54 protein-coding genes and 3 pseudogenes (1 of these 57 running past the window's edge) are annotated in these 56,228 nt (G+C 70.2%); 22 read left to right on the forward strand and 35 right to left on the reverse strand.

Translation table 11 applies throughout. The features are described 5' to 3' along the window. The coding region (locus ABZ818_RS19860) for a transposase (protein WP_361416027.1) at positions 1-282 on the forward strand (282 nt) is incomplete at its 5' end. 9 nt (positions 283-291) lie between these two features. Here the strand turns inward: ABZ818_RS19860 and ABZ818_RS19865 are convergent. Next, a complete protein-coding gene (locus ABZ818_RS19865; protein ID WP_361416029.1) occupies positions 292-1,410 on the reverse strand; it encodes an acyl-CoA desaturase in 1,119 nt (372 codons plus the stop codon). Positions 1,411-1,417: 7 nt separating this feature from the next. Next, positions 1,418-2,473 (reverse strand): ferredoxin reductase, encoded by a 1,056-nt coding sequence (locus ABZ818_RS19870; RefSeq protein WP_361416031.1) that lies wholly within the window; start codon positions 2,471-2,473, stop codon positions 1,418-1,420. Positions 2,474-2,559: 86 nt separating this feature from the next. On the opposite strand from ABZ818_RS19870, the gene ABZ818_RS19875 reads away from it, so the two are divergent. Further along, positions 2,560-3,699, forward strand: coding sequence for a helix-turn-helix domain-containing protein (locus ABZ818_RS19875; protein ID WP_361416033.1), 1,140 nt, complete (start codon positions 2,560-2,562; stop codon positions 3,697-3,699). After that, positions 3,696-3,824: a hypothetical protein gene (locus ABZ818_RS19880; RefSeq protein WP_267911787.1), complete on the forward strand. Its 129-nt coding sequence runs from the start codon at positions 3,696-3,698 to the stop codon at positions 3,822-3,824. The genes ABZ818_RS19875 and ABZ818_RS19880 overlap by 4 nt, the downstream gene beginning before the upstream one ends. A 370-nt stretch (positions 3,825-4,194) precedes the next feature. Here ABZ818_RS19880 and ABZ818_RS19885 read toward each other — a convergent pair whose 3' ends face one another. Then, entirely contained in the window at positions 4,195-5,283 is a 1,089-nt protein-coding gene (locus tag ABZ818_RS19885) for a hypothetical protein (protein WP_361416035.1), read from the reverse strand. Positions 5,284-6,078: 795 nt separating this feature from the next. Here ABZ818_RS19885 and ABZ818_RS19890 point away from each other — a divergent pair. Further along, on the forward strand, positions 6,079-7,674 hold the full coding sequence (locus ABZ818_RS19890; protein WP_361416227.1) for a transposase: 1,596 nt from the start codon (positions 6,079-6,081) through the stop codon (positions 7,672-7,674). Positions 7,675-8,057: 383 nt separating this feature from the next. On the opposite strand, the gene ABZ818_RS19895 is transcribed toward ABZ818_RS19890, so the two are convergent. The 10 genes and pseudogenes from ABZ818_RS19895 to ABZ818_RS19940 form a co-directional block, all read right to left on the reverse strand. Next, positions 8,058-8,753 carry an HAD family hydrolase gene (locus tag ABZ818_RS19895; RefSeq protein ID WP_361416037.1) on the reverse strand — a complete coding sequence of 232 codons (696 nt, stop codon included), beginning with the start codon at positions 8,751-8,753 and terminating at the stop codon, positions 8,058-8,060. A 246-nt stretch (positions 8,754-8,999) separates the two neighbouring features. Continuing rightward, positions 9,000-9,443, reverse strand: coding sequence for a DUF6082 family protein (locus ABZ818_RS19900; protein ID WP_361416039.1), 444 nt, complete (start codon positions 9,441-9,443; stop codon positions 9,000-9,002). Between the two features lie 184 nt (positions 9,444-9,627). Further along, entirely contained in the window at positions 9,628-10,854 is a 1,227-nt protein-coding gene (locus ABZ818_RS19905; RefSeq protein WP_361416041.1) for a cytochrome P450, read from the reverse strand. 13 nt (positions 10,855-10,867) lie between these two features. After that, positions 10,868-12,076: a cytochrome P450 gene (locus ABZ818_RS19910; RefSeq protein WP_361416043.1), complete on the reverse strand. Its 1,209-nt coding sequence runs from the start codon at positions 12,074-12,076 to the stop codon at positions 10,868-10,870. Continuing rightward, positions 12,073-12,696, reverse strand: coding sequence for an ATP/GTP-binding protein (locus tag ABZ818_RS19915; RefSeq protein WP_361416229.1), 624 nt, complete (start codon positions 12,694-12,696; stop codon positions 12,073-12,075). Before ABZ818_RS19915 ends, ABZ818_RS19910 begins: the two co-directional genes overlap by 4 nt. Next, complete coding sequence (locus tag ABZ818_RS19920; RefSeq protein WP_361416231.1) at positions 12,674-12,775, reverse strand: hypothetical protein; 102 nt, start codon at positions 12,773-12,775, stop codon at positions 12,674-12,676. The genes ABZ818_RS19915 and ABZ818_RS19920 overlap by 23 nt, the downstream gene beginning before the upstream one ends. Before the next feature lie 77 nt (positions 12,776-12,852). After that, a pseudogene (locus ABZ818_RS19925) lies at positions 12,853-13,026 on the reverse strand (DUF742 domain-containing protein); the annotation flags it as partial. Then, positions 13,023-13,451, reverse strand: coding sequence for a roadblock/LC7 domain-containing protein (locus ABZ818_RS19930; protein WP_361416045.1), 429 nt, complete (start codon positions 13,449-13,451; stop codon positions 13,023-13,025). The pseudogene ABZ818_RS19925 and the gene ABZ818_RS19930, both read right to left, overlap by 4 nt. Before the next feature lie 2 nt (positions 13,452-13,453). Beyond that, complete coding sequence (locus ABZ818_RS19935) at positions 13,454-14,803, reverse strand: hypothetical protein (RefSeq protein ID WP_361416047.1); 1,350 nt, start codon at positions 14,801-14,803, stop codon at positions 13,454-13,456. Positions 14,804-14,977: 174 nt separating this feature from the next. Then, positions 14,978-15,412, reverse strand: a complete 435-nt coding sequence (locus tag ABZ818_RS19940; protein WP_361416049.1) for an ATP-binding protein — start codon at positions 15,410-15,412, stop codon at positions 14,978-14,980. A 344-nt stretch (positions 15,413-15,756) separates the two neighbouring features. Here ABZ818_RS19940 and ABZ818_RS19945 point away from each other — a divergent pair, with 344 nt between their 5' ends. From ABZ818_RS19945 to whiA, 9 genes and pseudogenes are all read left to right on the forward strand, one after another. After that, a complete protein-coding gene (locus ABZ818_RS19945; protein ID WP_361416051.1) occupies positions 15,757-17,253 on the forward strand; it encodes a helix-turn-helix transcriptional regulator in 1,497 nt (498 codons plus the stop codon). After that, positions 17,250-18,014 carry a haloacid dehalogenase-like hydrolase gene (locus ABZ818_RS19950; RefSeq protein ID WP_361416053.1) on the forward strand — a complete coding sequence of 255 codons (765 nt, stop codon included), beginning with the start codon at positions 17,250-17,252 and terminating at the stop codon, positions 18,012-18,014. Before ABZ818_RS19945 ends, ABZ818_RS19950 begins: the two co-directional genes overlap by 4 nt. A gap of 64 nt (positions 18,015-18,078) precedes the next feature. Beyond that, positions 18,079-18,654, forward strand: coding sequence for an NUDIX domain-containing protein (locus ABZ818_RS19955; RefSeq protein ID WP_361416055.1), 576 nt, complete (start codon positions 18,079-18,081; stop codon positions 18,652-18,654). Between the two features lie 661 nt (positions 18,655-19,315). Then, positions 19,316-19,507, forward strand: a complete 192-nt coding sequence (locus ABZ818_RS19960; RefSeq protein WP_361416057.1) for a helix-turn-helix domain-containing protein — start codon at positions 19,316-19,318, stop codon at positions 19,505-19,507. A 271-nt stretch (positions 19,508-19,778) separates the two neighbouring features. Further along, positions 19,779-20,981: a tyrosine-type recombinase/integrase gene (locus ABZ818_RS19965; RefSeq protein ID WP_361416059.1), complete on the forward strand. Its 1,203-nt coding sequence runs from the start codon at positions 19,779-19,781 to the stop codon at positions 20,979-20,981. Positions 20,982-21,050: 69 nt separating this feature from the next. Continuing rightward, positions 21,051-21,857, forward strand: a pseudogene (locus ABZ818_RS19970) (IS630 family transposase); the annotation flags it as partial. Beyond that, entirely contained in the window at positions 21,843-22,058 is a 216-nt protein-coding gene (locus tag ABZ818_RS19975) for an aldehyde dehydrogenase family protein (RefSeq protein ID WP_361416233.1), read from the forward strand. The pseudogene ABZ818_RS19970 and the gene ABZ818_RS19975, both read left to right, overlap by 15 nt. Positions 22,059-22,113: 55 nt before the next feature. Further along, positions 22,114-22,371 (forward strand): annotated as a pseudogene (locus ABZ818_RS19980) (hypothetical protein); the annotation flags it as partial. Continuing rightward, entirely contained in the window at positions 22,362-23,351 is a 990-nt protein-coding gene (gene whiA, locus ABZ818_RS19985; RefSeq protein ID WP_361416061.1) for a DNA-binding protein WhiA, read from the forward strand. The pseudogene ABZ818_RS19980 and the gene whiA, both read left to right, overlap by 10 nt. An 825-nt stretch (positions 23,352-24,176) precedes the next feature. Here whiA and ABZ818_RS19990 read toward each other — a convergent pair. The 3 genes from ABZ818_RS19990 to ABZ818_RS20000 are packed head-to-tail and all read right to left on the reverse strand — an operon-like array spanning position 24,177 to position 26,610. Further along, on the reverse strand, positions 24,177-24,365 hold the full coding sequence (locus ABZ818_RS19990; protein ID WP_361416063.1) for a hypothetical protein: 189 nt from the start codon (positions 24,363-24,365) through the stop codon (positions 24,177-24,179). Continuing rightward, positions 24,362-25,402 carry a phosphotransferase family protein gene (locus ABZ818_RS19995; RefSeq protein WP_361416065.1) on the reverse strand — a complete coding sequence of 347 codons (1,041 nt, stop codon included), beginning with the start codon at positions 25,400-25,402 and terminating at the stop codon, positions 24,362-24,364. Before ABZ818_RS19995 ends, ABZ818_RS19990 begins: the two co-directional genes overlap by 4 nt. Then, entirely contained in the window at positions 25,399-26,610 is a 1,212-nt protein-coding gene (locus ABZ818_RS20000; RefSeq protein WP_361416067.1) for an acyl-CoA dehydrogenase family protein, read from the reverse strand. The genes ABZ818_RS19995 and ABZ818_RS20000 overlap by 4 nt, the downstream gene beginning before the upstream one ends. 219 nt (positions 26,611-26,829) lie before the next feature. Between ABZ818_RS20000 and ABZ818_RS20005 the strand changes: the two genes are divergently transcribed. Continuing rightward, the gene (locus ABZ818_RS20005; protein WP_361416069.1) at positions 26,830-27,414 is read left to right on the forward strand and encodes a TetR/AcrR family transcriptional regulator; all 585 of its coding nucleotides are present in this window, start codon (positions 26,830-26,832) and stop codon (positions 27,412-27,414) included. A gap of 233 nt (positions 27,415-27,647) precedes the next feature. Further along, positions 27,648-28,169: an aldehyde dehydrogenase family protein gene (locus tag ABZ818_RS20010; RefSeq protein ID WP_361416235.1), complete on the forward strand. Its 522-nt coding sequence runs from the start codon at positions 27,648-27,650 to the stop codon at positions 28,167-28,169. A gap of 291 nt (positions 28,170-28,460) precedes the next feature. On the opposite strand, the gene ABZ818_RS20015 is transcribed toward ABZ818_RS20010, so the two are convergent. From ABZ818_RS20015 to ABZ818_RS20035, 5 genes are read right to left on the reverse strand one after another with little or no spacing between them, the layout of a single operon-like run. Beyond that, on the reverse strand, positions 28,461-29,237 hold the full coding sequence (locus ABZ818_RS20015) for an ABC transporter ATP-binding protein (RefSeq protein WP_361416071.1): 777 nt from the start codon (positions 29,235-29,237) through the stop codon (positions 28,461-28,463). Between the two features lie 2 nt (positions 29,238-29,239). After that, positions 29,240-30,496, reverse strand: coding sequence for an ABC transporter substrate-binding protein (locus ABZ818_RS20020; RefSeq protein ID WP_361416073.1), 1,257 nt, complete (start codon positions 30,494-30,496; stop codon positions 29,240-29,242). Further along, a complete protein-coding gene (locus tag ABZ818_RS20025; RefSeq protein WP_361416075.1) occupies positions 30,496-31,620 on the reverse strand; it encodes a branched-chain amino acid ABC transporter permease in 1,125 nt (374 codons plus the stop codon). The genes ABZ818_RS20020 and ABZ818_RS20025 overlap by 1 nt, the downstream gene beginning before the upstream one ends. Before the next feature lie 13 nt (positions 31,621-31,633). After that, the gene (locus tag ABZ818_RS20030; protein WP_361416077.1) at positions 31,634-32,536 is read right to left on the reverse strand and encodes a branched-chain amino acid ABC transporter permease; all 903 of its coding nucleotides are present in this window, start codon (positions 32,534-32,536) and stop codon (positions 31,634-31,636) included. Then, positions 32,533-33,369 (reverse strand): ABC transporter ATP-binding protein, encoded by an 837-nt coding sequence (locus ABZ818_RS20035; RefSeq protein WP_361416079.1) that lies wholly within the window; start codon positions 33,367-33,369, stop codon positions 32,533-32,535. The genes ABZ818_RS20030 and ABZ818_RS20035 overlap by 4 nt, the downstream gene beginning before the upstream one ends. 379 nt (positions 33,370-33,748) lie before the next feature. On the opposite strand from ABZ818_RS20035, the gene ABZ818_RS20040 reads away from it, so the two are divergent. Next, the gene (locus tag ABZ818_RS20040) at positions 33,749-35,104 is read left to right on the forward strand and encodes an MFS transporter (RefSeq protein ID WP_361416081.1); all 1,356 of its coding nucleotides are present in this window, start codon (positions 33,749-33,751) and stop codon (positions 35,102-35,104) included. Positions 35,105-35,291: 187 nt separating this feature from the next. On the opposite strand, the gene ABZ818_RS20045 is transcribed toward ABZ818_RS20040, so the two are convergent. The 13 genes from ABZ818_RS20045 to ABZ818_RS20105 form a co-directional block, all read right to left on the reverse strand. Further along, positions 35,292-35,798 carry a nuclear transport factor 2 family protein gene (locus ABZ818_RS20045; protein WP_361416083.1) on the reverse strand — a complete coding sequence of 169 codons (507 nt, stop codon included), beginning with the start codon at positions 35,796-35,798 and terminating at the stop codon, positions 35,292-35,294. Positions 35,799-36,161: 363 nt separating this feature from the next. Continuing rightward, a complete protein-coding gene (locus tag ABZ818_RS20050) occupies positions 36,162-38,030 on the reverse strand; it encodes an AMP-binding protein (protein ID WP_361416085.1) in 1,869 nt (622 codons plus the stop codon). Positions 38,031-38,345: 315 nt separating this feature from the next. Continuing rightward, positions 38,346-39,590, reverse strand: coding sequence for an FAD/NAD(P)-binding oxidoreductase (locus ABZ818_RS20055; protein ID WP_361416087.1), 1,245 nt, complete (start codon positions 39,588-39,590; stop codon positions 38,346-38,348). Positions 39,591-39,598: 8 nt separating this feature from the next. After that, positions 39,599-39,796, reverse strand: coding sequence for a ferredoxin (locus tag ABZ818_RS20060; protein ID WP_361416089.1), 198 nt, complete (start codon positions 39,794-39,796; stop codon positions 39,599-39,601). 5 nt (positions 39,797-39,801) lie between these two features. Continuing rightward, positions 39,802-41,022 (reverse strand): cytochrome P450, encoded by a 1,221-nt coding sequence (locus ABZ818_RS20065; RefSeq protein ID WP_361416091.1) that lies wholly within the window; start codon positions 41,020-41,022, stop codon positions 39,802-39,804. A gap of 48 nt (positions 41,023-41,070) precedes the next feature. Then, complete coding sequence (locus tag ABZ818_RS20070) at positions 41,071-41,871, reverse strand: glucose 1-dehydrogenase (RefSeq protein WP_355896433.1); 801 nt, start codon at positions 41,869-41,871, stop codon at positions 41,071-41,073. Positions 41,872-41,995: 124 nt separating this feature from the next. After that, positions 41,996-42,373, reverse strand: a complete 378-nt coding sequence (locus tag ABZ818_RS20075) for an EthD domain-containing protein (RefSeq protein ID WP_361416094.1) — start codon at positions 42,371-42,373, stop codon at positions 41,996-41,998. A 141-nt stretch (positions 42,374-42,514) separates the two neighbouring features. Further along, positions 42,515-43,297, reverse strand: coding sequence for an SDR family oxidoreductase (locus ABZ818_RS20080; RefSeq protein WP_361416096.1), 783 nt, complete (start codon positions 43,295-43,297; stop codon positions 42,515-42,517). Positions 43,298-43,364: 67 nt separating this feature from the next. Beyond that, a complete protein-coding gene (locus tag ABZ818_RS20085) occupies positions 43,365-43,799 on the reverse strand; it encodes a nuclear transport factor 2 family protein (RefSeq protein ID WP_355896441.1) in 435 nt (144 codons plus the stop codon). 300 nt (positions 43,800-44,099) lie between these two features. After that, positions 44,100-45,509: an MFS transporter gene (locus ABZ818_RS20090; protein WP_361416099.1), complete on the reverse strand. Its 1,410-nt coding sequence runs from the start codon at positions 45,507-45,509 to the stop codon at positions 44,100-44,102. A 59-nt stretch (positions 45,510-45,568) separates the two neighbouring features. Continuing rightward, positions 45,569-46,336 carry a crotonase/enoyl-CoA hydratase family protein gene (locus tag ABZ818_RS20095; RefSeq protein ID WP_361416101.1) on the reverse strand — a complete coding sequence of 256 codons (768 nt, stop codon included), beginning with the start codon at positions 46,334-46,336 and terminating at the stop codon, positions 45,569-45,571. Then, entirely contained in the window at positions 46,333-47,100 is a 768-nt protein-coding gene (locus tag ABZ818_RS20100) for an SDR family NAD(P)-dependent oxidoreductase (RefSeq protein WP_361416103.1), read from the reverse strand. Before ABZ818_RS20100 ends, ABZ818_RS20095 begins: the two co-directional genes overlap by 4 nt. Before the next feature lie 49 nt (positions 47,101-47,149). Continuing rightward, the gene (locus tag ABZ818_RS20105; protein WP_361416105.1) at positions 47,150-48,343 is read right to left on the reverse strand and encodes a thiolase family protein; all 1,194 of its coding nucleotides are present in this window, start codon (positions 48,341-48,343) and stop codon (positions 47,150-47,152) included. A 489-nt stretch (positions 48,344-48,832) separates the two neighbouring features. Here ABZ818_RS20105 and ABZ818_RS20110 point away from each other — a divergent pair, with 489 nt between their 5' ends. The 4 genes from ABZ818_RS20110 (at position 48,833) to ABZ818_RS20125 (ending at position 51,793) form a co-directional block, all read left to right on the forward strand. After that, positions 48,833-49,330, forward strand: coding sequence for a PaaI family thioesterase (locus ABZ818_RS20110; protein WP_361416107.1), 498 nt, complete (start codon positions 48,833-48,835; stop codon positions 49,328-49,330). Positions 49,331-49,862: 532 nt separating this feature from the next. Beyond that, positions 49,863-50,357, forward strand: a complete 495-nt coding sequence (locus tag ABZ818_RS20115; protein ID WP_361416109.1) for a DUF3237 domain-containing protein — start codon at positions 49,863-49,865, stop codon at positions 50,355-50,357. 271 nt (positions 50,358-50,628) lie between these two features. Next, complete coding sequence (locus ABZ818_RS20120) at positions 50,629-51,384, forward strand: enoyl-CoA hydratase (RefSeq protein ID WP_361416111.1); 756 nt, start codon at positions 50,629-50,631, stop codon at positions 51,382-51,384. Between the two features lie 193 nt (positions 51,385-51,577). Further along, positions 51,578-51,793: a ferredoxin gene (locus ABZ818_RS20125; RefSeq protein ID WP_361416113.1), complete on the forward strand. Its 216-nt coding sequence runs from the start codon at positions 51,578-51,580 to the stop codon at positions 51,791-51,793. Positions 51,794-52,280: 487 nt separating this feature from the next. Here ABZ818_RS20125 and ABZ818_RS20130 read toward each other — a convergent pair whose 3' ends face one another. Beyond that, entirely contained in the window at positions 52,281-54,248 is a 1,968-nt protein-coding gene (locus tag ABZ818_RS20130; protein WP_361416115.1) for an NAD(P)/FAD-dependent oxidoreductase, read from the reverse strand. Positions 54,249-54,378: 130 nt separating this feature from the next. On the opposite strand from ABZ818_RS20130, the gene ABZ818_RS20135 reads away from it, so the two are divergent. Then, positions 54,379-55,179 (forward strand): enoyl-CoA hydratase-related protein, encoded by an 801-nt coding sequence (locus tag ABZ818_RS20135; RefSeq protein ID WP_361416117.1) that lies wholly within the window; start codon positions 54,379-54,381, stop codon positions 55,177-55,179. A 67-nt stretch (positions 55,180-55,246) separates the two neighbouring features. Next, positions 55,247-56,228: the 5' portion of a nitronate monooxygenase gene (locus ABZ818_RS20140; RefSeq protein ID WP_361416119.1), read on the forward strand. 23 nt of this gene lie beyond the right edge of the window; only the first 982 of its 1,005 coding nucleotides appear in the window; the start codon lies at positions 55,247-55,249; its stop codon lies beyond the right edge, outside the window.

Consider the following 56,228-nt stretch of genomic DNA (forward strand, 5'->3'; position numbering starts at 1 on the left):
GGCGTCGCACCAGCCCCCCGCGACTCCGGCAAGGTCAGCGGCAACCTCCACCGGCCGATCACCTACCACCGAAGGCTCCAGCGTGTCTTCTACACTTCCGCGCTGGTCAGCGTCCGATGCGACCCGAACTCGCGGAAGTTCTACGACCGCAAACGCGCCGAGGGGAAGAAACACGTCCAGGCCGTGCTCGCCCTGGCCCGCCGACGTGTCAACGTCTTGTGGGCACTCATCCGTGACCGACGGTGCTACCAAGTCGCACCTCCAGTGACCGAAGCTGCTTGACAAACAGCATTAGGAAGCGACGAGCTCCTGCTCACAGTCCGGCGTCTTGACCTCGGGCTTCTTGTTCGGCAGCGAGAGCCGGAAGACCTTGCGCCACGCGGAGAACACCTGTTTGGGCAGCGGTCCGGTGACGTACTCCAACTCGTATTTCTCGAACAGCGCGCGCACCTTCACCGCGACCTCGGCGTACCGGTTGCTGGGCAGGTCCGGGAACAGGTGGTGCTCGATCTGGTGCGACAGGTTGCCGGTCATGAAGTGCATGGCCCTGCTGCCGCTGATGTTCGCCGAGCCCATCATCTGGCGCAGGTACCACTGGCCGCGCGTCTCGTCCTCGATCGACCGGCGCTCGAAGACCTGTACGCCCTCGGGGAAGTGTCCGCACATGATCACCGAGTGGGACCAGATGTTGCGGACCAGGTTCGCGGTGAACGTGGCGGCGAGCGTGGTGAGGAACGACGGGCCCGACAGCAGCGGGTGGATCACGTAGTCCTTCAGCACCTGCTTGCGGATCTTGCGGCCCACGGCCTTGGCCCGCGCGCGGAACTCCGGGTTCTTGCGGCGGCGCTTGTGCAGGTTCTTGCCGAGCTCCAGGTCGTACGCTGCGATGCCGTACTCGAAGAAGCAGGCGTTGATGAAGTTCCACAGCGGCTGGCCGAGGTGGAACGGGTGCCACTTCTGGTCCTCGTCGACGCGCATGATGCCGTAGCCGAGGTCGTTGTCCTTGCCGATCACGTTGGTGTACGTGTGGTGCAGCTCGTTGTGCGAGTGCTTCCACTGGTCGGACGGCGAGACGTGATCCCACTCCCAGGTGGTGGAGTGGATCTTCGGGTCCCGCATCCAGTCCCACTGGCCGTGCAGGATGTTGTGGCCGATCTCCATGTTGTCCATGATCTTCGCCACGGACAGACCGGCGGTGCCGAGCAGCCACGCGGGCGGGAAGACCGAGAACAGCAGCACGCCCCTGCTGACCAGTTCGAGCTTGCGCTGCGCCGAGATGACCCTACGGATGTAGGCGGCGTCCTTCTCGCCGCGGCTGGCGATCACCTCGTCGCGGATCGCGTCCAGCTCGCGGCCAAGCTCCTCGATCTGCTCCGCGGTCAGGTGGGCGGTGGGGTCGATGGCGGTCAAGGTGCTCCTACCGGTCGATGTCGCAGGGGCCCGCCGCGGCGGACACGCAGGTCTGGATGAGGACGCCCGGCTCGGCCTCGGTGATCTCGCCGGTGCGCAGGTCGCGGACGGCGCCCGCCTTGAGCGGCGTGACGCAGCCGAAGCAGATGCCCATGCGGCACCCGGAGGGCATGAGCACGCCGGCCTCCTCGCCGATGTCCAGCAACGGCGTGGCGCCGTCCGCGTCGACGGTCTTGCCGGTGGCGCTGAACGTGACCTCGCCGCCGTCGCCGGCGACGACGATGCCGGGGCGGAAGCGTTCCGTGTGCAGGCGCTCTTGTACGCCGTGCCCGCTCCAGTGCTCTTCGGCGGCGTCGAGCAGGCCCGCCGGCCCGCAAGCCCAGGTCTCGCGCTCGGCCCAGTCGGGTACGACTTCGTCGAGACGGGCGATGTCGAGCATGCCGTCTGTGTCGGTGTGCACCTCGGTGAGCCGCAGCTTCCTGCCCGCGACCAGGTCGTGCAGTTCGCTGCGGAAGATCACGTCTTGCGGCTGTGGCGCGCAGTGGACCATGACGACGTCGTCGAACTCGATGTCGCGCAGCATGCCCATCACGGGCGTGATGCCGCTGCCGGCCGTCAGATAGAGCACCTTGGCGGGCTTGGCCTGCGGCAGCACGAAGTCACCGGTCGCCTGGTCGAGCTGGATCAGCGTGCCCGGTTTCGCCCTGCGGACCAGGTGGTTGCTGACCTTGCCGTCCGGGATCGCCTTCACAGTGATCGTGACGCGGCCGTCCTGACGGTTTGTCGGCGAGGTGATGGAGTAGGCACGCCACAGGCGCACGCCGTCGACGTCGACCCCGATCCGCACGTACTGACCGGCTGTGTGGCCGCGCCAGCCCCGTCCCGGCCTGATCACGATAGTCGCGGCGTCACCCGTCTCAGGGTGCACGGCCTCGATGCGCCCACGCAAGTCAGCGCCCGCACGCAGCGGGCTGACCAGGTCGAGGTAGTCCGACGGCAGCAGCGGCGTCGTGACCATCTCCAGCAGTTTCCACGCCCTGCTGCGGAGGGCTGCACTCGTCATGACTCCAGCTTGCTGCGCCTCAAGGCGTAAAGTCCTGACCGCAGGATGTGAATCTCGTCGGCTGAATTGTTCGTAGGGAACAAAACGTGAGCCATGCAATCCAGAGGGCCAGCGAACTGGCCCTGGACGAGACGACGGTCACCGCACTTCGGGCCGCGCTGAAGACCACCGCCGACGAGGTCGTCCAGGCGATCATCGACGAGGTCCCTCCCTACGCCAACGCCCTTTCGGGCCACATGGGCGCCACCATCCGCCGAGCCGTCCGCACTGCCCTCGGGCACTACCTGGACCTCGCGAGCGGGAACGATACAGGCGGCGACGCCGGTGACGCAGCCTACGAGTTGGGCCGCGGCGAGGTCCGCGACGGCCGTTCGATGGACGCCCTGCTCAGCGCCTACCGCGTCGGCGCCCGCGTGGCCTGGCGTTGCCTGGCAGCGGGTGCCGTACACGCAGGTCTGCCCGCCGCCGAGGTCGCCAAGTTCGCCGAACTGACCTTCGCCTACATCGACGAGCTCTCCGCCGCGAGCGCCGCGGGCCACGCCGACGAACTGGCCGCCCGGGGCCGGGCCCACGAGCGCCACCTGGAACACCTGGCCCGCGACCTCCTCGCCGGCGCGAGCCCGGACGTGCTGCTGGCCTCTGCTCAACGGGCCGGGTGGCAGCCTCCCGTTTCGCTGACCGCGGTCCTGCTGCCCGCCGCCCAGGCCCGGCCTGCCTACCGCACGCTCGACCCGAGCACCCTCGTCCTCGACGATCTGCCGGACGCCACCGGTGTGCTGCTCGTCCCCGATGCCGACCGAGCACATCTCTTGCGGCAGCTGACCGACCGCACCGCCGTAGTCGGCCCGGCCCGGCCATGGACTCGTGCGTCCGCCTCGTACGCACGAGCCGTACGCGCGCGCTCCCTCTCCTCCGATATCCGCGACACCGAGGACCACCTGCCCGAGCTGGTGCTGAGCGCCGACGTGGACGCGTTCGCAGACCTGCGTGCCCGAGCCCTCGCACCGTTGCGGGCCCTGCCTGTGGCGACCGCCCGGCGGCTGGAGGAGACGTTGCGGGCGTGGCTGCTGCACCAGGGCAGGCGGGATGAGGTGGCGGCGGCGTTGTTCGTCCATCCCCAGACCGTCCGGTACCGGATGACGCAGCTGCGGGAGCTGTTTCCGGATCTCGCATCGCCACACCGGGTACTGGAACTGACGCTGGCGGTCGGTCTTCAGGCCAGTTGACGCGTACTTCGACCGTCCACGAACTCCCGGCGGATCCCGGCATCGTGCTCGGTGTCTACCTGGACGTCCTTGCAGCCGGGACGGTTCGGGTGAGCGACGCGATCAAGGTGCAGCAGGTCGGCTGACAGGGAGCGTTCCACCACGAGTCGCCCACCTGTCGACCCGTCAGGTCAGCGTCTTGCCCGACCAGCCACACCCGGTCGCGACTGAGCGGGAGTTGGCCGAGGAGGACGCCGGTCGCGTCGAGCAGGGTGTTGGCGAAGGCTGGAGCGACCGGGTTGAAAGGGCGGACTGTCGGCCGTGACGCCCGTTTGACTCCCTGGGCACCCACATGCATGGCGATCGGCCAGGAAATGGGATCTGACCTCGGGTTTTCCGAAGCTCGCTCAGGTCGACATCTTTCCGATGCCCCACCAGGTCGGTGTGCCGCGATTGAACCGGTCGCGAAGAGCTCCTGAACTGCGGTTGTGGGCGCACAATGTGCGGTGCGGGCGTTCAGTAAGGGGGACCGTAAGGGCTCCAGTGCCCGAGGAAGGGTCTCAGGTCGTCGGCTTGCGGCTTGGGAATGTCGGGCAGCCGGGGCGGTGTGTTCAATGGGTCGAGGCGCTCAACGGTGGCCGCTGCCCAGCTGATCCATTCCTCGGCGTCGGTTCTGGCCTGCCCCGGAGGCATGGCCTCGACTCGCGTGCGTACGGCGCTCACGTATTGGGTCAGTCGGGTGGCGCGGCGCCATGCCGCTTCCTGAGCTTCTAGGTGCCTGACGCGGTACGCCTCCGCGTACCGGATGCGGGCCTGTTCCATGGCGCCTTCCCAGCGCATGCGCTTCTGGCGTGCCGCTTCGGCCTCGTCCTGGCGACTGCGTTCGCCGGCTTGGCCGCGAAGCGTGACCTCCTGTGCGATCTCGGCGAGCCGCTCTTCGAGGGCGCGGCCGGGAGCGTCGGCCCATTCGCTCGCCCGGTGTGGCTGGCCGCCGCTGATGATGAAGCGGAGGCGTTCGGACGGGGTGTAGTCGAAGCGGGGGATCCTGACCCAGGAGTGCTTCTTGGCCTCGGCGAGTTCCTTCTCGGTGGCGACGTGCTCGGCCCGGTCCTGTTCCTGGAGTACGAGAAACCCCACGGGCTCGCCCTGTGCGGTGATGGTGAAGTGAGGATATGCCCTGCGGCGGCGATGAGACGGGGGTGCGAAGCCGGTCTGCCCCGCCGAGCAGGTGTGTCCTTCGGCCGCGGCGGCGGTGATCAGTGCCCGGATGAGTCGGAGAGCGCGTCCTTGGACGGGCTTGGTCAGGCCGAGCGGCTGGCGTTCGTTCTGCATGGCCCGGATAACGGCGCGCGGCCGAGTGAGCCGCGAGGGCACGGGGACGGGGGCGAGGACGGCAAGGCGCCAGGCGGGGATGTCGACGAGCTTGATCTCGTACCCGTCACGGCACCAGCTTCCGTACAGCTCCATCGTCTCCGGAATCCTTCCGGATCTGCGTGCGACGGCGACGCGGGACGGCCACTTCTCCAAGTCGGGACCGCTGCAGTTCTTGACGATCCTGCCGCCGGCCTCCGCGAGTCCCTGTAGTAGCTGCTCCGTGAGCGTCACACGAGGATGTGAGGGAGGGCTTGGCTTCCGCAGGGCGGCCTGAGTTGCCTGCGCTCCGGGGGGCCGGGGGCGTGGAGTGGCGGCCTGGGTCTCCCGCGGGCGTGATCCGCGGGGAGGGTACGTGCCGCGTGCCAGGTAGTGCTGGCCGGCGCTCGTCAGGGCGACGCTCCACTGCCCGCTTTTCCGGGAGACCGTGACCAGGCCCCGGTTGTGCAGTGCCTGACAGGTGGTCTTGTAGGAGGTGGTGTCCCATACGTCGGCAGGGCACCCGGCTTCCACCCACTGCAACACCGAGAGCTGCCGCTCATTGACCCGCCGTTCCAATGGTCCGCCTTCGACTCGCAGTGACGTACGAAGGCGGCATGTTGCCATTTCCGTTGGCAGGCGACCGGCGGTTTGACTCGATTCGTCTGAACGAGCGAGCTGACGTGGCTGCAAGCCGGATAGAGGCAGAACGGTAGGTGGGTACCGTCCTGCGGCGGGGTCTGACTCCTGAGATCTCTGACCGAGGTGTCCTGATCACACTGTGTCGAACCGCCGATCGGGGACGGTGCGTTGCTGGTCTCGGGCTGACCGGGCGTGTCTCGATAGGGGCTTGCCGGAACAGGCGTCATCACGATTCTGACCGTCCGCACGGCCCGGTGCCGGCAACGCGATAATCCGTCGGTCTGAAAGGTAACGAGCGTGATCGGCACGTCTTCTGCTTCGCGTCCTCGTCGGCGCCGACCGGCGGGGGAGGTGGTCCTGGGCGTGGACACTCACCGGGATGTCCATGTGGCCGCTGTGCTCTCCTTGATGGGGGAAGTGATCGGCACTGAGGAGTTCCCGGCCACCGCGGTTGGATACCGCAACCTGCTGAGGTGGGCCAGGGCGTCGGGTACGGTGCGGCAGGCCGGAGTGGAAGGTACGGGTTCCTTCGGAGCTGCCCTGTCCCGCTACCTGCTGGCCCAGGACGTGGCCGTCTTCGATGTGAACCGGTTCGACCGGGCCGACCGCCGCCGGCGCGGCAAGTCGGACCCGCTCGATGCCGAGAACGCCGCCCGGGCAGTGCTGGTGGCGGCCACGGCATTCTCCGGGAGCTCGGGTAGGCGCGTCGTCATCGACAGCGACTGGCGTGTCCTGCAGCGTGGCGAGGGCTGTGGCGACCTCGTGTGCACTGCTGCACCGCTGCGCGAGGCCGTGGCTGGCGAGGTCGAGCGTGCGCTCGCCCGGCGAACCGACTTCGAGGACCGGCACGCCCAGCAGCGCCGCTTCGATGCCGCACGTCGAATAGGCGCTCACCACCGCATCGGCGCCGGCCAGGCAGCCGCGTGCACCGACCCGCGGATCGGCCACCACCACGGGGAGAATCCCCGCGCGATGAAGAAGGGGAGCGAAGACGCCGTTGCTCTGCGCGGGATGTGGAGCGATGACCAGCCCCCAGTTGCCGCCGGCCATGCGCAGACCGTCAAGGAGGAGGTCGGCCTGCTCGTTGAGCCGATCGGGCCGGAACGGCTGGCACGCCCAGACGGCGATGCGCGCGGGACTGTGCCGCGTGCCACGAGCCAGCAGCTTCTCCAAATACCGCCGCTGGACCTCATGGCCGAGGCCGGCCAGGGCATCGAAGCGGGGCTGGCCCAGGACGTGGACCTCGGTCTTCGGGTGACGCGCCCAGGCTCGTGCGAGCGAGACGTCACGTTCGCCCATGACGACGATGTCGCGGCTGTGGAGGGCGGGCCACGAGGCCGACTCCTTGGTCCACGCTCCGTGCTGGACGTGCACCGTGTTCGTGCCGTGTCGCTCCGCCGCGTGAACGGCCAGTGCTCCGAGAGGACTTGTGTCGTTGCTGACCAGAACGGTGTGCGGCCGGACTGCAGCAAGGACCCCGTCGAGCCACGTCTCGGCCCGGACCACGGAGCGCCAGGACGGCTGGGTACACCCGGCGCTCGTCTCCAGCAACACGGACAACAGCCGGACAAGACGAGCCAGCCGAACGGTGTGCTCCCCGATCGCGACGACGTGCCCGTCATCCGGCAACTGCAGCTCGCCCACCGTGCCCGAGAGGTGGAGAAGCCCAGTCGGGGCCGGGCACAGGCGTATGCGCTCGTTCCTTCCGGGCAGGCACCGCTGCTCCGCATCGGTCGCGAAGTCGACGAGCACGCTGGTGTGCCCCTTGCGCGCCAGCTCCGTGAGAACCGGCAGCAGGGTCGCGGCGTGGCGGGAGGACCACGACAGCGCCACGACGCCGCTCCGCTGCAGCCCCGGGGGGAGCAGGCTCGGCTCCGTGGTCGCCACGTCGGCCGGCAGCAGGGTGCGCAACTGGGCTGTGTGCGACGGGTTGTGCGACGCGGCGGCTCCGAGCAGGTAGGCGATACCCGACCAGGTGACTGTGTAGGCCCGGTACTCCCGTGAACTGCTCGAACGTATCCCCACGAGCCCTTCGTACGGCGCCACGCCGACGGGGCCGGGTGCCGCCGCGAACGGCTCCCATGCGCTCAGGACCGACAGCTTGCGCAGGACCTGCGAAACAAAGCGGCGGGCAGGCACGTGCTGCACATGGAGCCAGTCGGCGCCTCCGGGCGTGCGCGGGCGAGCGCTGTACTTCTTCAGCGCGGACATGACGTCTCCGATGGGAGTGACGAGTTCCTGATCGTCGACCGACAGGGCCTCCAGCTCTACCGTTCTGATCCGCGTGGTCTGCATGCGATCGAAGCGACTGGAGCCTACGAGCGCCCACATCGGCTGGCCCCCGTCGTCGACGCGAGCCAGGCTCAGGTCGTCGCTTGGGGAGGTGTTCATACCAAGCTCCCCTGGACGTAGGGCTCGGACGAGCGCGCGTGGTGAAGAAGCTGGAGCAGGGCCTGCGGTGACTCGGCGACCTTTGGAGCGGGTGCGGTGGGCTGCCCGTACCCCCAGCAGGCGTGCACGTACGAGACACCAGCACGTGCTGCCGCTTCCTGGTCGACCGCCATGTCACCGACATACACGGCTGCTGCTGGATCGACCCCGAGGTCGACCAGCGCCAGGAGTATCGGGTCCGGTGCCGGCTTCGCCCGGCCCACTCCGGCCGGGGTACGGATGGTGGCGAAGGGGCATCCGAGCCGTGCGAGGAGCGGAGCGGCGCGGTCGAGGTGCTTGGACGTCACGACCCCCAGCAGCCAGTCGGCAGCCACGAAAGCGTGGAGCACTTCCACGACGCCAGAAAACTCGTGTGCCAGGTGCGCTGCGGCCATGGACGCGGTCTCATACGTCTGACGGGCTGCGTCGATGTCGATGACCCCGAGCCGTTGCATGATGTCGCTGAACTCACGTCCCAACTGGCGTTCGTACGCGGCGAACGGGATATCGAGACCGTGAGCCTTCTGGACCTCTTTCCACGCCTCCTTCATGACGGGACGGGTGTCGAGCATCACACCGTCGAGGTCGAGAAGCAGAGCGCGTGGGGTCGCGCGGGGCTGGGGCGAGACAGGTCGGATTGTGTCTGGTGACACGGCGGAATCTCCTGCGAGTGGTCATTTTCTGGGGTCTGCGAGGCAGCGGACGGCCTACATCACGGGCGACCTTCGTCCGTGGACACAGATGTGGTGGGGGAGGGCGAACAGTTGAATGGGCCGCCCGCAACTCCGGCATGGAGCGCGGCTGGAGTGCGCACAATGCCGTCTCCTCCGGGCTGGGGCTCGGGCCTTCCCGTGCACGGGCACGGAGGTCCTCACGGCCGGAAGCAGGAGGCTCCAGTCCTAGGAGGCGATGGGCTCCGCGTCATCGGTAGCAGCGGTGTACTCGTCGTCGAGCACCGCGTTGAACGACCGGTCAACGCGGTCCGCCGCCTCCTCCTCGCGGAAGGCGCCGAAGCGGGCCCAGTACGCCCGGCACCCGGGGCGCTGCATCACCGCGCGGGCCTGCACGCGCAGGGCGACCTTGTCGAGCAGCCCCACGCGGTACTTCGCCGACAGGAAGCTGATCACGCGGTTGGAGTGGACCAGCCGCGCGTACTCTTCGGCGGACATGCCGCCGGGCGCCCAGAGAGCCTGCTGCTCCGGGTGCGTCGCGATGTCGGAGAGCAAGCGCTGATGGATCTCCGCCGCGTGCATCGTGAGCCGCTGTCGGTGCCGGCGTTCGGCGAACCAGATCCCTGCGGCCCCCACTGCGGAGGCGACGAGGATGGCATGGGAGGTCTTCATCAGTTTCCTTTCGTTCCAGGTGCTGCCGTGGCCGACGCGGGACGCGCGCCCGTCCCTCGCCGGTTCGTCCGTCAGCACGGAGCAGCCTCTGGACGAGGTGTCAGGACCCAGACCGCGGGCCGGTTCCGGTAGAGCGGTGTGGTCGGGATGGTGGTCACGACGGTCTTCCAGGCCGAAGTGGTGATCAGCGGGCGTCCGGCCGCAGGTGGACGGGCAGGGTCAGGTGTCCGTTGCTGATCAGGGTGGGGAGCGGTCGCAGTGCGCCGGCGGGGACGGCGAGGCGGATGTCGGGGAAGCGTTGGAAGAGCATGCGCAGGGCGGTGGCGACTTCGAGGCGGGCGAGTGGGGCGCCGAGGCAGAAGTGCACGCCGTGGCCGAACGCCAGGTGGTCCTTCGTGGGCCGGGTGAGGTGGTCGGCGGACGCGCCGTGCCAGTCGGGGTGGCGGTTGGCGGCGGCGTAGGAGGCGAGGATCGCCTCGCCCGCGGTGATGGTCTGCCCGTCGGGCAGGGGGATGTCGGTGAGGGCGTAGCGCAGGGGCAGGTGCTTGACGGCGGGTTCGTGCCGCAGGGTCTCCTCGACGACGTCGCCCCAGTCGGCCCGGCCGGCGCGGAGGTGGCCGAGCTGCTCGGGGTCGGTCAGCAGGGCGGTGATCGCCTGGTCGATGACGTTGACGGTGGTCTCGTACCCGGCGCTGATCATCAGCAGGAGCGTGTCGCGCAGCTCTTCGTCCGTGAAGCCGCCGCCGTCGCCCTCGTCGTCGCGGGCCGCGATGAGCAGGGAGGTCAGGTCGTCGCCGGGGGTGCGGCGCTTGGTCTCGATGAGTTGGTCCAGCTGCTCGTACAGGGTGGCGGTGTTGGCCTCGGCTTCGGCGGGGGTGAGGGTCGTGTCGAAGACGCCGTCGACGACCTGACGGAAGGCGTCGCGCTGGCTCTCGGGTACGCCCATCAGGTGGCCGATCACCGCGATGGGCAGCGGGTAGGCCAGGTGCTCGCGTAAGTCCACTGGTTTGTGCGGGGGTAGCGTGGCCAGGCGGTCGATGAGGGTGGTCGCCATGCGGTCGATGGCGTCCTTCATGGTGGCGATTCGCCGGGCGCTGAAGGCTGGGGCGATCATGGGGCGCAACCGACGGTGGTCGGGGCCGTAGGCGGTGAACATGTTCTCCACCGCGATCCACAGGGCGAGGGGCCAGGTGGGGACGGTGTCGGCGAAGGCGGGCCAGTGGGCGCGGCCGTCTTTGGAGACCTGCGGGCTGGTCAGGAGCTGCTTGAGAAGGGCCGGATCGGTGACGGCCCATGCCTGGACGCCGAGGATGTCGACCCGTGCCGCCGAGCCTTGGGCGCGCAGGGCCCGGTGCTCGCCGTGGCGGTCGGATCCGGTGGAGTCGAGGATGAGTATCGGCTGCTCGGACATGAGTGTGAGCTCCTCAGTGTGCGGCGGGGAAGAGAACCGGAAGGGCTTCCAAGGCACGGTGGAAGGGGCCGGGCCGCCAACGCAGGTCAGCGGCGGGGACAGCAAGGTCTATCTCCGGGAAGGCGTCGAGGAGGTAGCTGATCGCGGTTTCGGCGATGAGGTAGGCGTGAGAGCGCGCAGGGCAGGTGTGGGGGCCGATGCTCCAGGCCAGGTGAGCGCGGTTACCGGCGACATCGGTCGAGCCGCGGGTAAGTTCCGGATCGTTGTTGCAGGCCGCCATGCTGATGACGACCGGCTGGTGGGCCGGGAGCAGGAAGCCGTCGATGTCCGTGGGATAAGGCGGATAGGTGATGCAGTAGTTCGCCAATGGGGGGTCGGTGTACAGGACGGTGTCGAGCGCGTCTCGCACCGCGGACCAACCTGCGTGCAGGCCGGCGGAAAAGTCCTCGTCGGTGAGGATCTTCAGACAGGTGTTGCTGATGAGGTTGGTCAGGGGTTCAATGCCGGCGCCATAGAAGGTAACGAGCTGGTGGGCTATCTCCTCGTCGCTCAGATGCGCGGGGTGGGCGAGGAGCCGTGAGGTGATGTCGTCGGCTGGACGGCCTTGGCGTAGGGCGACGAGTTCGGCGACGGCCTGGCCGAGGATCTGGTTGCCGCGAACGGCGTCGGTGACGTCAAAGACCTTCGCCATTCCGTCGGCGATGCGCGCTCCGATCTCGTCGGGACAGCCCAGCAGCGCGCTCAGCACCCGGAATGCGATGGGCCAGGCGTACTGGGTGAGCAGGTCTGCCCGGCCGACGGTGCGGAACTCCGCGGCAGCCCCAGCGGTGATCTTCTCCACGAGGGCACGCAGCTCGTGTTGGTCGAAGGCATCGATGCTGGCGGTGTTGGCAGCCCGGTAGCGGGCGTGCTCGGCTCCACTGCTGCGCAGGGCGTTGGGTCGCCACTCCATCATCGGCCGGACCGGGCAGGAGGCCGGCACCTGCTGTTGCCAGATGCGTGGGTCGGCGGGAAAGCGCATCGGGTCATTGAGAATGCGACGGGCCTGGAGGTAGCCGATCACCAGCGTGGCCGGAATGCCAGGGGAGAGTTCAACGGGTACCAGGGCGCCGTGCATCTTCCGCATCCGCTCATAAGCGGCGTGCGGGTCGGCGGCGAAGCCTGGTTCATACAGGGCGATCCGGCCCGGCGGGGCCGGAGGCACGGGGCTGTTGGGGATCATTGCGTGGGCTCCAGAGGGATGGCTGCGCGGTGGGCCGTGAGGTATTCCGTGAGCGTGATCAGGGCGTACAGCGAGGAGGTACGGTCTCGTGCGTCGCACGTGGTCAGCGGCGTGAGCGGGTCCAGTGCGAGGGCTTGGCGAAGTTCTGCGGCCTCGTAGGCGGGAGCGTTAGGAAAAGCGTTGACCGCGACCGCGTATGGGATGCCTTGGGCTTCCAGCAGGCTCAGTGCGCCGTGGCTGGCGTCGAGGTTGCGGGTGTCGGCCAGGACGAGGCAGCCGAGCGCGCCTTCGGCGAGGTCCTCCCACATGGGCTGGAAGCGGATCTGGCCGGGAAGGCCGAACAAGTAGAGGGCAAGGGCGCCGCCGGCCATGTGGATGCGGCCGAAGTCCATGCCCACGGTCGTCGTGGTCTTCTCCGGTGTGCCGCGCAGGTCATCGACTCCGACGCTGTCTTCAGTGATGGGTTCTTCCATCCGCAGCGGCTGGACCTCCGACACGCTGCCGATGAAGGTCGTCTTTCCGACCCCGAAGCCGCCCGCAACCACGATCTTGGCCGACTGCGTGACCGAGACCGGCACATAAGTGACGGCGGGCGGGTCAGACCAGTTCTCGCAGTCCATCAAGCACCTTCTGCAGGAGGTCGGTTTTGGGCTGGTCGGAATAGATGGCGGCTGGGCTGGCCAGGTGGCCGCTGTCCATGAGGGAGGAGACGAGGTCCGGACGGTGGAGGGCGGCAGTTGGAGAGCGGCGGCAATGTCTGCAACGGCCAACCCGCCGCGGCCGGGGGAGAACAGGCTCATCACTCGCCGGGTGTCAGGACCCAGATCGGTGGTGGGGCCGGTCGCGGCGATGGCCACACTCTCCAAGTGCACAGCCCTGCCCGGGCGGATTTGCCCGCCCGTGCGGACGTAGGGCCTGACCATGTCCGGGTCATGCCGCGGTCCGGTCATGCCGCGGTGCCTCCGTCCGGCTGCGGTGCGGGCTTGCGGTCCTCGGTGCCGAGCTGCTTGCCAAGGCGCACCACGAGCTGCGCCATGTGGTGGCTGATCAGGCCGACGTCGACGTGGGGTCCCGTCGTGACGACCGACAGCATCGTGTTCCGTCCGGCCGCGGTCGTCAGGCCGATGTTCGTGACACTTTCGATCAGATGCTGACGCACGCCCTGACCGCCGGTGAAATCGTCCCAAGCCCGCCCCGATGCCCGCAATGAGGCGGTCAGGGCGGCCAGCTTCTCACCATCGTCCTGGCTAATGGTCTTCGTGCGGGCCTTGAGCAGGCCGTCGCCGCTCATCAGCACGGCGTACCTGACGCCCTCCACGGAACCGAGCTGCTCGTCCAGCAGCCAGCCCAAGGCGTTCGAGCGCGTGTCCGACATGATTAACGTCCTTCGTCAGTGCTGGGAGTGTTGTGGTTGTCCCGGGCGCGGCGGGCGCCGTCCATCCAGGCGGCGGCAACCCCGGGGCTGCCCGGTCCCACCTCGAGGCCGGGATGCGCGGGGGAGGCGGTGACGGGGCGCGGAGTGCGCTGGCGGACGGTGAGCCCACTCGCCGTCGTGGAAGGTGCCGGCACCAGCGGCACGGCTTCCGGGGCAGGCGCCAGGCGTGCTGACGGCGTCGTCTGCGCGGGGGCCGGCTGAGGCGGCTTGGGCGTCGTCAACAGGGCCTGCGGCAGCACGATGACCGCACGGGTCCCGCCATACAGATTGGGTGCTGCCAATTCGATGCGGAAGCCGTACTGGTTGGCGAGGACGGACGCCACGCGCAGCCCCGTTTGGGGGTAAGCGCCCAGTTGGGTGATGTCGTCGCGCTGCTTGCCCGACATCACCTCGCGCGCCCAGGTCAGACGCTCGTCCTCCATCCGCAGCCCGGCGTCGTCCACGACCAGGAACGCCGCGTTCGCACCGTGCTCAAGGGAAACGTGCACCCGAGCGTTCGGCGGTGAGTACCGCAGCGCGTTGTCCAGCAACACCGCCAGGCTGTGGACAACCGCTTCCACGGCCCGACTTTCCACCGCGAGGAACTCCATGCCGGTGTGCTGGACGCGCTGATAGCCCTCGACCCGGCCCATGGCCGTACGCACGATGTCGGTCAGCGTGGTCACCGGCCAGCGACGGGAAAGCCTGTCGCCGCCCAGGACGGCGTACCCGGAGGCGGCGAGCAGCATCTGCTGGGCCAGGTGATCGATCTCGACCAGCGTCGCGTACGCCTCGTCCGACACATGGCGGCGCACGCCGGCACTGATCGTGCTGCTCAGCTTCGAGGCCCGCTGCACCGTGCTGGAAGCGAATCCCCGCACAGCTGCTCGGGCGACATCCACCGCCTCCTGCCGTACATGGGCAATCTGACGCTCGGCTTCCAGCCGGACCTGCGTGACCTGCTGCATGCTGACGGCTTGGGCCTCCTGCCCCACCTGAACGATGACGGACTGGAGGTGATCAGCCATGGTGCCGAGTGCGCCTGCGAGCGGGGTGCCCACGAGCTGAGGTGGGAGGACGAAGTCGACACGGTGCTCCTGCCCGCTGTGCGCCGCAGTCGCGGCGGCTGGCAACACCGTGCTCGTCACGTATCCGACGCACTGCTCGGCCGCCCGCAGCTCCTGCGAGAGCCGTTCGGCACGCTCATGAAGACCGTCCGCACGACGCTGCTCGCGGCGGGCTTTGCGTCCGAAGTGCACCGCCGCAGCGAGGCCGGCGATCAAAGCAATAAGGATCAGTATCAGTTTGGTCATCAGGCCCTCGCGAGGATTGAGGAGACGGTTCCACCCACGACAGCGCTGATCCCGGCGGAGCCGATCGAGAAGCGCGAGCCCGCAGTGGCGGCAGGGGTCGGGAGTGGCGACGCACCCAGCCGGTGAGCAGCAGGGCGCTCTCATCAACCCCATAGGAGAAGGAGGCGGTGGCCATCAGCTCACCTCCAGGGCCAGGTTGCACCAGGTGGTCGCTCCCTTGTCGCTGATCCCCCAGGAGCCGTGCCACTGGCTGGCGATGGACTCGACGAGCCACAGCCCGCGGCCGTTCTCCGCGTGAGCGTCCGGCTTGGAAGCGATGGGTAGGCGGCTGGGCCCCCCGTCGTGCACGCGAATGTCCAGGTGGCCATCCCGGAGGGCGAGAGTCAGAGTGATCTTGCGACCGTGGCTGTGCTGGACCGCATTGGTGACCAACTCAGAGACGACAAGCGCGGCGTCGTCCGCCAAGCGGGACAGGCCGCTTTGGTGCAGGCGAGTCTGAGTCAGGCTTCGCATCGTGCGGACCTGCAACGTGTCAACCTGTGCGAGGGGTTGACCTGGCCTGCGCTCAGTGATCTGAAAGGTACGACTCAATAGGGCAACGTCGGTCATGGGAGAACGAAGAGGTCGTTCGGCAGTCGTTGTCATCACGTCCTCTTGGGGGCACGGAGGACCGATCGGGCGACGGATGTCGCCCTACGAAGGGTGGTCCGCTCGCTGCCGTGGCGAAGACGGGACGGGCATGGGCCAAACCGCGTCGTCGTGGTGTCGCGCACGTCCTTCCCCTCTCCGCAGCGACAACGTGATCACCGCATCCGACCGAGTGGTCGGCGCAGTGGGCATGAGTGTGGGACCAGGACGCACCCGTACTGATCCCTGCGGCGATATCTCTGTAGAGATACGGGATCCCGCATATCGTGTGGATCGTCGGGAAGTTCGACCCAGGGGGCCGCGCCATGAGACCGCCGAGCCGCGTATGCGAGAGATGTGCAACCGAGCTGAGTCAGTACAACCCCGACACCCTGTGCGCCCTGTGCGCAAAGGCAGGAACGGCGCCGGGAGTGCCCGATCGCGCCTGGCGCGACGAAGCCGTTTACCGGGCCCTGGCCGCTTGGGATTTCGGCGAGCTGCTGCGCCTGGTACGCAAGCGATCCGGCTTATCTCAGATGGCCGTGCGCGAACTGACGGCGCTACCTCAGTCGTTCATTTCCGGCCTCGAACGCGGTCAGAAGCAGATCGGCAGCCCCGCCACCCTTCTCGACCTTCTCAACGGCCTCGGCCTGCCTTCCGACCTGCAGCCTTTGCTGCTGACCCCTCTACGCGGCGATGCGCCGAAACCTGGTCATAACCTCTCCGCAGAGGCCGTACTGCCTTGGACGGCGGATCGTATGGTGACGTCACTTGAAGTGGCCATCGGAGGTACCACCATGAAGCGCCGCCGCGTGCTGACCGCCCTGAGCGGAGCCGCACTCACCCAGTACGTCTTGCAGTCCGCCATCGCTCCCGCAGAGGCCGTGGCCGCTTCTTCCGGTACCACGACTGTCACCGACGCCCTGATCGATTCGCTTCAAAGCACCACCGACGCACTCCGCCAGATGGACGCCACCAGCGGTAGCGGAAATCTCGCCCACACGGCGAAGACTCACCTGCGGATGCTCCTGCACCTGCTCAAGCAGGGCTCCTACAACGAGAGTTACGGACGTCGCTTGGCTGCCGTCACCGCCGACACGGCAGCCCAGACCGGTTGGTACACCTTCGACAGCGGTGACCACGACACCGCCCAGCACCTCTTCCTTGGCGCTCTGCGGGCAGCCCACGCTTCGGGCGACTCCCGCCTGCGCGCCGGCGCTCTCGGTTTCCTCGCCATCCACGGTTACTCCGCCGGCGACCCGCGCGACGCCATCACCGCCGCCCGTACAGCGCGCCAGGCAATCACCGATCACGACGCCCCCGCCCTGAACGCCATGCTCCTCACCCGCCAGGCTCGCGGCCACGCCCGACTCCGTGAAGAGCGCCACGCCTTGGCCGCGCTTGCCGAAGCCGAAGAACTCTGTGCCCGCGGGCGGGGCGAGGACGATCCTCACTGGCTGTACTGGATCAGCCCGGGGGAGATCCTCGGACAGACCGGAAGCTGCTACCTCGACCTGGGACAGCCGGCTCGGGCAGCCCAATCCTTCGCCGCGGCCCGCGACGTGCTCAGCCGGGACGAGACCCGAACCACCGCTCAGTTCCTCTCCCGAGCCGCGACCGCGCAGATGCGCGCCGGCGACGCCGACGCCGGCTGCGCCACCGCCCATGACGTCCTGACCCTCGCCGAAGGCATTCAATCCGCCCGCCTCGACGACCACCTGCGCACCATGCTCCATGAGGCGCGTTCCTACGGTGCCTCCTCAGCCGCCCGGGATCTGCTGGATCGTGGGGAAGGCGTTATGCGTCAGCGAGCCGCCGCATGATTCTGGTTCTCTGGGACATCGACCGGACTCTCCTCTACACCGGCGACACCGACCGGCTGGTCTACCGGGAGCTCTTCGAGGAGGTAGTGGGCCGGCCTGCCGAGCGTCTGCCCGCCCGGGGAACCGGGGTGACGATGCCCCTCGCTGTCCGGGAGCTGCTGCGCGCGAATGCAGTGGAACCCGAGCGGATCGAGGAACTTGCGCAACGCATCGTGCAGCGTATGCCTGCACAACTGGAGCGTCACCGTGGCGATCTTTCTCGCACCGGGCAGGTCATGCCCGGTGCAGCCGCCGCCCTTGCCGGCGTGCACCAAGAGCCCGGGCTGGTTCCCACTGTCGTCACCGGCAATCTGCGGGGCAGCGCTGAGATCAAGCTCAAGGCTCTTGGCCTGGACGAGTATCTCGACCTCGGCATCGGCGGATACTCCTCCGATGACTCCCACCGCCCTGCCCTCGTACGCGTGGCACAGCAGCGAGCCGGCACTCGCCATGGGTATACCTTCACACGGGAGACGACCGTGATTATCGGCGACTCTCTCGAGGACGTCCGCACTGGACGGGAAGGAGGCGCCCACGTGATTGGCGTCGCTTCCGGTACCACATCAGTCGACTGGCTGGCTGCCGCCGGGGCCTGCCACGTCGTCCCTGACCTAACCGACGTACAACGCATAATCCGCCTGATCAACCAATGCGCCGCGTCGGACGTCGACCACGGCTGCCCTGAACCACGGCAGGACGCGATGCCGGAAGAGTTCAGGTGATCGAGGTGCGGCCCGGCGAGCAGATGCGCAACCTCTCCCGCCGAGGGCACTGAGCATCCAGACCGTGCACCACACGACCGACCCGGCAGCTACGGTGGCGCTTCTGGACTCCCTGTTCCTCGGCTCGGCCCCGGCCTGGGCTGGGGACGCACAGCGCAGGACGAGGACCGTGATGACGTACACGCCACCCCTTTGGCCCGTTTCCGTGAAGGGCGTCGCCCTGGACGCAGAGCGCCGAGTGCTGCTCCTGAAGAACGAGCGCGACGAGTGGGAATTGCCCGGTGGACGCCTGGAGACCGGCAGTTCGGGCGGGGCTGTACCAGCCGATGGCAGCCCGGAGTCGGCGCTTGAACGGGAGATCCAGGAGGAGACCGGCTGGGAGGTGAAGGCCGGGCCACTGATCGGCGGTGGCGTGTGGATCTACGAGCCCATCCCGGGCCGCAGGGTCCTGATCGTCACCTACGGCTGCACGGTCCTCACTCCCGAACGAGCACCCGTCGTCAGTCACGAGCACAAACAACTCGGGATGTTCGCCGCGGACCAAGTGCCGGACCTCAACATGCCCGAGGGCTACAAGCGGGCCGTGGCTGCCTGGTACCTCCGCGACGTCGCGGACGTGGGTGACTACGAGCCGAGGTAGCAAAATGGTATGCCAGCGGACGCTGACTGGCCGCCATCGGTAACAACCGACGTCGACGCTCAGCCCGATTCGCCCACAGCAGACGAGCAAGGGTCTCAAAGGGCTGGAACTTACTGCGGGGACGATGTCAACGTACAACGTCCCCAAAAACCAACCTGGTCAGCGAATAGGCAAGGGTATTCGGGCCAGTGGCTGAACGCAGCCGTCGCCTCGTGTCCTGATGCTGCCTGGCCTGCGCACCGAGCCCTGCCTCCCCGAGGTCCCGACGCAAGGAGCCCACCTGTCCAACGGCACGCTTCGGTCCTGCAACTCACGGTCCCGATCCGGTTCACCCTTCAGGCCCTCAACGCTCAGCAACGCTAGGCCCACGCCGCCCTAGCCACCGCGCCGTGTCTCGGTGGCTGCCCGACCGGAGGGAGAGGGACTCTTTGCCATGCTGACGGGCTGTAGGACGTTGGTTCATCCCGGAGGCCGCTTGAACCCTGGCCACCGTCGAGGTGCGCAACATAGACGACGATCACCGGTTAGCCAAACCGGGGATCCTCCAGACCATTGTTGTCGTTCGCACCCGGCTGTGCTTGGCGGTGGGGCCGTGCGGACGCAGTGGATCGTGCCGCGTGCTACCGCGCGGCTGCATGCACCAGTGGAAGGAATGCCGCACGTGGCCGAACCCGTTGACGACCTGTTGACCATCACCGAAGTCCTGGCACTTCTGGGCGGAAACATTCATCGATCGAGTTTTCATCGCTGGCGGGCAACCGGCCGGGGGCCGCAGACGATGCGACTTCCTAACGGGCAAGTTCGCATCCGGCGGAGTGACCTCAAGAACTGGTTCGACAGCCTAGAGAGCTGAGCGCTCGCCTCGCGCGGACATAGGGCTCATGCCTGTGGATCCAATCCCTCTGAATTGATGGTGGAAGTTGCGAATCTCGAACGTCCAATTTTGGAAAACCCAAAATAGAAAGGGTCGACCGAAGCCGTACCAGGTCCGTTGGGCTGTTGACGGGAGAGCCTTCTACGCCTCCTACCGCTCCTCCGCCCACGCTGAGCTCTTCCGCGTCAACCTTGTCGCTGCTGCGAACCGTGGTGAGGTCTTCGACGGCGAAACAGGCCTCCCTGCGTCGATGCAGCCGGAGTCAGAGGCGCTGACCTGGTATCAGTTCGCTCGCGCCTACGCGGAAATGAAATGGCCGGGTGCGGCGGCAAATACGCGTAAGAATACGGCTTCCGCGCTGGCTCGCATAACAACTGAACTGCTTGTCGAGCCTAAAAAGGGTGTGGTGGCGCCGGACTCGCAAGTAATGCGTCGGGCCCTGACTCACTGGGCCTTCCGGCTGACAGCGCAGGGTAAAGAGCCGGAAGCCGACGTGTCAGCCGCGTTGGAATGGGTCGCACAACACTCGCGGCCCGTGACGGATTTGAAGGACCTTGATGTCGGACGTCATGTCTTGCGGTCCATCAGCTTCCGTCTGGACGGGGCGCCCGCGAGTCCCAGCCACTCACAACGGATTCGGGCTGTGTTTCACAACGCGCTCGAATACGCGGTGGAAAAGGGAGACCTCCCGGAAAACCCTCTCAGCAGGATTGGTGGACGTACTCCACGACTCACTCGCCAGGTGGACCCACGCGTGGTGGTGAGTCCACGGCAGGCCAGAGAACTCTTGACCGCGGTCACCTACGCCGGCACCTGGGCTCACGGGCGAGGGCGACTCCTCATGCCGTTCTTCGCGACCCTGTACTTCGCGGCCCTGCGGCCTGAAGAGGCGGTCGAGTTGAGACTTCAGGATTGCCAACTCCCGAAGAAGGGGCCAAGCCTCCTCACGCTGCACCAGGCCAGCACACGCGCTGGCTCCGCGTGGACGGATGACGGGCGAAAGCACGAGCAGCGAGGGCTCAAGCACCGGGCTCGCGGCGACGTACGTCTGGTACCGGTGTCCCCTGAACTGGTGCAGATACTGCGGACGTACGTCGACGAGTTCGGGACGGCGGAGGACGGACGGCTCTTCCGCAGCCCGAGCGGAGGCCGGTTGGACTCCACGCGATACCTCGATGTCTGGCACAAGGCGCGGCGCATTGCCTTCCCACCGCATCTCGTGGACTCCCTCCTTGCCAGGAGGCCGTACGACCTGCGTCATGCCGCGGTCTCCCTGTGGCTGAACTCTGGTGTCCCCGCCGCTGAGGTGGCCGAGATGGCAGGCCACAGCGTGGCGATCCTGATGGACACGTACTACAAGTGCATCCACGGCCAGCGGGAGCAGATGGTGCAACGCATCATCGACGCCCTCAGTGACGATCGGGAGGGCGGGGCATCGGGCGAAGTGGACTAGACCCTGCGTCTTCGCTGGCACACTATTGGCACAATCGCTGTGGGGCGCAACGAAACGCGATGAGACGCGGTGGGGTGCACCTCGGGCCACGGCCTCTGCTTCGTTCTCGGCGAGAACGTCGTAACGGCCGGCCCGCGGAGCGTCGGACGACGCTGCGCGGGCCGACCGATGATCGGTGAAACCGCAGGTCAGCCCACCTTGGGGAAGCCGACAGGCGTGCATCAAGTACTAGGCGAGGCCGAGCAGGCCGCGGTGCGGCAGGCGATTCTTGATCACGGGCCGTACGACGTGGGTCTGGGCGGGCAGTTGTGGACGCGGCGGCTGGTGGGTGAGCTGATCGCGAAGTTGTACCGGGTGCGGCCGACCGAGTCGGGTGTGGGCAAGTACCTCAGGCGGTGGGGCCTGTCCTTCCAGCGTTCCGACAAGCGGGCCGTCGAGCAGGACCCGGAAGCGGTTCGGTGGTGGCACGAGGAGACCTGGTCCACGATTCGCGCGAAGGCGAAGGAGGACGGGGTGAGGTCCTCTTCGCCGACCAGGCCGACATTCGTTCCGACCAGGTCAGCGGTCGGACCTGGGGCGAGAAGGGCAGGACTCCCGTCGTGCGGCGCACGGGCAGCCGGTTCTCCGTGAACGCGATGTCGCGATCAGCACGAAGGGCCGGATGCACTTCAAAGTCTTCACCGAGCACTTCACCGCCGAGGTGATGGGCCGCTTCCTGGACCGTCTCGCCGGCCACTTCGACCGCAAGGTCCACCTCGTGGACGGCGGACACTCGCCCACCGCTCGAAGAAGGTCCGGGACTGGCTCGCCGCCCACCCGGACGCCGTGGAACTGCACTTCCTGCCGCCGTACTCGCCTGAGCTGAACCCTGACCAGACCCCGGGCGGCACGATGAAGGTGACCACCGTCCGCCAGCCGCTGGGCGTCGTCGCTGTCATCACGCCGTGGAATTCCCCGCTCACGCCGGCCGCGTGGAAGCTCGGGTGTACAGCCGTCGGCGGCGTCCTGGACGTCCAGGACGCCCTGGTCGAAGTGCCAGGCCAGGGACGGGCGAGCGTCGGGGCCGATGGTGCATAGGCAGTCCGAACCCACCAAGGTTCGGGGGCGGCGGGTGAGTTCCGGATCGTAATGAGGCTTCTCCCCGCAGCGTCATTTGGAGCTTTTCGGGCGACACGCCCCTAAACTCGCCCTGGACGTGGTGCTGGCCGACGAGGCCGCCGTGCCCGACCGCGGTGTGCTGACCGAGGCCGCGAAGGGGTTCGGCGGCGCCGCGGTCGAGTTGGCGCCGGTGGCCCGGCCCGACGGAAGCCCCAGGCACGACCCGAAGCTGTTGGCCGCCGCGTACGACCGTATTTTTCGGATGCATGGAAGGATCGGCCCATGGCGATGACGGCAGCAGTGAAGGACGAGGTTTCCCGGCTCCCCGTCACCCGGACCTGCTGCAGGAAGGCGGAGGTCTCCGCCATGCTGCGGTTCGCCGGCGGCCTCCACCTGGTGAGCGGGCGCATTGTGATCGAGGCGGAGCTGGACACGGCGATGGCCGCCCGCCGCCTCAAGCGGGATGTCCTGGAGATCTTCGGCCACAGCTCCGAACTGATCGTGATGGCACCGGGCGGGCTGCGCCGCGGTTCGCGCTATGTCCTCCGGGTGGTCGCGGGCGGCGATCAGCTGGCCCGCCAGACCGGCTTGGTGGACGGCCGGGGGCGCCCGATCCGCGGCCTGCCTCCGCAGGTGGTCTCGGGGGCCACCTGCGATGCCGAGGCGGCGTGGCGCGGGGCCTTCCTGGCGCACGGCTCCCTCACCGAGCCGGGCCGCTCCTCCTCACTGGAGGTGACCTGCCCCGGCCCCGAGGCGGCGCTCGCCCTGGTCGGCGCCGCCCGCCGGCTGTCGATCGGCGCCAAGGCCCGCGAGGTGCGCGGCGTGGACCGGGTCGTCGTCCGTGACGGCGACGCGATCGGTGCCCTGCTCACCCGGCTCGGCGCCCACGACTCGGTGCTGGCCTGGGAGGAGCGCCGGATGCGCCGCGAGGTGCGCGCCACGGCGAACCGGCTGGCCAACTTCGACGACGCCAACCTGCGCCGCTCGGCCCGCGCGGCCGTCGCCGCCGGTGCCCGGGTGCAGCGCGCCCTGGAGATCCTCGCCGACGACGTCCCGGAGCACCTCGCCGCGGCCGGCCGGCTGCGCATGGAGCACAAGCAGGCCTCCCTGGAGGAACTGGGCGCGCTCGCCGACCCGCCGCTGACCAAGGACGCCGTCGCCGGGCGGATCCGCCGACTGCTCGCCATGGCCGACAAGCGCGCCGCCGACCTCGGCATCCCGGGCACGGAGGCCAACATCGGCGAGGAGCTCGCCGACAACCTCGTCGGCTGACACCGCGGAAGGGACCAACGGCGGCATCGAGCCTGTTTCATCTTGAAGTTCCTGGTCAAGAGGCTGGTGCGGGACCGGGTGCGGTTGCTCGTGCCGGTCGGTGGCGGAGTTTGAGGCAAAGCGTGTCGACGGTCGGCGAGCTGGGCTTCGAGAGCGTCGAGTCGGCGGCGTAGGTTGAACTCGCGGACTTGTAGGTCGGGCATCCGGGTGCGTAGTGCGTCGATGGTGATCTGCTGTTCCTGGTAGACCTCGATCATGCGGGTGATGGCCGTTTTGCGGCGGATCGCCTTGGCCTTGTCCATCGCGGCTTGAGGGCCCCACCGGCTTCGTCCTGGTGCGGCTGGCCCGCTCCTCCTCACGTGCCACCCGCAGGTCCAGGTGATCCTGCATCAGCTGCCGCAGCAGCAGATCACCGGCTGGTCTCCCGGACGAAGAGAACCGCGGTCTTGCGGAGGATCTCCTTTTCCTTGCGCGCAGTTGTTTGACCTCGCGGCACAGCCGGGCGAGTTCTTCCTTCTTGTCGCTGGTCGGCCTCAGGTGTTCCCCGGTATCCACCCGGTCCTGGTCGGCCCAGGTGCGGATGGTCCGGGCAGACGGCTCGAACTCCTTCGCCGGCTCCTTTGGCGACCGGCCGGCCCGGGCCAGCTCGACTGTCCGGCAACGGAACTTGGGCGGGTAGGTCGGGTGTGTTCTGGTGCTGTGAACTGCTCTTGCGGGGTCTCCGGTGTCCCGAAGCGAGGGGGGGTGTGCCTCAAGCCGGGGAAGGTTCATTTCTCGGTATGTACGTCCGTGTGGTGCCTGGGCCGGCTGTTTCACGCGTCGTGGTCACGGTGAGCTCGGGCGGGGAGGGGGCCTCTCCAGGAGTTCGGCGTCCCGGGCGGTGATCGTGAGGCCGTACCCCGGCTGGGTGAGACCCTGGGCGATGCCGAGGCCGATGTCGCGGGAGGCTCCCGTGACGAGCGCGGCCAAGCGCTCGTCTTTCGGGGAATCCGTTGTGACTGCCTGGGTGTTCACGAGGTCCTCCCTTCCGCGAGTGCGCGCAGTCCCGCCGCCGCGAGCAGGGGGACGGCGTCGCCGACCGTTTCGAATCCGCGGCCGACGGTCATTCCGGCTTGGTGGCGGGCGTGGATGCCTTCGGCGATCACGGCGATCTTGAAGTAGCCGAGGCCGAGGTAGAAGGCGAGCCGTCCCAGATCCCGGCCGGAGACGCGGGCGTAGCGCTCGGCGAGGTCGCGGGGGGAGGGGAGCCGGTTGCTGGTGGAGGCGGCGGAGCCGCCCAGTACCGGGTCGAACGCGGGGTCCCGGTAGACCAGGGTCATGCCCAGGTCGGCGAGCGGGTCGCCGATGGTGGCCATCTCCCAGTCGACGAGTGCGCGGATCGTACCCGGGTCGGCCGGGGCGAGGATGGCGTTGTCGATGCGGTAGTCGCCGTGGACGATGGCTGCGCCGCTCTCGGCGGGCACCTCGGCGGCCAGGCGCTGGTGGAGGGTGTCGATGTCGGGCAGGTCGCGGGTGGCGACGCGTGACCACTGGTCGCGCCAGCGGCGGACCTGCCGGGTCAGGTAGCCCTCGGGCCGGCCGAAGCCGGTGAGCCCGGCCTCCTCGTACGGTACGGCGTGCAGCCGTGCGAGCACGTCGACGAGGGCGCCGGCGCAGTTGTCGATGTCCGTCTGGGACAGGGTGTGGAGGTCGTCGTGGGTGCGCAGCACCGTGCCCGCCACGTGGGAGACGATGCAGAACGGCGCGCCGAGCACACCGGGGTCCTCGCACAGGGCCACCGTCCGGGCAACCGGTATGCCGGTGCCCTGTAGCGCGGCGACGATCCGGTACTCGCGCCCCACGTCGTGCGCGGACGGGGTCAGGACGCCGAGCGGGGGGCGGCGCGCGACCCAGCGGGAGTGGCCGTCGGTGACGAGATAGGTCAGGTTGGAGCGGCCGCCGTGCAACAGCTCGGCCCGCAGCGGGCCGGCGGTGTCCGGCACATGGGCCTCGAAGTACTGCTGGAGGGCCGCCAGGTCCAGGCCCTGGGGGCTCGCAGCCTCGGCGGTCACGGCTGTCCTCCCGCGGTCCGGCCGTCCAGGTGGCGTCGGACGACCCGGCGGGCGATCGCCCAGCGGTGGGTCTCGGAGGGGCCGTCGTAGATGCGGAACGGGCGCACCTCGCGCAGGAAGCGGGAGAGCAGGATGTCCCCGGAGACGCCCAGTGCGCCGCAGATCTGCAGCGACCGGTCGACGACCCGCCACACCGCCTCGGCGGTGAACGTCTTGGCGATCGCGGTGGACTGCGCCCCGGAGCGGCCCTGGTCGAGCTCCCGGCAGGCCTGCAGGATCAGTCCGCGCGAGGCGGCTACGTCGATCTCGTTGTCGGCGATCATCTGCTGGACCATGCCGAGTTCCGCGAGTCGGGAGCCGAACAGCTGCCGGTCGGCGGCGCGGGCCACCGCGATGTCCTGGGCGCGGCGGGCGATGCCCAGCCAGCGCATGCAGTGCGTCATCCGGGCGGGGCCGAGCCGGACCTGCGCGTACTCGAAGCCCTTGTCGACCTCGCCGAGCACCGCCTCGTCCGGCACGACACAGCCGTCGAAGAGCACCTCGCAGTGTCCGCCGAAGAAGGCCTCGTCCAGCGTGTCGATGTGCCGCACGATCTTCATTCCAGGGTTATCGGCATCGACGAGGAACATCGTTGCCCCGCCCCGGGTCCCCGGTTCACCGGAGGTACGGGCCATGCAGATCGCGTACGCCGCGCCGTCCGCGCCGGTGATGAACCACTTGCGGCCGTCGATCCGCCAGCCCCCGGGCACCTTCTCGGCGCGGGTCGTCAGCGCCGACGGGTCGGAGCCGGCACCCGGCGCCGGCTCGGTCATCGCGAAGCACGACCGCACCCGGCCCTCGGCGAGCGGGCGCAGGTAGCGCTCCTTCTGTTCCGCGGTGGCGATCGCCTCCAGCATGTGCATGTTGCCCTCGTCGGGGGCCGCGATGTTCAGGGCGAGCGGACCGAACAGCGAGTAGCCGGCCTCTTCGAACACCAGGGCGCGGCCACGCATGTCCAGACCGTGACCGCCGTATTCGGGGGAGACGTGCGGGGCGAAGACCCCGGCCCCGCGGGCAGCTTCCTGAAGGCGCGTCCGCAGCGCCTCCCCTCCGGTGGCGGAGACCCCGCCGTGTTCCTCCTCGGCCGGGATCACCACCTCGCGGACGAACTCCGCCGTACGGCGGGCGAGATCCTCGAGCTCGGGGCTGTGGTCCGGGTTCACGGGCAACGGTGCCTCCTGACGCCGGGCAGGTTCGTGCACTGCACGGTCTCCAGCCTGGCTAATAGACGTTAGCCACATGACAACGGGCCATTGTGCTGCTTGTCAAGGCTAGCGGGGATTCACCCTCTGGCTGTCTTCAGATCCCGCTAACATGTACTAGCCGAATCTCGCAGCCCACGCCGAGGAGTCTTCCGTGCCGCAGCCCGTATCCATCGAGACACTGCTGTGAACCGGCCCGGCGGCACCCCGCGCGCCGACGCGATCCGCGCCGCAGCCCTGGAACTGTTCACCCGGCGCGGGTACGAGGCCACCACCATGGCCGACATCGGCGCGGCCATCGGCGTCCGCGGGCCGAGCCTGTACAAACACGTCAGTTCCAAACAGGCGCTGCTCGCGCAGATCATGATCGGCACGATGGACGCGCTGCTCGCCGCCCACCGGACCGCTGTCGCCGGGACCGAGGACCCCGCCGAACGGCTCAGGCGCGCCACCGAGGCCCACGTCCGCTACCACGCGCGGCACCGACTCGAGGCATTCGTCGGCAACCGGGAGATCCGCAGCCTCGAGGAACCGCACAGCACCGCGGTCCTGGACCGGCGCGACGCGTACCAGAAGGCGTTCCGCGAGCTGGTCGAGGCCGGGGTCGCCGCGGGACGCTTCCACGTCGCCTCGGCCCGCCTGGCCTCGTACGCGATCCTGGACCTCGGGATGGGCGTGGCCGTCTGGTACCGCGAGGACGGAGAATTGACGGAAGATCAGATCGTGTACCAGTACGGCGACTTCGCCCTCCTCCTGGTGGGCTCCGGATGACGTGTTCGCGCCCTCGGGTCGGTGCCCGCCCTCCGCCGCGAGCGGGCACGGGGAGATTTCCGCGGCGGATCCGAAGCGGCGAGGTGTCGTGTCCATCTGGGATTTCATGGGGGCACCGATGTCAAGTAGCCGAGACTCAAAGGGGGTTGAGGGGAAATTCTTCGGTTTCGGTACGGGTGGTGCAGGACCGTTGCCCCACGGGTGCGCCCTATGCATAATGAGATTCCACGTCCATAAAATTAGACGCTGTATCGGCGAGGGGGCCTGGTGAAGCCGCGCTCATCCCTCCGACGATCCTGACCGACGTCCCGGCGGACGCGAAGATCAACGAGGAGGAGGTCTTCGGCCCGGTGATCTCCTCTACCCCTACGACGACATCTCCGAGGCGATCCGCCACATCCAGGTCCGCCCGGCGGCGCTGTGCTCCTACTACTACGGGGAGGACGGCCCGGACCTTCCGGGCGTTCGTGCGGGGCGCCACGTCGGGCGGCGTGACCCGCAACGACTGCTTCGCCCACCAGACCGTCCCCGGCGCACCGTTCGGCGGGGTCGGCCACTCCGGCTACGGCGCCTACCACGGCAAGGCCGGCTTCGACGAGTTCACCCACCGCCGTACCGTCGCCGCACCCGAGGGGGATCGTCCGTTCGCGGCGGGCTCCACGGGCGAGGCGGTCCTGCACCCGGACGTCGAGACCGGACTCGACCAGTTCGTCGCCGGCGAGGTCGCGGCCCTGCGTAGTCGCCTCGGGCGCTGACCCGCGACCCGACCCGTCGGGACGTCGAACAGCCCACCACCGTGAGGGTGGTGGGCTGTTCGACGTCCTCCTGCGCGCTGCCGTCGACGGCGGCCCTTCCGTAGGCCGTGCCGGACCGGTGTCCCGTCGAGCGAGATGCGAGCTGCTCGGCGGACCGGCCCGCGGGTCGGTGCACAGAACGACGCGCGGGCCGCTCGACGGGCCGACAAGCGGGCCGTTTCGCGGAGCGTCCCGCTCGACGGCCCGCGCGGGTGCGTCCCGGCGTGCGACCGGTCGCCGGACCGCGTGCGGTCAGACGTCGGCCACGTCGAGGCGGCCGCCGAAGTACGCCGCCCGGATCCGGTCGTCCCGCGCGAGCATGGCCGTGTCGCCCTCCAGCGCGACACTCCCGGTCTCCAGGGCGATGGCGTGGTCGGACACGGCCAGGCCCATCGCGACGTTCTGCTCGATGAGCACCACGGTCGTGCCCTCGGCGGAGATCTCCTCGACGATCTCCGCCACCCGGTCCACGAGCTTGGGGGCGAGCCCGAGCGAGGGCTCGTCCATCAGCAGCAGCCGCGGCCGGGCCATCAGCGCGCGGCCGATCGCCAACATCTGCTGCTGGCCGCCCGAGAGGTAACCGGCCTTGTCCCCACGGCGGTCGGCGATCTCGGGGAACCGGGCGAAGACCGCGGCCAGTTCGTCGGCGACGGCTGCTTTGCCACGGCGGGTCCACGCCCCGGCGCGGAGGTTGTCCTCCACGCTCAGCTCCGCGAAGACCCGGCGCCCCTCCATCGTCTGGGCCATGCCCATGCGCACCCGCTGGGCGGGCGCGGCCCGGGTGACGTCCACCCCGTCGAGGAGGACGGAGCCGGACACCACCCGTCCTCCGTGACTGCCCAACAGGCCGGTGATCGCCCGCATCACCGTCGTCTTGCCGGCCCCGTTGGCGCCCAGCAGGGCGAGCGTGGAACCCGCGGGCACCACGGCCGACAGCCCCCGCACGGCGGGACTGCGCCGACCGTAGGCGACCGTCAGGTCCTTGATGCGCAGCTCCGCCGACCCCTGGGGCCTCGCACCCGCGGCCACCGTCAGTCTCCTGCCGGGTAGGGGTAGTCCAGGACGTCCTGGGTGACCTTCTGGTGGCACGCGGTCTCCTCGGTGCCGTCCTTGCCGGACTTCGACGGGACCAGCACGCAGTACTGCGTGTGCTGACCCCGGTCGGCCGCCGCGCCCCACGGGCGGGGGTAGTAGGTGGTCAGGTCCAGGGAGGACAGCGAGGCCTGGGCCCGCATGATGCCCGCCCGGGACAGGTCGCCCTGCTCGGCCGCCTTCGTCAACACCGCGTCGACCGCCGCCAGTTGGTTGTAGCCCCAGAGGAAGCCGACCGAGGGCCGGGCCTTGGGGGCGTACTTCTTCTGGTCCGCGAGCAGGCGGTTCATCCCCTCGTCGTCGGCGCCCCAGGGCAGGCCCTCGGTGACGATCACCAGGTGTTCGGTGGTGTAGTCGTACAGCGGTCCGTCGTTGAGGAACGGTCCCCAGGAACCGGCGTTGGCGATCCAGGTCGGCTCGAAGCCCTGCTCGATGGCCGCGGTCAGCACGTCCGGGGCCTCGGGGATCTGCGCGGTGCTCATCATCACCATGTCGCAGTCGGCCTTCTTGAGCTGCTGGATCTGCGTGGTCGGCTTCACGCCGGACTGGACCGCCAGGGAGGGGCCGGTCCGCATGCCCATCTTCTTCTCGGCGTACTCCACGACCGCGGTGGCCGTCTCGAACCGGGGCCCCTCGGTGGCCAGGGAGCAGAGCTTGCGCTTCTTGTTCTCGCCCCGGGTGAGGTACTCGGCGCCGTTGAGGAACTGGCTCTGCGCGGGCATCGCGATGGACAGGACGTGGCTCTGGTGGAAGAACTTGCCGTCCGCCGACGCGCTGAACACCAGGACGTCGTCCTTGCGGGCCTGGGGCAGCACCGCGTCGGTGGACAGCGTGCCCGTCACCAGGGCGTAGGCCGCGACCTCGCGCTTGGTGGCCTCGTAGGCCTGCGCGGTCTTGGAGGGGTCGTAGGCGGTGTCACGGGTGATCAGTTCGACGGGGTACTTCCCGGCGATGCCGCCGCGCGCGTTGAGGGCGTCCACGTAGGCCTTCGCGCCGGCCCCGATGGGGGCGAAGGACGAGGCGGCCGGGCCGGACATCACGTTGAGCACGCCCAGGGTGAGCGTGCGGCCGTCGAAACCGGGCGCCGTGGCGGCCGCGTCGTCCGGGCCCTTCGACTCGCCGCGACCGCAGCCGGCGGTGGCGAGCAGCGCGCCCACGGCGAGCGCCGCGAGAGCGGTTCTGGTGCGGGAGGGCATCACTTGACTTCTCCTTCGTCGGGGACCGTGCGGTCGGCCGGGGTCTCTTTCCATCGGCCGAGCAGTCGGGCCGCGCCGCCCAACAGGCCCTGCGGTTCCATGAGGAGCACCACCAGGATCAGCGCGCCGAAGATCAGGAGGTTGAACGAGCCCGCGGTGAAGAACCCGCTGTCCTCCGCGGTGCTCTTGATCAACCAGCCGAGCGCGGGACTGTCCGCGAACTCGGCGACGAGGAACTCCAGGCCGGGCAGGACCAGGGCGCCGACGACCGCGCCCGCGAGCCGGGTCACGCCTCCGACGATGACCACCGCCATGAGCAGCGTGACCATGGTGAAGCCGAAGTCCTCCGGGGCGATGTACTCCCGCAGGCCGGCCAGCATCGCCCCGCCCAGTCCGCCGAAGGCGCCGGCGAGCGCGAAGACGCCGATCTTCTCCCGTCGCACGTCGATCCCGATCGCCTCCGCGGCCCGCTCGTTGTCGCGCAACGCCACCCAGGTCCGGCCGGGCGCGCGACGCAGCAGGAAGGCGGCGAGCGCGAGGCAGGCGGCGGTCACCGCCCAGGTGGCCCAGAAGAGGCCCTGTTCGGGGGAGAAGGAGCCCAGCTCCTCGAAGTTCACCGGCCCGACGGACACCTCGACCGAGGAACTCGCCCTGCCCGAGGAGCCGCCCGTCAAGGAGGTGAGCTGGCGCGCGAGGTAGTCGCCGATGAGGACGACGCCGAACGAGACGATCGCCAGCTCCAGCCCCCCGAGCCGGACCGCCAACCAGCCGGTCACCGCACCGGCCAGCGCGGCCGCCGCCCCCGCCGCGAGGGCGAGGACCACGAAGCCGGGGTCGAAGCGGTCGGCGAGGGCGACGGCGAGATAGGCGCCCAGGCCCATGAAGAACGGCTGCGCGATCCAGACCGTGCCCGCCCGCCCCACCAGCAGGACCACGCCCGCACCGGCGAGCGCGAGCACCGCGCAGTAGGAGAGCAGGAACAGGATGTGGTCCTGAACCAGGAACGGCGTCACCAGATAGACGGAGGCGAGGCCCGCGAGGAGCAGTCGCCGGGCCGAGGGGGGCACTTCGCGTGGGCGCCGTCCCCGCGGCGGGGCCGACTCGGTGAGGAGGTTTTCTTGCATCACGCCCGCTCTCTCAGAAACGTCGCACGGCCCGGGTTCCGAAGAAGCCCTGGGGTCGCGCGACGAGCATCACGACGAGGATCAGGTAGGGGAGGACGCCGGGGAATCCCGCGCCGAGCGGCTCCAGCACCGAGGACTGGAGCAGGATCGCGAACTGCTGCGCCACGCCCAGGATGAGCCCGCCCAGCAGTGCGCCCAGGGGGGAGTCGATGCCGCCCAGCACCATGGCCGGCAGCGCGGCGAATGCCGCGATGCCCAGGGTGCTGTTGACGCCGGACGCGCCGGCGGCGAGCAGGATGCCCGCGACGGCCCCGAGCGCGCCCCCCAGGCTCCAGGCGAAGACGGTGACCGTCCGGGTGCTGATGCCCTGGGCCACCGCGGCCTCCTCGTCGCTGACGGCGGCGCGCATCGCCAGCCCGATCGGGCTGAAGCGGATGAGGGCGAAGACCGCGAGGAGCAGCACGGCACCGGTCGCGGCCGTCCACACGTCCGACAGCGCGAGCACGCTCCCGCCGACCTCGACGACCCGCAGTCCCCAGGGGTCGCCCAGATCGCGGGCCTCGTCGCCCCACAAGCCCGCGACCAGCGCCTGGACCACGAACAGCAGGCCCACCGTCGCCATCACAGCCGGGAAGTGCGCCTTCTTGCTGAAGCGCCGCAGCAGCGTCATGCCGGTCAGCATCGACAGCAGGGCGCCGACGAGCAGCGAGACCAGGGCCGCCACCAGGAAGGGCAGCCCCCACACCACACCGACCTGGTAGGTGGTGAACGCGCCGATCAGGACGAACGCGCCCTGGGCGAAGTTGAGGATCCCGGTCGCGGAGTAGACCACCACGACGCCGACCGCCAACAGTGCGTATCCGGCTCCCAGCGCGAGGCCGGAGACCAGCGCCTGGAAGATCTCCGCCTGGGTCATTCCGCACTCCTTCGGCCCAGATAGGCATCGATGACACGGGGGTCCTGTCGGATCTGTTCCGGGGTCCCCGTCGCGACCTCACGGCCGAAGTTGAGGACGAGCACGCGGTCCGCGAGCGTCAGCACCAGCGGCATGTCGTGCTCGATGAGCAGGATCGCCAACTCGGGGCGCTCCTCGCGGAGCGCTCGGAGGTGTCCGGCGAACTCGGCTGACTCCTCGGGGTTGAGCCCGGCCACCGGTTCGTCGAGCAACAGCACGGCGGGCTCCATGGCGACCGCCCGTGCGAGTTCCACGACCTTGCCCACCCCGTGGGGGAGGGTCTCCACCGTCCGGTCGGCGACCTCGCGGAGCCCGTACCGCTCGATCAGTGCGGCGACGACCGCACGGCTGGCGGCCTCCTCGCGGCGGGCGCGCAGCGGTCTCAGCGTGGTGGCCAGGGACCCGGTGCGCATGGCGTGCCGACGTCCCAGCAGGAGGTTGTCGCGGACCGTCAGCGTCTCGAACAGCGCCAGGTGCTGGAACGTGCGCGCGACGCCCGCCCGGACGACGGCCGAGGGGCGCAGTCCGGTGACGTCCCTGCCCGCGACGCTCACCGAGCCGGTCCGCGGCCGGGACACCCCCGTGACGCAGTTGAACAGTGTCGTCTTGCCGGCGCCGTTCGGGCCGACGGTGGCGAGGAGTTCGCCGCGGCGCAGGGTGAAGTCGATGTCGTCGAGCACCTGGTGCGCGCCGTACCGCTGACCCAGGCCGCGCACCTCGAGCACGGTCTCGGGTCGGTCGAGGGCGTCGGGCGCGCTCTCGGGCGCCGTCGCCGCCGGTGGGGAGGGAGCCACATGTATCTCCTCGTCGCACGGGTAGGGCGTCGGTCCCGCGGGCGCCGGGTCGACGTCCGGCGGTCCGGATCCCACCGTTATGAAACATGTGGTCTCACAATATGTACGACGGGTCACGGACGTGCAAGAGTTTTGAGATGGGTGAATTTGAAACTGTCGCACCGGCCCGGCGGTCCGTCGCGCCCGACGGGGAAGGCGGTGGCGGGCTCGGCGGTGATGTCGACCCCGGGTTCGGGGTGGCGTCCGGGGTTTAGCGGAAAAGTCCGCCGCGCGACAGGGGGTAATCCGGCCGTCCGCTGTTAGGGTGTGCCGCCGTCGCCCTTATTGCGACTTGCGAGTTCGAAACTCGCGCCCATCCATCGGCGCAGGGAGATGATCCATGGCTCAGGACATGGTCGACGGGACGAGGGACGACGCTTCCTCCCCCGGGACGCAAGCGGCACCGACCGAGCGAGGGAAGGCCGCCCGCAAGCGGCGGGTGCTCGTCTCGAGCTTCCTCGGCGGCCTGATCGAGTGGTACGACTTCAACCTCTACGGCATGGCCTCGGCCATCGTGTTCGCCGCGCTGTTCTTCCCGGAAGGGAACTCCTCGGTCGCCCTGATGGGCGCCTTCGCCACCTTCGCCGTGGGCTACGTCGCCCGCCCCCTGGGCGGTGTGATCGCCGGCCACCTGGGCGACCGGATCGGACGCAAGCGCGTCCTGGTCGTGACGCTCCTGGTGATGGGCCTCGCCACCACGGCCATCGGCCTGCTCCCCACCTACGCCAGTATCGGCGTGTGGGCACCCGTCCTGCTGATCCTCGTCCGGCTGGTCCAAGGCGTGTCGGTCGGCGGCGAGTGGGGCGGCGCGCTGCTGATGGCGGTCGAGCACGCACCTCCGAAGCGCAGAGGACTGTGGAGCGCCGCGTCCCAGCTGGGGCCCGCCGGCGGCGTGATCATGGCGACGCTGGTCTTTCGGCTGGTTTCCGACTTGCCCCAGGAGCAGTTCCTGGGGTGGGGCTGGCGGCTGCCGTTCCTGTTCAGCCTCGTCCTCGTGGCGATCGCGGTCTGGATCCGCTCCGGGACCGACGAGACCCCGGTGTTCGAGAAGGCCCAGCCCGTGGTTCGCGAGGGCCGCATCCCGCTGATGCAGGTGCTCACGCGGGACCGCCGTCCGCTGCTCCTGGTCGTGATGCTGACCCTGAGCATCTCGCTGACCGGCACCGTCGTGCTCGTCTACACCCTGTCGTACGCGATCGGCTCGGGCTACAGCAGCAGCACGGCACTGTCCGCGCTGCTCATCGCCTCCCTGGTCAACCCCGTGACCACGCTGATAGGAGCAGCGGCGTCCGACCGCTTCGGGCGCAGACCGGTCTACGTCACCGGCATGGCCCTGATGCTCGCCACGTCCTTCGTGCTCTTCCCGCTGGTGGACTCGGGCTCCTCGTCGATGCTGCTGGTCGCCTTCATCCTCGGGTACGGCTGCCTGGGCCTCGCCGTCGGCGCGCACGGCGTCATGATCTCCGAGCTGTTCCCCTCCAACGCCCGTTACACCGGCGTCTCGCTCGGTTACCAGTTCACCTCGTCCGTCGCCGGTATGGGCCCGCTGATCGCGAGCGCGCTGATGGCGTGGGGCGGCGGGAACCCGGTCTACATCACCACGTTCCTGGCCGTCATCTACGTGGTGAGCGGGGCCGTGGCGATCTTCGCGGTGCCGGAGACCAACCGGTCGGACATCGCCCGCTACGCCGAATAGCCGTCGGTGCCGCCGCACGGGCGGCACCGACACCGGCCTTGCCGATGAGGGACGGATCGTCCGGTCGGACGGCCACGAGGAATCGGCCCGCCCCCTACGGAGGGGACGGGTCGATTCCTCGGCGTTCTCGGGCCGGACGCAGGACGCCGGACGCCGGGGCCGGGCGACATGTGCCGCCCGACGGCGGTCAGGTGCCGAGCAGTCGATGGACCGCGGCCGTGTCGTGGTAGAAGACGTCCAGCTTCCTGATCGAGCCCTCCGCGACCGTGTACAGCTCGACGATGCGCGTACGGAGGCGCTCGCCGGTGTCGCGCACCACGAGGGTGACCTCGACCCGGGCCATGACGAGATCGCCGGCGTCGCTCAGGCGGATGTCCTCGATGTCCAGTCGCACCACGGAGTTGACCGCACGCAGCATGTCCAGGAGCCCGGTGGGGCCGTGGTAGGCGCCCCCGTAGGGCAGGGACGCCGGCTCCAGGGCCACGAAGTCGTCAGCCACCATCGACAGCGCCTGCCGCATGGTCTCCCGCGCGGCGAGCAGGCGTAGGAACTCGGAGAGGGCGGCGACGTTGGGCGAGAGCGCGGACGACGACCCTTCCTCGGCGGAGGGGGCGGGACGCCCGGGGGCCGCGGACGCGGTGAGGGGCGGGGCGTCGGTGAGGGAGTGGGGGCGGGTGTCGGGTGTGCCGGTCATGGGTCTTCCCTCGTGGTCGCGTTCCTGCGGTGTGCCGCGAGGGCCGTGGTCCGTCCCCCGCCGATGTCTGTCGATCGCCCTCCCCGGAGGGAGGGTGCGCGCGGCCCGTGTCCGTCGGACGGTCGGCGGACGCGGGCCGACGGCGGACCGGGAGGTCCGCTCATGCCGAGGCCGCCGACACCCCCCGAGGGCGTCGGCGGCGGTTCGTGGGGAGGACCGCGGGGCCGCTCCTGGACGGAGCGGCGTGGCGGCGGTCCTCGGACGAGGCCGTGACGGCGGTGCGCAAGCTCGGGACCGGTGGTCGGACGGTGGCCGGGACGCCGGTACGGGCGTCGGCCGAATCCGGTCCGACCGGGTCCGGGCTCACTGGTACATGGCGTCGATCGTCGACGCGTACCTGCTCAGCACCACGCGGCGCTTGAGCTTGTTGGACGCGGTGATCTCGTGACCGCCCACCTCCCACGGCGTCATGATCAGCGTCCAGGTCTTGATCTGCTCGACGGCGGCGAGGTCCTTGTTGGCGGCGTCCACCTGCCGCTGCACGGCCGCGCGGAAGCCCTCGTCCCGGCCCAGCGCATCGTCGTCGAGCCCGGCCGTCTCCGGATGGGCGCGGCGGTAGCCGGCCACGCCCTCCGGGGACGCCACCAGCAGTGCGGACACGTACGCCCGGGAGTCGCCGGTGGCGACCGCCGTGCCGACGAGCGAGCCGGCCAGGATGATGCGGCTCTCGATGCGGACCGGCGAGATGTTCTTGCCGTTGGTGTTGATGATGAGGTCCTTCTTGCGGTCCACCATCTTGAGCTGGCCGAGCTCGTTGAGCACGCCGATGTCGCCGGTGTGCAGCCAGCCGTCGGCGTCGATCGCGTCCCGGGTCGCCTCGGGCTTGTTGCGGTAGCCGCGCATCAGCCGCGGCCCGCGCAGGAGGATCTCGCCGTCCTCGGCGATCCTCAGCTCCATGCCCGTGGCGACGGGACCGGCGTAGCCGATGCGGTACTCGTCGGAGAGCCTGCCGGGGGTGGCCAGGGCGCAGCACTCCGTCGAGCCGTAGCCCTCGCGGACCGGCAGGCCCAGGCCGAGGAAGTACCGCAGCAGGGCCACGTCCACGTAGGCGCCGCCGACCACCGCGTACTCCACGGCGTCCAGGCCGACGACCGCCAGCAGGTCCGTGCGCTCGGGGGCGAGCTCCTCCCACTCGCGCCGCAGTTCGGCCGGTACCGTGCCGCCCGCCTGCTCGGCGTCGGTCAGCTGTTCGCCGAGCGCACCGGCCCGCCGCAGACGCGCGCGGCGCTCCTCGTCGGGCTGGGCGTCGATGTAGGCCTCGATCAGGCTGCGGAAGCGCTCCAGGGAGCGCGGCACCAGGAAGATCATCGCGGGTCTGACGCGGAGGTACATGTTGTTGAGCTGCCTGAGGTCCGGACAGAAGGTCACGCAGTGCCCCTGGGTGACCGCCAGGTAGTAGGAGATGATCCGCTCTCCGACGTGGGCCATCGGCATGCCCGACAGCAGGCGCCGACCGGCCTCCAGGGGAGCCGCCTCGTGATACGTGTCCACGGTGTGCAGGATCGCGGAGTGCTGGAGCTCGACGCCCTTGGGCAGGTCGGTGGTGCCCGAGGTGTAGATGACGGTGGCGACGTCCTCGGGCGAGACCGCCCGCCAGGTGCGGGCGAAGTCGAAGCCCTCGGGCGCGGGCCGGAGCAGGAGCTCGCCGTAGGTGTGCGTCCGCACGCCCTCCAGGGCCTCCACCTGCGCGTGGTCGAGGACGATCAGGTGGTCGACCGACAGGCCGTGGTGGGCGATCGCCTCCCGCAGCCCCGCCTCCAGCGAGGGCTCGGTGACGACGACACGGGAGCCCGAGTCGCCGATGTTGTAGGCGAGGTCGACCGGGGGGAGCGTCGAGTAGACCGAGGTCGTGGCCGCCCCGAGGTGGAGCGCGGCCAGGTCCAGGAGCTGGTGTTCGGGGCGGTTGGTCAGGAGCAGGGCGAGCGCGTCGCCGCGCCCCGTGCCCAGGGCGGCGAGGGCTCCGGCCAGGACCTCCACTAGGTCCGCCGCCTCCGACCAGCTCAGGCGCAACGAGTCGTCCTCGGTGCGCAGCGCCACCGCGTGCGGGTAGGCCTCCACCGTCAGCTGGAAGGCCTCGGGGAGCGTGGTCATGTCGAGGGTGCGGCGGAAGGGCCGCTGCTTCGGGTATCCCAGGGCCTGCAAGGACTCGTTCACGACGTGCCTCTCGTTCATCGGGGATTCTCGCCACGGGACGCTGCCGTTTGATAATAGACGGCAAGTCTCAATAATGGAACGGCTGTCGCGCGCGGGGAGGAGAGGACATGTGCGGTGCGTGCGGAGGCCCTTCGGGGGTGCGGGTCCCGCGGTGTCCGCCGTGTCGGGAAGTATCCACTGAACCTCTCGTTCCGGGAATGGAACGCCTTCGGGCCGCACCCGCCGACAGGCGGATGCGGCCCGAAGAACGGTCCGTGGGGATGCAGCGCGCCGGCGGGGCCGGTGCGCCGCATCGTGTGTGCGCGGGGTCCCGCGCGGCGGCGGGACGGCCGCTCAGCGCGGTGGGGCGAGCGCGTGCACCTCGTCGACGGCCTCGCCGATGTCCGCGCGGCGGGCCAGCAGCTTGCGGGCCAGGACGGTGACCCGGGGCCAGTTGACCGCGGTCACCCCCACCAGCGTGCCCGCGCCGTCGGAGTACAGGGCGGCCACCCGACGGCGGGGGCCGTCGGGTCCGTCCAGGACCTTGCAGTCCGCGGCCCCGGCGGGCCGCCCGACGACCTGCACCTTGTGGTCGTACTGGTCGCTCCACACGTACGGCAGGGCGTCCTGACGGCCCGGCCGGTCCGGGTGGACGATGTTGTGGGCGACGACGGCGGACTGGTCGACGGCGTTGGTCCAGTGTTCGGTCCGGCGGGCGTCGAGGTCCTCGGGACCGCGCCAGCGGGCGACGTCGCCGACGGCGTGGACGCCCTCGGCGCCCACCGCGCGCCCGTACTCGTCGCAGGCCACCCCGTCGGCGACGTGCAGACCGGAGCCCGCGAGCCACTCGACGTTCGGCAGCACGCCGATGCCGACCACGACGGTCGCCGCCTGCAGGACGGTGCCGTCCGCCAGGCGCACCTGGAGGTCCCCGCGCCGTCCCCGTACGTCCTCGACGCCGACCCCGAAGCGGGTGACGACCCCGTGCCGTGTGTGGATGTCGGTCAGCAGGCCGGCGATCTCCGGCCCGACCGAGCGGGCCAGTGGCATCGGATCCGGGTCGACCACGGTCACCGGGAGGCCGAGCAGGACGGCGGTCGCGGCGGCCTCCATGCCTATGAACCCGCCGCCCACGATCACCACCGGTCCGCCCGCCGAGAGGTCCCCGCGCAGGGCGAGCGAGTCGGCCAGCTCGCGGATCAGGTGCAGGCCCGATTCGACCTGCCAGGGGGAGGGTCGGGCCCGGCAGCCGGTGGCGATGACACAGTGGTCGTAGGCGAGGCTCTGTCCGTCGTCCAGCAGCACATGTCTGCCGTGCACGTCCAGGCCCCGGGCCGCGGTCCCCGTCCGCAGTTCGACGCCCGCCTCGCGCGCCTCGCTCTCGGTGAGCAGCGAGAGCCGCTGGGCGTCCCACTCGCCGGAGAGGAACTGCTTGGACAGCGGAGGCCGGTCGTAGGGCAGCTGCGACTCGGCGCCCAGCAGGACGATCCGGCCCCCGAAGCCCTCCTCGCGCAGGCCGAGCGCCGTGCGCACGCCGCCGACTCCGGTGCCGACGACGACCGCGGTGCCGTGCGTGTTCGGCTCGTTGGTTGAGGTCATGGCGTGGGCTACGGTTCCTCGCGGTCGACGGCGATCGCGCGGGCCGGGCAGGCGTGCGCCGCGGAGCGCACCGCGGCCGCGTGCGGTGCGGGGTCCTCGTCCAGCAGGACGACGATGCCGTCGTCGTCCTGGTCGAAGACGTCCGGCGCCTCGAGCACACACTGACCCGCGCCGATGCACTTGGGGTAGTCGATCTTGATCTTCATCTCGCTCACCTTTCTTCTCCCCACGCCACGGGCAGGGAGTGGACGCCGTAGACGACCATGTCGCCGCGGTAGTCGATCTCGTCGAGGGGCACCGCGAGCCGCAGGTCGGCGAAGCGACGCAGGATCGCCGGGTAGGCGGTCTGGAGCTCGATGCGGGCGATGGGCTGGCCCAGGCACTGGTGGATGCCGTAGCCGAAGGCGACGTGGTGGTTCTGCTCCCGGTGGATGTCCAGCCGGTCGGGATCGGCGAACTGCCGCGGGTCGCGGTTGGCCGAGTCGCCGGAGGCGATGACGCCCTCGCCGGCCCGGATCAGCGCACCGTTGACCTCGACGTCCTCGACGGCCACCCGGCGGCGCCCGATGTGCGTCACGGTGAGCAGTCGCAGCAGCTCCTCGCACGCCGCGGCGACTTCCTTGTCGTCACCGTCGCGCATGATCGCCGCGTACTGCGGGTTCTGCAGCAGGAACAGCACGCCGAGGGCGATCTGGTTCGCGGTGGTCTCGTGACCGGCGACCAGCAGGAGGATGCCGAGGGAGGCGACCTCCCGTTCGGTCATCTCGCCCGTCCTGACCCGGCGTTCCACGACCCGGCCGAGCAGGTCGTCGGTCGGTTCGGCCAGCTTCCGCGTCACGAGCTCGGTGAGGTAGGAGGTGAGCTCCTCGACCGCGCGCCCGGCCCGGGCCGGGTCGCCCTTGACGTCGAGCAGGGCGTTGCTGTGCTCCTGGAAGAACGTGTGCGCCTCCTGGGGGATGCCCAGCAGTTCGCAGATGACCGTCGAGGTCAGCGGCAGGGCGTAGTCCGCGACCAGGTCGGCGGTGCCGCCCGAGGCCTCCATCGCGTCCAGCAGTTCCTCGGAGATCCGCTCGACGGTGGGGCGCAGCGCCTCGGTGCGACGCACGGAGAACTCACCGGTGATCATCCGGCGGTGCCGGGCGTGCTCCGGGTCGTCCATGGCGATGAACGTCGGGTTCGCCTTGTGCTGCTGCTTCATCCCCGCCGAGGTCACCGGGTAGCCGTCCCGGCTCGGGTCGGAGCTGAACCGCGGGTCGGACAGGATCGCCCGCACGTCGTCGTACCGGGTCACCAGCCAGGGCAGGCTGCCGTCCCAGGTGCGCACCTGCGCGACGGGCTCCTCCTCCCGGAGCCGACCGATCTCGGCCGGAGGGGAGAAGGGGCATCCCCGGGCCATGGGGTAGGCCGGCGCACCGCTCTTTTCACTGGTCATCGTGTCCACCTCGTCGTGTCGAACCTGCTGGTCGGGGAGTGCCGCGTCTCAGTCGTCGAGGAGCGGGAACTCGTACGGCGGCGTCTGGACGTACCCGCCGTCCAGGTGCAGCACGGAGCCGGTGATGTAGGAGGAGGCGTCCGAGCAGAGCCACAGGTGCGCGTTGGCCACCTCGTCCGGCTCGCCGATGCGGTGGAGGTTGCTCATGATGCGCCGGTAGGCGTCGACGTCGCGCCGACGGGCGCGCAGGCCCTCCTGGAGCATCGGGGTGTCGATCGCCCCCGGGGCCACGCAGTTGACCCGGATGCCGTACTTGCCGTAGTCCAGCGCCGCGCTCTGGGTCAGCGACCACACCCCGGCCTTGGCCGCGTTGTAGACGGGCGAGTTCCGGTTCGGGCGGAAGCCCACGATGGAGGCCACGTTGACGATGGAGCCCCCGCCGCCCTGCGCCAACAGCTGCTTGATCTGGTACTTGTTGCAGTGGAACGTGCCCTTGAGGTCGACCGCCATGATGCGGTCGTACGTCGCCTCGTCGAACTCGGCCACCGGCTCGTTGTCGTTGGCGACGGCGGCGTTGTTGACCGCGCAGTCGAGCCGCCCGTACGTCGCGACGGTGGCGGCGACCATGGCCTCCACCTGCTCCGCGCGGGAGATGTCGCAGGAGAGGAAGGTGGCCCGACCGCCCGCCTCCTCGATCTCCGCGACGACGCGCCGACCGGCCTCCTCGTTGAGGTCGACCACCGCCACCTCCGCGCCCGCGCGGGCGAAGAGCTTGGCTGTCGTCTCACCCATGCCCTGGGCCCCGCCGGTGACGATCGCTACTTTGCCCGCTAGGGCCTGCTCGGTCATGTGCCGCGTCCTTCTGTGTGGAGGGGGGAGCTCAAAGGGGGGTGAGGGGTCGTTCGGCGCGCAGTCGTGCGCCGGGCGACGGGACGCCGGGGAGGGGGTGGTGGGGCGGACGGCGGTTCGGGACTCACCCGGCGGCCGTGCCCCCGCCCGCCTCGTCCACGAGGAAGACGCGCTTCATGTCCCGGTCCATGAAGGTGAGTTCGTCCTCCCGGACCCGTGCCGCCTGGGCGGGGTCGCGGAACACCTCCATCGCGCGGTCGAAGCGGTCCCGGTCCGCGTACCACATGTCGGTGATGACGTCGAAGTCCAACGGGTCCTGCCCGGGACCGGCGTTGACCCCGCCGGAGGCCGTCGCGTGGTCGACGTAGTTGCGGCGGTAGTCCGCGAGGTGCTCTCCCACCAGGGAGAGGATCAGCGGGACGTGCACCTGCTCGTAGTGGGTGCGGAACTCCTCGGCCGAGAGGCCGGGCTTGCGGGAGAGAACGGCGACCAGCTTGATCAAGGGGTCCTCCCGAGACGTCGTTCGGCCCCCGGGACCGGACGACGGGCTCGTGTGCGTGCGTGTGTGTGCGTGGGTGGTTCGGGACGGGTGACGCGGGGGTCGGCCCGCACGGGTGCGCCCGGCCGGGACCGTCCGCGCGAGTCAGAAACGTCCGCCGTCGACCGAGATGATCTGGCCGCTGACGAACGCGGCCGCGTCCGAGGCGAGGAAGGTGGCCACGCCCACCAGGTCCTCGGGGCGACCCCAGCGCCCCAGCGAGGTGCGCTCGAGCGCGCTGGAGAGCGCCGCGTTGCGGGGGATCGACTCGGGCGTGACGTACTGGTCGTCGATGATCAACCCGGGGGCGATTCCGTTGGCGCGGATGTTCCAGGTACCCCACTCCCTGGCCATGTACTTGGTGAGCATGATCAGGGCGCCCTTGGCCACGCCGTAGGCGTCGACCCCGGGCGAGGGCACGATCCCCGTCGGGGACACGATGTTGACGAAGGATCCGCCGCCGGCCGCGGCCATCTTGGGCACCAGGTGACGGCCCGTGCGCACCACGCCGAGGATCAACGGGTCGAAGAAGTTCAGCCACGCCTCGTCGGGCGTGCTCAGGAGGTCGCCCTGCTGCGGGCTTCCGCTGGGCACGGCCGAGTTGACGACGGTGTCCACACGGCCGAAGGCGGACCAGACGTCCTCGACGAGGGCGGCGGTGCCGGCCGCGTCGGTCAGGTCGCCCGCGGCGTACCTGACCTCATTGCCGGTGGCCCCCTGGATGCGCTCGGCCGTGGCCCGCAGCCGCTCGACGTTGCGCCCGCCGATGACGACCCGCGCGCCGGCGGCCGACAGCGAGGCGGCGAACTGCGATCCGAGGTTGCCCGAGCCCCCGGTGACGAAGACGACCTTGCCCTCGGGGAGCAGGGGGGAGGAGGTGCTGCTCATGCTGGCCTTCCGTCGGTCAGGTCAGGTCAGGTCCGGTACGGACGTACGGCAGTGCGGCGAGGTGTCGTCACTCGCCCTTGGCGTGCTCCGTCACGGCCGCGGTGTCCTGGTAGAAGACCTCGACCTTCTCGATCTTCCCGTCGACGACGTACCAGAGCTCGATGACCCGCATCGGCAGCACCTTGCCGGTACGGCGGTTGCGCATGTTGAGGTCGGCGTCCGCCAGGACGACGTCACCGGCGTCGCGGTACTTCACGTGGAAGGTGTTCACCGTGGACTCGAACAGGTCGGTGATCTGCCCGATCATCCGGTCGAAGCCGTCCGCGCCGTGCCAGTCGCCGCCGTACGGCAGACCCTCGGCCTCCACGGCCACGAAGTTGTCGGCGAGCAGCTCGAAAGCCGCCTCCTTGTTCCCCTTGAAGAAGTACAGGTCGGAGAATTCCGCAACGATCCGCACATTGTCGGTTGCAGACAGGTTCTGAATGTTCTCGTTCAGGGCCATGATGTCTCCCGGTTCTCGAGGTGAACTGGCCGAGCGGCGCTCGTGCGTCGCGTCGGCCGCCGTCCGGAGGGATTATGCGACTTAGCGTCTCAGAGTAGCTGGAGCAGGTCAATCGTCCGGCACAGGCGAAATGCGGAGCAGGCGGAAGGGGCCGGGACGCCCGGCGGCAGGCGCGCAGAACGGGGCGGCGACGTCGAGGCACGGACGCCCGGCCCCGGGCCGGGAAGCGGCCGTACGGCGGCGGCCCCGACCGCCACCCCACGAGGCCGGGGCGGTGGGTCGGGGCCGTCGTACGACCGCTCAGATCGCGTCTGGGCGGGACGTGCCGCGCAGGAAGAACATCGGGACGGTCAGCAGCACCGTCCCCAGGCACATCAGCGCGGAGACCCGGAAGACGGCCATGAGCGCGTCGGGGTCGGTGTAGCTCGCCGCGCCCACACCCAGCGCGTAGCCGGTCGTCACGGCCGCCACCACCGAGCTGGCCAGCGCCGTGCCAACCGCGCGCAGCAGCGTGTTGAGCCCGTTGCCGGACGCCGTCTCGCTCTCCGGCACGGCCCGCATGATGAGGGTGGGCATGGCGGCGTAGGCGAACGAGGCGCCGACCGCCACGGCCACCGAGCCGGCGACCACCTGGGTCAGGCCGCTGCTGAAGGCGGACCTGAGCAGGTAGGTCGTACCCATGAGGGCGGCACTGGCCAGGAGCGTCACCCGCGGTCCGCAACGCCGCACGATCCCGGCCGTCACCGGGGCCATGAGGCCGAAGGTGACGGCGTTGGGGGCCAGCCACAGCCCCGCCTCCCGCAGGTCCATGCCCAGGCCGATCCCGTCGTGCGCGGGCGCCTGGAGGAGTTGCGAGGTCACCAGCAGGTCCGTGTACATCGCGAATCCCATGAGCAGCGCGGAGAGGTTCACGAGGAGCACCTCGGGACGCACCGCGACCCGCAGGTCGACCACCGGCCTGCGGGCGCGCAACTGCTGGGGCACCCACACGGCCGGGGCCAGGACCGCGCAGAGCGCCGAGACGAGCGTCGGCCGCGACGTCCACCCCCACGCTCCCCCTTTCGACAGGGCGAGCAGCAGGGCGCTGAGCGCCACGGACAGCAGCAGGGCCCCCGTCAGGTCGAACCGGCCGGGCGAGCGCACCGGCGACTCGTCGACCACCAGGGCGATGGCCAGCAGCACCACCGCCCCCAGCCCGCCGGTGATCCAGAACAGCGCGTGCCAGTCCAGATGCGCCGCGACCAGCCCGGACAGGGGCATCCCGACCCCGGCCCCCACCGCCAGCGTCGCGCTCATCAGCGCGACCCCCAGGGGGACTTGGCGCGGCGGGAGCATGTCCCGCATGAGCGCGATGCCCACCGGGACGAGCGCCATGCCCGTGCCCTGCAACGCCCGCGCCACCAGCATCGGCGCGAGCGAGTCGGTCAGCGCCCCGATGAGGGAGCCCACGACCATGGCGACCAGCGAGACCAGGACCATGCGCTTCTTGCCGTACATGTCGGCCAGCCGAGAGATGGTCGGCGTGGCCAGCGCACCGGCCAGCAGGGTGGCGGTGAGGAGCCAGGAGGCTCCGGCCGCGTCCGTGTCGAGCAGCCGCGGCAGGTCGGGCAGCAGCGGCAGCGCGATCGACTGGTTGAGGGACACGGCGGTCCCGGCGAGGGACAGGACGACCAACATCAGCACGGCGCGCGAGTCTGTGGTGGGCGTCATGGGGTGGTGGCTCTCCTGCTTCGAGGTCCCTCGCCGGGAGGGGTGGACCGGTGGCCGGGTCAGGTGTTCGTCCATACGGGCGGGCGCTTCTCGACGAAGGCTCGTGCGCCCTCGGCCGCGTCGGCCGACGACCGGACCCGATCCACGTCCGCGCGCTGACGGTCGAACATCTCCGCCTCGGGCCAGTCCGGGGCCGAGGCGACCAGCTGCTTGGCCACCCGCACCGCCATGGGCGCGTTGCCGGCGATGGAGCGGGCCAGCTCCACCGCCCGCTCCCGGGCGGTGCCGGGCGCGACGACCCGGTTGACCAGGCCGAGCGCGTGGGCGCGGGCCGCGTCCACCGGTTCGCCGGTCAGCACCATCTCCAGAGCGACCGCGCGCGGCACCCGACGCGGCAGGCGCAGGACGCCTCCCGCGGCGGCCACCAGCCCGCGCTTGACCTCGGGCAGGCCGAACCAGGACTCCTCGGAGGCGACGACCAGGTCGCAGGCCAGGGCGATCTCCATGCCGCCGCCCAGCGCCTTGCCCTCGACCGCGGCGATCAGCGGCTTCTCGGTGGCGCGCTCGCAGATCCCGAAGGCTCCCCGGCCCTCCACGAGGGGGCGTTCCCCCGTGGCGCTGAAGGCCTTCAGGTCCATCCCCGCGCTGAAGACGGGTCCCGCCCCGGTGAACACCGCGGCCATGACGTCCTCGCGGGCGTCGACCTCGTCCAGGGCCGCGGCGATCTGCCGGGCGGTGGGCAGGTCGATGGCGTTGCGGACGTCCGGCCGGTCCAGCGTGACGACCGCGACGCCCCGGTCCACCTCGAAGGTGACGGTGCGGCTCATCGCGGCGACATCCGGATCGCGCCGTCCAGACGGATGGTCTCGCCGTTGAGCATCCCGTTGTCGATGATCGACAGGGCGAGCTTGGCGTACTCGTCCGGGTCGCCGAGGCGGCTGGGGTGGGGCACGGTGGCCGCCAGCGAACCGCGGACCTCCTCGGACAGCCGCGCCAGCAGCGGGGTGTCGAAGGTGCCCGGCGCGATGGTGCAGACGCGGATGTTCTTCGAGGCCAGGTCGCGGGCGGCGACCAGGGTCATGCCCACGATGCCGGCCTTGGAGGAGGCGTAGGGGATCTGGCCGATCTGGCCCTCGAAGGCGGCGACCGAGGCGGTCAGCACGACGACGCCGCGGTCGCCGTCCAGCGGCTCGTTGCGCGCCATCCGGGTCGCGGCCAGGCGCAGCACGTTGAACGAACCGACGAGGTTGATCTGCACGATCTCGGAGTAGGTCTCCAGCGAGCCCGGAGTGCCGTCCCGGTTGACCAGGCGCACCGGACCGCCGCGACCGGCACAGTGCACGACGGCACGCAGCGGCGCCGCCTCCTCGGCCGCGTCGAGCACCTTCTCCAGGGCGTCGGCGTCGCGCACGTCGGCCGGCACGAAGCGCACGCGCTCCCCGAGCTCGTCGGCGACCTCCTTGCCGCGCGAGCCCTCCAGGTCCGCGATGACGACCGCGGCCGCGCCCTCGTCGAGCAGGCGGCGCACGGTGGCCAGTCCGAGCCCGGACGCGCCGCCCGTGACGACGGCGGAGCTTCCTGTGATGTTCATCGGTGGTGTCTTCTTCCTGTCGGAGGCGTTCGGGTCAGAAGCGTTCGGGTCAGAGGCGTTCGATGAGGGTGGCGTTGGCCATGCCGCCGGCCTCGCACATGGTCACCAGGCCGTAGCGGCCGCCGGTGGCTTCGAGGCCGTGCAGCGCGGTGGTGAGCAGACGGCCGCCCGAACCGCCCAGCGGGTGCCCCAGGGCGATGGCGCCGCCGCGCGGGTTCAGTCGGGCCGGGTCGGCGCCGAAGTGCTGGGCCCACGCCAGCGGAACGGGCGCGAAGGCCTCGTTGACCTCGTAGTGGTCGATCTGGTCGATGGTCAGACCGGTGCGCTTGAGCAGCTTCTCGGTGGCCGGGATCGGCCCCGTCAGCATCGTGATCGGGTCGTCCCCGGCCAGCGCGAAGGAGTGGAACCGTGCCCGCGGGCGCAGTCCGAGCTCCCGCGCCTTGGTCTCGGACATGATGAGCAGCGCGGAGGCGCCGTCGGCCAGCTGGGAGGAGTTGCCCGGGGTGACCTTCCACTCCCCGATCTCGGGGAAGCGCGCGCTCATCTCGGGGGTCTCGAAGGACGGCTTGAGGCCGGCCAGGCCCTCGACGGTGGTCTGCGGACGGACCGTCTCGTCGGCGCTCACGACGGTGCCGTCGGGCAGGGTCACCGGCACGATCTCGGCGCCTAGGTCGGTGGCGGTGGCGTTGGCGTGCGAGCGGGCCGAGAAGGCGTCCAGGTCGTGCCTGCTGAAGCCGCGGCGGGCGGCGATGAGTTCGGCCGAGACGCCCTGCGGGACGAGCCCGGGCGCGTAGCGCTCGGCGACGGACGGGCCCCAGGGGTCCTGTCCGATCCGGGCGGTGAGCATCGGGATGCGGCTCATCGACTCCACGCCCGAGGCGATGACGATGTCGTGCGCCCCGGCGATCACGGCCTGGGCGGCGAAGTCGGCGGCCTGCTGGCTGGAGCCGCAGGCCCGGTGCACCGTCACCGACGGCACGCTCTCCGGCAGTCCCGCGGCCAGCCAGGCCCAGCGGCCGACGGGTCCGGACTGCTCCCCGACCTGGCTGACGCAGCCGGTGATGACGTCGTCCACGATCGCCGGGTCGATGCCGTTGCGGTCGACGAGCCGGCGCAGCACCTGGCCGAGCAGTTCGACCGGGTGCAGTGAGGACAGGGCTCCGCCGGGCCGCCCGTCGCGGGGGGCCTTCCCCTTCGCCATGGGCGAGCGGATCGCGTCGACGATCACGGCGGTGTTGGTCATGTCTGACTCCCCAAGAAGCTGTTCGGCTCGGTGGACGTGCCTTCTGGTCCGGTGCGCGTACGTCCCGTCGGGTGCGGGGCGGGGTGCGCTTCCGCCGCCGGGAGCCGTCGCTCCCGGACCGCCCCGGGCCGTCCGGGCGGACGGTGCCGCCGCGGCGACGAAGGGGCGGGGTGCGGTCGGCCTCCGCTCCCTGTACGAGGCGAGGTGCGGGAGCCGGGCGCGGGGCGGGTACGGCCGGTCCGGCGTGCGGGTGACTGCGTGGCGCTCGGGGTGTGTGCCCGGACGCGCCACGCACGCTCAGGTGTTCATGGCGGTGTTCGAGGGCATGACCCGGGTCGTGTGTCGCGCTCGACTCCCGCTGCCGAGCGGTCGGTTCGCGCCTGCCTCCGAGCCATAGTTTTGAACTATAGTGTCTCATAAGAGGTGCGGCAAGGTCCGTCCCGCGGAAGGGGCGGACCGGCTTCGCCCGGACCGGACGGAAGGAACGACGTGAGTGTTGACGCGAACCCCGGGGGCGTCCCGGCGGCCACGAACGTCTCCGAGCCCCCGTCGCCCGAGGCGCCCGAAGGCGACTGGACGGACTGGGCGAACCTGATGCCGAGCGTGGCCGCGCTGGGTCTCGAATGCACGGCCATGGACGAGGAGCGGGCGGAGTTCGTCCTCGATTCGCGCTTCTTCCCGCTCAACGCCAACGGCGCGGTCAACGGGGGGCTGCTCGTCAGTGCCGCGGACCAGGTCATGGGCGTCATGGCGGTGCGGGGGGCGCGCTCGCACGCGTACGCGTTCACGATCAGCATGGCGGCGCAGTTCCACCGCTCGGCGATGCCGCCGATCCTGGTGCGCGCGGAGTTCGTGCCCGGGGGCAAGCGGGTCGCCTTCGTCAACGTCGAGATGGAGGGCGCGGACGGCGTCCGCTGCGCGTCGGCCCAGGGGGCCCTGCGGATGAGTGCGGGGGAGCGGGTCGAGCCTGCGGCGCCGGAGGGATGATCCCTTCGGCGGGTCGGCGGGTCGGCGGGTCGGCGGGTCGGCGGGTCGGCGGGTCGGCGGGTCGGCGGGTCGGCGGGTCGGCGGGTCGGCGGGTGCGTGCCGCTCGTCGCGGCCGCGGGTGCTCCTTGACGCCCCTGCCGGGTTGTGAGTCAATGCATCTCATAATATCCGGCCGGGGTCGGCCGCTTCCCGGCGCGTGACCGCCGGTCACGGCCCGTACGGAGGCCGGGTGTGGGCGCCAGGAGAGGGCCCGGCCCGGCGGTGACGCGTCGGCAGCCGACCGCCGCCCCGGACTGCGGGAGCGCGACGGTCCGTGGTGACGGCGAGCGGGTGCGCCCCGCACGGCGGCGCGCCCGTCGTGGCCACCGGAGCGCGGGAAGGCTCCACCCCGAGGGGTGAGCGAGCCCGCCCTCCGCCACGACACCTCCGCGCGACACCGCCGCGCGCCGCGCCGGTGCGCGGACCGGCCGGAACCGCTGCGGCCGCCCGACGCCCAGACGTCGGCCGGCCCGGGACGAAGGGAACGGACCACATGGCCGCGGAAGGCAGCGCGTCGGACCCCGTGTCGATCGAGACGGAGTTCCTCTTCGACTACCTCGTCGAGCTCAAGTCCCACAGCCGCCCCTCCTACGTCTTCGGCGAGACCCCCTACGGGCAGCGCATCGTGGGCGGGGTCGAGGGCGGCTGGGTCGAGGGCCCTCGCCTCAAGGCCACCATCCTGGAGGGCATGGACTACGGGATCCTGCGGACGGACGGTTATGTCGCCCCCGACGTGCGGCTGGTGCTGCGGACGGACGACGGCGAGCTGATCCTGATGACCTATACCGCCGGCCGCCTCGGCCCCTGGCCCAAGGTCATGGAGGCCAGGGGCGGCGCGAACATCGACCCGGGCGAGATCGACTGGATCCTGACCTACTCCTTTGAGACGGCCTCCGAGGAGTACGACTGGCTCAACCGCACGCTTGCCGTGGGGCGCGGGGCGATCACCGAGGCGGGATTCCGCTACCGGGTGGACGCCCTTCGATGACCTGCCGGGCCCCGTCCGACGCGGGGTCCGGCTCGGGGAGGGGGTGGGCGCGTGCGGGTGCCCGCCCCCTCGGTGTGCGGCGGCGACGGTCCCGCCCCGTTTCGGGGTGGGGCCGTCGACTCCCGCCGCGCGAGATGTTGTGAGATCTTGAATTTCAGAAAAATGGATCGCGGCCCGAGCGGACATCGGACGCGCCCCTGCCGGACCGGGAAGGGGCGCCACCGATGCCGCGGAGGTGTCGAGTGTGATGCGGACGGAGCGTGACTGCGGGATGAGCAAGGTTGATCTACGGAACGACGACGGGCGCTGGACCCTGACGTTGACCGACCCGGATCGGCGCAACTGTCTGGACGAGGTGATGATCCGGCAGCTCGGCGAGGCGGTGTCCACCGTCGCCGCCGACGCGGACGCGCGGACCCTCGTGGTGACCGGCGAGGGGACGGCGTTCTGCGCGGGCGCGGACCTGCCCGCCCTGTTCGGAGGGGCCGGGGAGCGCTCGGTCGCCGATCTGCGCCGTCACCTGCACACCGTCTACGACAGCTTCCTCAGGCTACGGGCGCTGGAGATCCCGACCGTTGCGGCGGTGCAGGGGGCCGCCGTCGGCGCCGGGCTGAACCTCGCCATGGCGTGCGACGTCCGCATCGCCGGTCCGCGCGCGTCGTTCGCGGCGACCTTCTCGAAGATCGGTCTGCACCCCGGTGGCGGTTGCACCTGGTTCCTGGTCAACGCCCTCGGCCCGCAGAAGGCGCTCACGCTGCTGCTCGACGGCGGCGCCCTGCACGGCGAGGAGGCGGTCGCCCAGGGGCTCGCCCTCCGCGTCGTCGACGATCCGCTGGCCGACGCGCACGAGACGGCCGCGCGCTGGGCGGCGATCGATCCGGCGCTCGCCCGCGACATCAAGTCGGCGGTCGGCGTGGCGCGCACCGGCGACTTCGGCGCGACCCTCGAGTTCGAGTCGTGGGCGCAGGCGTCCTCGGCCACCGGGCCGGCGATCCAGGAGGTCGTCGCGAGCTTCCGCAAGAAGTGAACGAGGGCGGGGGGCTGCCGACGGCGGTCCCCCGTGCCGGTCGCCGGGTGGCGACCGCGTTCGCTCCGGCGTCGACGCCCCGGGTCCGCCCGCGGGCGCAAGGGTGTCTCCGGGCAACCCGTCCCACGTGAAACTCGTATTCCGGCGGCGCTCGAACCCCATGCGGCGCCGCTCATCCGTCTGGAGGACCGACATGCGCGTAGAGGTCGATCAGAGTCTGTGTTCCGGGCACGGGCAGTGCGCCGTGGCCGCGCCCGATCTGTTCCGACTGGACGAGGACGGCTATGTGCTGCCCTACGACGGCGAGGTTCCCGAGGGGCGGGAGCCGCACGCGCGGGCCGGGTCCAGGGCCTGCCCGGAGCGTGCGCTGAAGATCCTTGCGACGGATCCGGGGGCCGCGGCGGGATAGCCGACCCCGATACGACGATGCGCGGCGCGCAGGGACCCATGGAGGTGGGTCCCGGCGGTGCCGCGCTTCTGCGCTGCCGTGACGGCCGACTGCTGACTGCCGCCCGCCGCCCATGTGCCCGTGCCTGAGTCCGTGTCCGTCTGCGTGCACGCGGCCCGGTGCCTGTGCCGGGGGTGTTGGGGTGAGGGCAGGAGCGGCGGCGTACTGATCCGGGGCCGCGGCGCTCCCCGACGGGGCGCTCTCCTGGTGGGGCGTCCCCGGGAGGCCGGGGCCAGCGATGCGCGCCCGGTGCGCCCGCGGCTCGAAACCGGTCGGCGGGCGGTGCCGCCGCGTACCGGGAGCGGCTTTCGGGTGGACCGAGTGATCCGGCCGCTGTTCGTGCTCAGGCTGCTCCGGCAGCTCCGCGGCCGGTCGCGGGCGTCGTACGTGGGGCAAGGCCGGCGTGCGTCTCCTCGTGCGCGTCACGCCAGCCCGGTGACCTGCGATGTCAGTCTGCGGAACGGGAGGTCGACCTCCTCGGGGTGAGGGTGTAGTCATCGAGATCCACATGGCGGGTGCGGGCCCAGTACTCGGCGTTCGTCCAGGGGAGGTTCGTGACGATCCGCCCCTTGTCGTTGCGGTAGTAGCTGGTCATGCCGGGGTGGCTCCACACCGCGCCCTCGAGGGCCTGGTCCAGCTCGGCCATGAAGCGCTCGAAGGGCTCCGTGCGGACCTCGGCGCTGCCGATCCCGTTCTCGCTCATGTGGGTCAGCAGCTCGATCACGTAGCGGACCTGCATCTCGACCGTCATCACCAGGCTTCCGCCGTGTCCGGCGTTGGTGTTCGGGCCGAAGAGCATGAAGAAGTTGGGGAACTCGGGGACCGTCATGCCCAGGAAGGCGCGGGCGTCGTCGGCGCCCCAGGCGTCGCGCAGCGCGGTGCCGCCGCGTCCGCGCAGCTCCATCGGGCCGAGCATGTTGATGGCGTCGAACCCGGTGGCCAGGACGATCACGTCGGCCTCGACTCGGTGCCCCGAGGTCGTGGTCACCCCGCCCGGGTCCACCGTCGCGACGCTCTCCGCGATCAGGTCGACGTTGTCGCTGGTCAGCGATTCGAACCAACCGTGGTCGAGTAGCGGACGCTTGCCGTACGGGGGGTAGGTGGGGGTGCTGGCCTCGATCAGGTCGGGGCGGCTGGCGAGCTGGCGCGCGATGTAGCCGGTGAGGAAGCGACGGTGCCGCTCGTTGGCGGCGTTGACCGAACGCTCGGGGTGCTCCCAGGTGGGGTCGACACGCAGGATCGGGTACATCCGGTCGCCGAAGTTCCACACCTGGCGCAGCCGGTACCAGCCCAGGTACCAGGGCACGTGCTCCATCAGGAACTTCTTCTGCTCGCTGACGTCGGCGCCCGCGTTGGGGTTGGGCAGGATCCACTGGGCCGAGCGCTGGAAGACGGAGACGTGGGCGGCCTTCTCGCGGATGGCCGGCACGAGCTGCATGGCCGAGGCACCGCTGCCCACGACCGACACGCGCTTGCCGGTCAGGTCCAGGGCGGGGTCCCACTGCGCGGTGTGCACCACCGGTCCGGCGAAGGAGTCCAGCCCCGGCAGGTTCGGCCGCGAGGGACGGTTGAACTGTCCGACGGCGCTGATGACGACCCCGAAGTCGGCCTCCTGGGCCGTGCCGTCCGAGTGGCGCAGCACGACGTGCCAGTGCTGGGCCTCCTCGTCCCAGGTGGCGGACTCCAGTTCGGTGCCGTAGCGGACCTTGTCCTGGATGCCGTGCTGCTCGGCGACGTCGACGAGGTAGCGGTGCACCTCGCCCTGGCCGGCGAAGTACCGCGGCCAGTCGGCGCGCTGGGCGAAGGCGAAGGAGTACAGGTGGACCGGGGTGTCCACACCGCACCCGGGGTAGGTGTTCTCGTGCCAGGTCCCGCCGACCGCCTCGTTCTTGTCGATGAGGGTGTACGGCAGTCCGGCCTGCTCGAGCCGGATGGCGGCGGCCAGGCCGGAGAAGCCGGTGCCGACGATCAGGGTGTGCGGCGCGGCGTCGCGGGTGCGCTCGGAGAGGGGCGCGGGCTGCCGGTCGGCCGTGCCGAGTTCCTCGGCGAGCAGGCCCGCGGTGTTCTCCGGCACCGCGTCCCCGACCACGACCCCGAGGATCTCGGCGAGCTTCTCGGGCGCCGGGGCGGGCGTGTGGGGCAGGTCTCCGCGCAGGTGGTCGAGGATCACCCGGTGCGCGATCTCGCGCAGCTTCTCCTGGGACTCCCCAGGCAGCCCGGCGTCGTCGTGATCGCCCGGCCCTCGCATCGGTCCGGGCGCGAACTGGTCCTTCAGGTAGGACCAGTTGCCGGTGATATGGGTCAGGACGGCAAGGAGCGTGGGGAGGTTGGCGTCCTTCAGTGCCCAGGCGAGTCTTTCCTCGAAAGCGGCGCTGTCGACGTCGTCGGTTCCGATGTCGGATGTCGAAAGTGTCACACTTTGTCCTTCGTCGGTGAGGAGTGCGCCCCGTGGTGGCCCGCTGAGCCGCCACTGGCCACGCGGCTGTTGAGATAATAGACTGTCGGTCTCAATAAGGCACCAAGGTGTCGATACGAGAGGTCTCAGAATGGATGAATCCAAGTTCGTGTGTCTGCGGCTGAGCCGACCGGCCGAGGGCGTCCTGCAGATCACCCTCGACCGCCCCGATCTGATGAACCGGGTCGACGAGGACTTCCACCGCGAGATGGTCGAGGTCCTGGGCGAGGTGGCCGGCGACCGTTCGGTGCGGGCGATCGTGCTGGCCGCGACCGGCAAGGTCTTCTCGGCGGGCGGCGACTTCGACTTCATGCGCCAGGCCCACGCGGACGTCGACGTGCGACAGCGGACCGTGGACGACGGACGTCGTCTCGCGGACGCCTTCATGACCATCCCGCAGCCGATCGTCGCCGCGGTGCACGGAGCGGCGATCGGGGTGGGCGCGACGATCGTCCTGCTCTGCGACGCGGTCGTCGCGGCACGCGCCGCGAAGATCGCCGACACGCACGTGGCGGTCGGCCTGGTGGCCGGCGACGGAGGCTGCGTGGCGTGGCCCCATTCGGCCGGAATGCTGCGCGCGCGTCGCTACCTCCTCACCGGGGACGCCCTCGACGCGGCCACGGCCCACTCGTTCGGGCTGGTCACCGACCTTGTGGACACCCCCGAGGAGACGCTCGCGGTCGCGCTGGACATCGCCGGGCGGATGGCCGCCCGCGCCCCGCTCGCCGTCCAGGGCACCAAGCGGGCCCTGAACCGGCTCACGGCACAGCGTGCCGGAGAGGTGCTCGACCTCTCGTTCGCACTGGAGCAGCAGACCCTCGCGTCCGAGGACCTGCTGGAAGGAATCAACGCCTTCCAGGAGCGTCGGCCGCCGGAGTTCCGCGGGCGCTGAGCACCGCGGGAGCACGCGCACCACACGCGGACGGGTCCGCGGCCGACCAGTCAGTCAGGGAGACAGAATGACCCATCGAAGGATCTCGACCCGCTTCACCGAACTCTTCGGCGTGACGCACCCCTTGGTACAAGGCGGGATGCAGTGGGTCGGGCGCGCCGAACTCGTGGCGGCGGTGGCGAACGCCGGCGCCCTCGGGTTCATCACCGCGCTCACCCAGCCGACCCCCCAGGACCTCACCCGGGAGATCGAGCGCTGCCGGACGATGACGGACCGACCGTTCGGCGTCAACCTCACGATCCTGCCGTCGATCAACCCGCCGCCGTACGCCGAGTACTGCCGCGCCATCATCGACTCGGGCGTCACCATCGTGGAGACCGCGGGCAACCTGCCGACCGAGTTCGTCGAGATGCTCAAGCCCGCGGGCGTGCGCATCCTCCACAAGTGCACCAGCATCCGGCACGCGCTCAAGGCCCAGTCCGTGGGCGTCGACGCGCTGAGCATCGACGGGTTCGAGTGCGCCGGACACCCCGGCGAGGACGACATCCCCGGACTCGTCCTGCTCCCGCGCGCGGCGAGCACCCTGTCCATCCCGTTCATCGCCTCCGGGGGGATCGCCGACGCCCGGGGCCTGGTGGCCGCGCTCGCCCTGGGCGCGGACGGGGTCAACATGGGCACCCGCTTCATGTGCACGATGGAGTCGCCGATCGCCACCCCCGTCAAGGAGGCGATCGTGGCGGCCACCGAGCGGGACACCGAACTCATCTTCCGCCCGCTGCGCAACACCGCCCGGGTGGCGAGCAACAGCGTCAGCCGCGAGGTCGTGCGCAAGCTCGCCGAGGACCCCCGCTTCGAGACCGTGCGCGAACTCGTGGCCGGGGCCCGGGGGCGGCGGGTCTACGAGGAGGGGGACCCCGAACTCGGCATCTGGACGGTCGGAATGGTCCAGGGACTGATCGACGACATCCCCACCGTCTCCGCGCTCGTCGACCGGGTGGTCGAGGAGGCGTGCGGACTGATCGAGAACCGGCTGACGGGGATGTCCTCCC

This window comes from Streptomyces sp. NPDC047453 (assembly GCF_040643155.1).
GTDB lineage: Bacteria > Actinomycetota > Actinomycetes > Streptomycetales > Streptomycetaceae > Streptomyces.

Coding starts and splice junctions, on each gene's coding strand:
- ABZ818_RS20100 (WP_361416103.1), bottom strand. CDS start 47,100: ATGAACATCACAGGAAGCTCCGCCGTCGTCACGGGCGGCGCGTCCGGG.
- ABZ818_RS19930 (WP_361416045.1), bottom strand. CDS start 13,451: ATGTCGGACACGCGCTCGAACGCCTTGGGCTGGCTGCTGGACGAGCAG.
- whiA (WP_361416061.1), top strand. CDS start 22,362: ATGGCGATGACGGCAGCAGTGAAGGACGAGGTTTCCCGGCTCCCCGTC.
- ABZ818_RS19945 (WP_361416051.1), top strand. CDS start 15,757: ATGAGACCGCCGAGCCGCGTATGCGAGAGATGTGCAACCGAGCTGAGT.
- ABZ818_RS20030 (WP_361416077.1), bottom strand. CDS start 32,536: ATGACCCAGGCGGAGATCTTCCAGGCGCTGGTCTCCGGCCTCGCGCTG.
- ABZ818_RS20080 (WP_361416096.1), bottom strand. CDS start 43,297: ATGAGCAGCACCTCCTCCCCCCTGCTCCCCGAGGGCAAGGTCGTCTTC.
- ABZ818_RS20055 (WP_361416087.1), bottom strand. CDS start 39,590: ATGACCTCAACCAACGAGCCGAACACGCACGGCACCGCGGTCGTCGTC.
- ABZ818_RS19920 (WP_361416231.1), bottom strand. CDS start 12,775: ATGGACAGCGGCCACCTGGCCAGCCCAGCCGCCATCTATTCCGACCAG.
- ABZ818_RS20065 (WP_361416091.1), bottom strand. CDS start 41,022: ATGACCAGTGAAAAGAGCGGTGCGCCGGCCTACCCCATGGCCCGGGGA.
- ABZ818_RS20070 (WP_355896433.1), bottom strand. CDS start 41,871: ATGACCGAGCAGGCCCTAGCGGGCAAAGTAGCGATCGTCACCGGCGGG.
- ABZ818_RS20090 (WP_361416099.1), bottom strand. CDS start 45,509: ATGACGCCCACCACAGACTCGCGCGCCGTGCTGATGTTGGTCGTCCTG.
- ABZ818_RS20060 (WP_361416089.1), bottom strand. CDS start 39,796: ATGAAGATCAAGATCGACTACCCCAAGTGCATCGGCGCGGGTCAGTGT.
- ABZ818_RS20135 (WP_361416117.1), top strand. CDS start 54,379: ATGGATGAATCCAAGTTCGTGTGTCTGCGGCTGAGCCGACCGGCCGAG.
- ABZ818_RS20125 (WP_361416113.1), top strand. CDS start 51,578: ATGCGCGTAGAGGTCGATCAGAGTCTGTGTTCCGGGCACGGGCAGTGC.
- ABZ818_RS19935 (WP_361416047.1), bottom strand. CDS start 14,803: ATGACCAAACTGATACTGATCCTTATTGCTTTGATCGCCGGCCTCGCT.
- ABZ818_RS20045 (WP_361416083.1), bottom strand. CDS start 35,798: ATGACCGGCACACCCGACACCCGCCCCCACTCCCTCACCGACGCCCCG.
- ABZ818_RS20095 (WP_361416101.1), bottom strand. CDS start 46,336: ATGAGCCGCACCGTCACCTTCGAGGTGGACCGGGGCGTCGCGGTCGTC.
- ABZ818_RS20120 (WP_361416111.1), top strand. CDS start 50,629: ATGAGCAAGGTTGATCTACGGAACGACGACGGGCGCTGGACCCTGACG.
- ABZ818_RS20115 (WP_361416109.1), top strand. CDS start 49,863: ATGGCCGCGGAAGGCAGCGCGTCGGACCCCGTGTCGATCGAGACGGAG.
- ABZ818_RS19965 (WP_361416059.1), top strand. CDS start 19,779: ATGCAGCCGGAGTCAGAGGCGCTGACCTGGTATCAGTTCGCTCGCGCC.
- ABZ818_RS19870 (WP_361416031.1), bottom strand. CDS start 2,473: ATGACGAGTGCAGCCCTCCGCAGCAGGGCGTGGAAACTGCTGGAGATG.
- ABZ818_RS20020 (WP_361416073.1), bottom strand. CDS start 30,496: ATGCCCTCCCGCACCAGAACCGCTCTCGCGGCGCTCGCCGTGGGCGCG.
- ABZ818_RS20025 (WP_361416075.1), bottom strand. CDS start 31,620: ATGCAAGAAAACCTCCTCACCGAGTCGGCCCCGCCGCGGGGACGGCGC.
- ABZ818_RS20040 (WP_361416081.1), top strand. CDS start 33,749: ATGGCTCAGGACATGGTCGACGGGACGAGGGACGACGCTTCCTCCCCC.
- ABZ818_RS20105 (WP_361416105.1), bottom strand. CDS start 48,343: ATGACCAACACCGCCGTGATCGTCGACGCGATCCGCTCGCCCATGGCG.
- ABZ818_RS19950 (WP_361416053.1), top strand. CDS start 17,250: ATGATTCTGGTTCTCTGGGACATCGACCGGACTCTCCTCTACACCGGC.
- ABZ818_RS19940 (WP_361416049.1), bottom strand. CDS start 15,412: ATGACCGACGTTGCCCTATTGAGTCGTACCTTTCAGATCACTGAGCGC.
- ABZ818_RS19905 (WP_361416041.1), bottom strand. CDS start 10,854: ATGTCCGAGCAGCCGATACTCATCCTCGACTCCACCGGATCCGACCGC.
- ABZ818_RS19890 (WP_361416227.1), top strand. CDS start 6,079: ATGGGGGAAGTGATCGGCACTGAGGAGTTCCCGGCCACCGCGGTTGGA.
- ABZ818_RS19900 (WP_361416039.1), bottom strand. CDS start 9,443: ATGAAGACCTCCCATGCCATCCTCGTCGCCTCCGCAGTGGGGGCCGCA.
- ABZ818_RS19910 (WP_361416043.1), bottom strand. CDS start 12,076: ATGATCCCCAACAGCCCCGTGCCTCCGGCCCCGCCGGGCCGGATCGCC.
- ABZ818_RS19915 (WP_361416229.1), bottom strand. CDS start 12,696: ATGGACTGCGAGAACTGGTCTGACCCGCCCGCCGTCACTTATGTGCCG.
- ABZ818_RS20050 (WP_361416085.1), bottom strand. CDS start 38,030: ATGAACGAGAGGCACGTCGTGAACGAGTCCTTGCAGGCCCTGGGATAC.
- ABZ818_RS20085 (WP_355896441.1), bottom strand. CDS start 43,799: ATGGCCCTGAACGAGAACATTCAGAACCTGTCTGCAACCGACAATGTG.